The organism is Reyranella sp., assembly GCF_050185545.1.
GTDB lineage: Bacteria > Pseudomonadota > Alphaproteobacteria > Reyranellales > Reyranellaceae > Reyranella.
In genome coordinates this window covers 1-45,458 of the sequence record NZ_JBFWZI010000047.1, presented here as the reverse complement: position 1 = coordinate 45,458, position 45,458 = coordinate 1, and the positions used below count along the sequence as shown (strand labels likewise).

Below are 45,458 nucleotides of genomic sequence, written 5' to 3'. Positions count from 1 at the left end.
CCCTCATCCACGCCGTCTTCGATGTCGCGGCCTGGCTCGCCTCGATGGTGGTGTTCTGGCTGACGACGCGTCGCCTGCTGGCGGCCGGGACGCTGCCGGCCAACCGGGTGCCCTATCCGGGAGCCTGCGCCATTGCCGCCGGCACGGGGGCGCTCAGCGGCGCGATGCTCTTCGGCACGGCGAATGCCCTGCTGTCGGGCCAGAAGGCGATCTGCTCATATGCCAAGCGTGCTCGGCGGCCTGTTTCTCTGGCTGGGCATGCACTGCCTGAAACGCTAACAAAGCCCTTCCTCCCCAACTTCGTTGGAGGGGCGGATGATTGTCGCGCCACTATAGTCGCAAGCTCTCGGCGTAGTGCGAGCCATACGGAGTACCGGATGCCTTTCGACAATGTCGGCCGACAGGGGCCGGGACGCGGCGCCGGCGAGCGGGCGATCAACCTGCCGCCGGCGGTGCTGTGGCTGATCGGCATCAACGTCGCCGTTCACCTGCTGCGCAGCCTGCTGGGTGAGGAGACCGACCAGAGCCTCGTCCTGCAGCTCGGCCTGGTGCCGGCCGCCTACAGTGCCCCCGACCACGATCTGCTCTCGCTGATCGTCGCGCCCATCACCTATCAGTTCATCCACGGCGGCTGGATGCACCTGGTCGTCAATCTGGTGACTCTCGCCGCGTTCGGCGCCCCGGTGGAACGCCTGCTGGGCGCGCGCCGCTTCGTCGTCTTCTACCTGTCGGCAGGCATCGTCGCCGGCTTCGTCCAGATCCTGCTCTTCCCCGATTCGGGCGACCCGGTGGTCGGCGCGTCGGGCGCCATCAGCGGCGTGTTCGGCGGCGTGCTGATGCTGATGCGGCGTGTCGGCAGCCTGCCCGGGCTCATACCGGTGGCGGTGATCTGGATCGGCCTCAACGTCTTCTTCGGCATCTTCGGCGGCATGCCGGGCGCCGGCGGGGAGCAGATCGCCTGGGCCGCCCATATCGGCGGCTTCCTCTACGGGCTGCTCACCATCCATCTGTTCCTGCCGCGGCCGCCGCGGCTGCCCAAACGGTAGCGGCCGGCCGGGCGTGACGCGATGGCCGAGCCGATCCCCCTGCGCCGCTACGTCGCCGCCAGCGCCGTGGCGCTGGCCCCGTCCTATGTCGTGCTGCTTTTCCTCTATTGGTCGGACAGGCTGGCCGGCCGGCCGACCCTGGCGGCGATGGCGGTCATCGGGGTCGCGACGACCGTCCTGATCCGCAGCTATCTCGGCTCGCTCGCCCGCTTCGCCCGCTTCGTCGGCGAGCTGTCGGACGAAAGCGAGCCGGTGATGCCGCGGCTCTCCTTCGCCCCCGCCACCGAGGAGCTGGCGACCGCCGCGGCAACGCTGTCGGCCGGCTGGCGCCGCCAGCGCGCGTCGATCGACAATCTCGCCGCCTCGGCGCAGGCGATCGTCGACGGCCTGCCCGATCCGCTGATTTCGGTCGACCGCCAGCGGCGCATCGTGCGCACCAACCGAGCCTCCCTGGCACTGCTGGGCGCTGTCGGGCCCGAGCGCGACCTCTCCACGGTGTTTCGCCAGCCGCAGCTCCTGGCGGCGATCGATGGCCTCCTGCAAACTGGGGCCGATGGAAATTTCACCGGCGCCGACCAGGCGGTCGTTTCGTTCGTGCTGTCGGGGCCGCCCGAGCTCGACGTCGTGGCCCACCTGCAGCGCCTGCCGCGCGCCGCCGCCGACGGCTCGCTGGCGCTGATCGTGCTGCACGACACGACCGCGCTCCGGCGCGCCGAGCGCATGCGTGCCGACTTCGTGGCCAATGCCAGCCACGAGCTCAAGACGCCGATCGCTGGCCTCGCCGGCTTCATCGAGACCCTGCGCGGGCCGGCGCGCGACGACAGCGCGGCGCGCGAGCGCTTTCTCGCCATCATGGCCGAGCAGGCCGACCGCATGCGCCGGCTGGTCGACGATCTCTTGACCCTGTCGCGCATCGAGCAGCACGAGCACGCCCGTCCCGATGCCGAGGTCGATCTCGAGCGGGTGCTGCGGGGAGTCCTCGACCTGCTGCAGTTCAAGGCGGCGGCACGCAAAGTCGCGCTCGAGCTCAGCGTCGATGCAGGGCTGGGACGGGCCGTCGGCGACCATGACGAGCTCACCATCGTGTTCCAGAACCTGGTCGACAACGCCGTCAAGTACGCCAGGCCGGCGACGACGGTGCGTGTGGCGGCGCGGGCCGACAGCGCGGAGCGTATCGCGGTATCGGTGAGCGACGAGGGCGACGGCATCCCGGCGGTCCACTTGCCGCGCCTGACCGAGCGCTTCTACCGCGTCGATGCGGCGCGCTCGCGCCAGCTCGGCGGCACCGGCCTGGGGCTGGCCATCGTCAAGCACGTCGTCAATCGCCATCGCGGCCGGCTCGATATCCAGAGCATCCCCGGCAAGGGGTCGACGTTCACCGTAAGCCTGCCCAGGGCGGGCCAGAGGGAGTAGCCGCTGGGTTCATTCCGGCTGCAAAGGCGACGTCCAAGGCACGGCCGTTTCTGTCGTTCCGGTCCCTCGCATGGGACATTATTTTGCGGGGGGCGTGCGGCATGAGGCGAAGTGTCCGCCGGCATGTCACCGAACGGTAACAGAACCGCAATATCACGGTGACGACAGCCTCCTACGGGAGAGGCGCCTCGGGATCTCAGGAAGGGAGTTGATCCATGAATTTAACCAAGCTTGCGCTTACGGCAGCCACGCTGGCCCTGTCGTCGGTCGTGGCCCACGCCGCCGACATTTCCGGCGCCGGCGCCACGTTCCCCTATCCGATCTATGCCAAGTGGGCGGATGCCTACAAGAAGGAGACCGGGGTGGGCATGAACTACCAGTCGATCGGCTCGGGCGGCGGCATCAAGCAGATCAAGGCCAAGACGGTCACCTTCGGCGCTTCGGATGCGCCGCTGCCGGGCAAGGATCTCGACGCGACCGGGCTGGCCCAGTTTCCCATGGTGATGGGTGCCATCGTCCCGGTGGTGAACCTCGAAGGTGTCAAGCCGGGCGATCTCACCCTGGACGGCCCCACCATTGCGAAGATTTACCTGGGCGAGATCAAGAGCTGGGACGACCCGGCGATCGCCAAGCTCAATCCCAATGCCAAGCTGCCCAAGCAGGCCATCGTCCCGGTGCGCCGTTCCGACGGGTCGGGCACGACCTACAATTTCGTCTATTACCTCTCCGACATCAGCCCGGAGTGGAAAGCCAAGGTCGGCGTCAGCACCGCGGTGCAATGGCCGGTCGGCATCGGCGCGAAGGGCAACGAAGGTGTCGCCAATAACGTCGCGAACACGAAGGGCGCGATCGGCTACGTCGAGTACGCCTACGCCAAGCAGAACAAGCTCACCCATACCAAGATGGTGAACAAGGCGGGCAAGACCGTGGCGCCGGCCTCGGCCACCTTCCAGGCCGCGGCGGCCAACGCCGACTGGAAGTCGCAGCCCGGCTACGGCGTGATCCTGGCCAACCAGCCCGGTGACCAGACCTGGCCGATGACGGCGGCGACCTGGATCCTGATCTACAAGAAACCGCAGGACGCCGCGACGACCGCGGAGGCGCTGAAGTTCTTCGCCTGGTCGTTCGCCAAGGGCGACAAGATGGCCGAGGAGCTGGACTACGTGCCGATGCCGGACAATGTCGTGAACGACATCCAGAAGATGTGGACGGCCGAAATCAAGGACGGGTCGGGCAAGCCGCTGTTCTCGCCGACCAACTAGACCGGATGCCGGGCGGGCGCTCTGTGCGCCCGCCCGGATTGCTGTCGCCTGGTTGCAGGCGAGGCCGTGGCGCCGCAAGCTCAGGGGGGTGACGTGAGCGAGGTTGCATTGAAGGATGCGGGCGTGCGCGAGGCCGAGGTGATCTCGCGAAGCGCGGTGCTGAGGCGCCTGCGCCTGAACGACAAGATTTTCCACGGGCTCACCCGCGCCGCCGCGCTCGCCGTCCTGGCGCTGCTGAGCGGCGTGATCATTGCCCTGATCCTCGGCGCCGCGCCGGCCCTGGGCACATTCGGAATCGGCTTCCTGTTCGACCAATCGTGGAACCCGGTCACCGAGCAGTTCGGGGCGCTGGCGCCGATCTACGGCACGCTGGTGACGTCGGCGATCGCCATGCTGATCGCCGTGCCGGTCGGCCTGATGATCGCCTTCTTCCTGACCGAGCTCTGCCCGATGGCGCTGCGCCGGCCGATCGGCATCGCGATCGAGCTGCTGGCGGGCATCCCCAGCATCATCTACGGCATCTGGGGCCTGTTCGTGTTCGCGCCCTTCCTGCAGAGCTACGTGCAGCCCTTCCTGATCGACCTGTTCGGCAGCGTGCCGGTGCTGTCGACCCTGTTCGCCGGCCCGCCCTACGGCATCGGCATGCTGACCGCCGGCCTGATCCTGGCGATCATGGTTCTGCCGTTCGTGACCTCGATCTCGCGCGACGTGTTCGATGCCGTGCCTCCCGTCCTCAAGGAGGCGGCCTACGGCGTCGGCTGCACCACCTGGGAGGTGTTCCGCCATGTCGTCCTGCCGTTCACCCGGGTCGGCGTGATCGGCGGCTGCATGCTCGGCCTCGGCCGGGCGCTGGGCGAGACCATGGCGGTGACGTTCGTGATCGGCAACGCCCACCACGTCTCGGCGTCGCTGTTCGCGCCCGGCACGACCATCTCGGCCTCGATCGCCAACGAGTTCACCGAGGCGGTCGGCGATCTCTACACTTCCTCGCTGATCGCCCTCGGCCTGATCCTGTTCTTCATCACCTTCATCGTGCTCTCCATCGCACGCTACATGCTGCTGCGTCTCCAGCAGCGGGCCGGGTGACGCCATGACCGATGCAACCATCGCCTCCGCCAGCAGCCCGCTCTATGCCGGGCGGCGGCGGCGCAACGCCATCGCCAAGGGACTGGCCTGGGCCGCGACAGGGTTCGGCCTGGGCTGGCTGGTGCTGATCCTCGGCATCCTCCTCTACGAGGGCTTCGGCGGCCTGTCGCTTTCGGTCTTCACCGAGAATACCCCGCCGCCGGGTGCGGCCGGCGGCCTGCTCAACGCCATCGTCGGCAGCCTGATCATCACCGTGCTCGCCATCTTGATTGGCACGCCGATCGGCATTCTGGCCGGCACCTACCTCGCCGAGTATGGGCGCCACGACAAGCTGTCGACCGTCGTGCGCTTCATCAACGACATCCTGCTCAGCGCCCCCTCCATCGTCATCGGCCTGTTCGTCTACGAGATCATGGTGGCGCCGATGGGTCATTTCTCCGGCTATGCCGGCGCGGTGGCCCTGGCCGTGATCGTGATCCCCGTCGTCGTGCGCACCACCGAGGACATGCTGACCCTGGTGCCCGACACGCTGCGCGAGGCGGCCGCCTCGATCGGCCTGCCGCGGGCGCTCATGATCATGCGCATCGCCTATCGCGCGGCACGCGCCGGCATCGTCACCGGCGTGCTGCTGGCGGTGGCGCGCATCAGCGGCGAGACCGCGCCGCTCCTGTTCACGGCGCTCAACAACCAGTTCTTCAGCGTCGACATGAACCAGCCGATGCCCAGCCTGCCGGTGGTCATCTTCCAGTTCGCGCTGTCGCCCTACCAGGAATGGCAGAGGCTCGCCTGGACGGGCGCGCTCCTGATCACCATCACGGTGCTGGCTCTCAGCATCCTCGCCCGATCCCTTACTGCTGCAAGGAAATCCTCATGAGCGTCACTGAAGGAACTGGTCCGTCGGTGGCCGTGCCGGTCGCTACCCACGCCCGACTCGATACGTCCAAGCTCGCCGAGAAGATCACGATCCGCAATCTCGAGTTCTTCTACGGCGACAGCCGGGCGCTCAAGGGCATCAGCCTGTCGCTCTATGCCAACAGGACGACGGCCTTCATCGGCCCGTCGGGCTGCGGCAAGTCGACCCTGCTGCGTATCCTGAACCGCATGTACGACCTCTACCCTGGGCAGCGCGCCACCGGCGACGTCATCTTCGACGGCGACAATCTCTTGCGCCCCGACCAGGACATCAACCTGCTGCGCGCCCGCATCGGCATGGTGTTCCAGAAGCCGACGCCGTTCCCGATGTCGATCTACGAGAACATCGCCTTCGGCATCCGGCTGTACGAGCGCCTGCCGCGCGCCGAGATCGACGCCCGGGTCGAATCGGCGCTGCGCCGCGCCGCCCTGTGGGACGAGGTCAAGGACAAGCTCCAGGCCAACGGCCAGAGCCTGTCGGGCGGCCAGCAGCAGCGCCTGTGCATCGCCCGCACCGTGGCGGTGAAGCCGGAGGTCATCCTGTTCGATGAGCCGTGCTCGGCGCTCGATCCGATCTCGACCGCCAAGATCGAGGAGCTGATCGACGAGCTGAAGCAGGACTACACGATCGTCATCGTCACCCACAACATGCAGCAGGCGGCGCGCGTCTCGGATTTCACCGCCTTCATGTATCTCGGCGAGCTGATCGAGTTCGGCGCGACAGCCACGCTGTTCACCACGCCCAAGGACAAGCGGACGCAGGCCTACATCACCGGTCGGTTCGGCTGACCACGCCTGATTCTGAGGAAGGAAGAGTCGACATGGCGGAACATACCCTCAAGCGGTTCGACGAGGAGCTGGAGCGACTCAGCGCCACGATCAGCGAGATGGGCGGCCTGGCGGAGAACCTGCTGGCGCAGTCGCTGGTGGCGATGCGGTCACGCGATACCGAGATCGCCGAGAAGGTGATCAGTGACGACGCCCGGGTCGATGCGCTCGACACGGCCGTGCAGGAGCAGACGGTCAAGCTGCTGGCGCTGCGCCAGCCGATGGCGATCGATCTCCGGGTCATCCTGTCGTCGATCAAGATCGCCGCGGCGCTGGAGCGCATCGCCGACTACGCCAAGAACAACGCCAAGCGCAGCATCGTGCTTGCCCAGACGACGCCGCCGCCGGCCGCCGTCTCCGGCATCGACCGGCTGGGCCGCCTGGTGCTGGTGGCGCTCAAGGACGTGCTCGATGCGTTCGCCCATGGCGACGTCGACAAGGCGCACGACGTGTGGCAGCGCGACGAGGAGATCGACCAAGTCTACACCGGCCTGTTCCGCGAGCTCCTGACCTACATGATGGAGGATCCGCGGACCATCACCGCGTGCTCCCATCTCATGTTCATGGCCAAGAACATCGAGCGTGCCGGCGATCACGTGACCAACATCGCCGAGCTGGTGAGCTTCCGCACATCGGGCCACGGTTTCGACGAGACGCGACCCAAGGGCAGCGCCGCCCTCTACGCCGCGGGCAACACGCCGTGAGCATGACGACGCAGGCGGCCACAAGACGCGACGTGCAGACATCGTCGATGAAACCGCATGTGCTGATCGTCGAGGACGAGACCGCGCTGGTCGAGCTGCTGCGCTACAATCTCGAGCAGTCGGGCTTTCGCGTCTCCGTCGCCTACGATGGCGAGGAGGCGCTCACGCTGGTGCAGGAGGACATGCCCGACCTCGTCCTGCTCGACTGGATGCTGCCCCTGATGTCGGGCATCGAGGTGTGCCGCCAGCTGCGCCGCCAGACGCAGACCGCCAACCTGCCGATCATCATGCTGACGGCGCGCGGTGAGGAGGGCGATCGGGTGCGCGGCCTCGACGCCGGTGCCGACGACTATGTCTCCAAGCCGTTCTCGCCCACCGAGCTGGTGGCGCGCATCCGCGCCGTGTTGCGCCGCATCCGTCCGGCGCTGGCCGACGAGGCCCTGTCCTATGCCGACATCGTCATGGATCTGGTGGCGCACCGGGTGACCCGCGGCGGCAAGCCGGTCCATCTCGGCCCCACCGAGTTCCGCCTGCTGCGCCATTTCATGGAGCATCCCGGCCGCGTGTTCTCGCGCGAGCAGCTGCTCGATTCGGTGTGGGGCAAGGATGTCTATGTCGAGGCGCGTACCGTCGACGTCCATATCCGGCGGCTGCGCATCGCGCTCAACGGCGACCAGCGCGCCGACCTCATCCGAACCGTCCGGGCGGCGGGCTACGCCCTCGACGCCACGCCGGGCTGAGCCGATCTTCCGCTGGGAGCGCGCTCATGCGGACCGCGGGCGTCCCGCCCGCTCGAGAATCATGAGCGGGCGAGACGCCCGCGGTCCAGAAGAGAATGAGCGCCATCGGAGTGGCGCGCTCCCAGCGCATGACCGCCGGGGCTGGAGCCTGCGGGCGACTTATCCACATCACCGGTAACGGTTCCGTAGCCTCGCGTCGCTAAACGAACGGTGCTCGTTCCTGGCCGGCAGCCCCACGCCTCGCCGCGGAACGGGTCGGTTCCCCCGGCACGGACGATACCCGTCGCCGATTTACTCACCCCTCCTTCGTCGTCGAAGGAGGGGTTTCCTTTTGCGCGATGCGCCACAGCCAGAGCAGCAGCAGCAGACCCGGGACGGCGAGCAGGGTGGTGGCGAGCCAGAAGGCCGGCCAGCCGATGGTGGCGGCGAGCCAGCCGCCGCCGGCCGACAGGGTGGTGCGGCCGAAGGCCATCAGCGAGGTCAGCAGCGCATACTGCGTGCCCGCCATGCCCGAGGTGCACAGGCTCGAGAGATAGGCGACGAAGGCGATCGAGCCCAGCGAGCCGGTGAAGTTGTCGGCGCTGATGGCGAGCGTCAGCACGACGATGTCGTGACCGGCCGCGGCCTGCCACGTGAACAAGAGGTTGGTCACCGCCTGCAGGATGCCGCCGATCAGCAATGCCCTGAACAGCCCGTAGCGGGCGACGACGATGCCCCCGATCAGCCCACCCAGGATCGTCGCCGCCACGCCAAAACTCTTGGTGACGCCGAAGATCTCCGGCCCGGTGAAGCCGACCGCCACATAGAACGGGCGGGCCATGCTGCCGCCCAGCGCGTCGCCGTACTTGTAGAGCAGGGCGAACAGCAGGATGACGACCCAGCCGCGATAGGCGAGGAACTCGGCGAACGGCCGCACCACGGCCTGGTTGATCCATGCGCCAGTCGAGGCGATCGGCGGCCGGTCCGCCTGCGGCTCGGTGGCGAAGAAGGTGGTGAAGATGCCGACGATGATCAGGCAGGCGATGGCGCTCAGCACCAGCGGCCACGGCAGGATGGTCGGCAGCAGGAGCGCCATCGCATCGACGATCCACAGCGCGATGCGGTAGCCCAGCTGGGTGGTGGCGGAGCCGGCGCCCTGCTCGTCGTCGTTCAGGATCTCGATGCGATAGGCGTCGACGGCGATGTCCTGGGTGGCCGAGAAGAAGGCGATGGCGAACGCGGCCGCTGCGGTGAACCACGGCGTCCGCACCGGATCGCTCCAGGCCAGCGCCAGCGTGGAGACGAGCACGCCCGCCTGCGCGAGCAGCATCCAGCTGCGCCGTCGGCCGAGCCAGCCGTCCAGCCCTGGCAGCGGCAGCTGGTCGACCAGCGGCGCCCAGACGAACTTGAAGGCGTAGGGCGTGCCGACCAGCACGAAGATGCCGATCGTCGTCAGGTCGACGCCGACCGTGGTCATCCAAAAGCTCAGCACGGCGCTGGTGAGCAGGAACGGCATGCCGCTCGAGTAGCCCATCAGCAGGATGATGAGCTGGCGGCGGTCACGGTAGACCTCGGCCGCCTTGACCCAGCGGTCCCAGGTCGACTGCGCGCTCTGGGCGAGGCTCAAATCAGCTCGCGCAACGCCTGCTCGGGACGCGCGCCGACATGGGAGATGACTTCCGCCGCGGCGACGCCACCCAGCCGCGCGCACTCGGCAAGCGGCTTGCCGTGGGTGAAGCCGAACAGGAAGCCCGCGGCGTAGAGATCGCCGGCGCCGGTCGTGTCGACGATCCGCGTCGCAGGGCTCGCCGGCACCGCCCAGGTCTCGCTTCCCTTGACCACGACGGAGCCTTTTTCGCTGCGCGTCAGCACGGCGATCCTGGCCTCGCGCCGCACCGCCTCCATCGCCTCGTCGAACGACTCGACCTCGTAGAGCGCCTTGATCTCGGCTTCGTTGCCGAACAGGATATCGATCTTGTTGCGCACCAGATCGCGGAACTCGTCGCGATAGCGGTGCACGCAGAACGAATCGGACAACGTGATCGACACCAGCCGATCCTGGGCGTGGGCCGCCTCGAACGCCTTCAGCACCGCCTGCTTTGCAGCCGGCGCGTCCCACAGATAGCCTTCGACATAGGTCACCGCCGACGCGCCGACCAGCGCGGCGTCGATGTCGGACGGGCCGAGGCCGGTGCAGGCGCCGAGGTAGGTGTTCATGGTTCGCTGCGCATCGGGCGTGATCAGGATCAGGCAGCGCGCCGTCGACGGGCCGTCCTTGGCCTTCGGCGTGTCGAAGGCGACGCCGATCGACTTCAGGTCGTGGCCGAACACGGTGCCCAGCTGATCGTCGCGTACCTTGCCGATATAGGCGCCCTTGCCGCCGAACGAGGCGATGCCGGCCATGGTGTTGCCGCACGAGCCGCCCGACACCTCGATCGCTGGGCCCATGGCGTCATAGAGCGATTCGGCGCGCTCCTCGTCGATCAGCATCATGCTGCCCTTGACCAGGCCATGCTGGCCGAGGAACGCCTCGTCGGTGCGCGAGAGGACGTCGACGATGGCGTTGCCGATGCCGAGCACGTGATAAGCCGATTTCATGGCTCTCCTAGAGCACATTCCGATGAGCCGGAACAGCCGGGCGGAACGTGCCGGTTGCGACAACTATCCCCAGCGTCCGCATTCCTGACCTGGTGCAGCCGCGAGCGGTTCCGTCGACGCGAAAATCGCACCGGTCATCTTACAGTGTCATCAGATGCATGCCCGGCCGGGTTTCCTCCAGCAAGGTCACGATGCCCGCCACCGTGAAGGGCACGTCGGCGCGCAGGCTCGCACGGTCGATGGCGAGCGAGCGCAAGCCCATTTCGCACACGATGAAGCGCGCGCCGAGGTCGACGCAGGCCTGCAGCAACGTTTCGAAGTCGCCTACGCCCCGCGAACGGTTGTCGGCGTCGCGCGCCCAGTCGTCGAGCTGCGGCGGTGGTCCCGAGAGGGCGCGGATGCCGGCCATGGTGAAGAACAGGACGGCCGGCTTGTTCACCGCCAGGGCGGCGGCGGCGAGCGCCAGGCCGTAGTGCACGCTTTCGTAATCGCCGGCGCGCACGATCACCGAGATGCCGCCTTCGCCCCTCATGCCGCGGCTCGTCATGCGGCCCTGCCTAGGCGCGCCCCGCAGGTCGGGCAATCGGGACGCTTGGTGATCGCCACTTCGTCGAAGCTGCCGGCCAGCGCGTCGTAGAGAACCAGCCGGCCCGACAGCGATTGGCCGATCCCCAGCAGCTCCTTCACCACCTCGGTGGCCTGCATGGCGCCCAGGGTGCCGGCCAGTGCGCCCAGCACGCCGGCCTGCGCGCAGCTCGGCACGGCGTCCTCCGACGGCGCTTCGGGAAAGATGCAGCGCAGGCAGGGATGGCCGGCGCCCTGCCACGCCTTGTAGGTCGAGATCTGCCCGTCGAAGCGCAGGATGGCGGCGGAAACCAGCGTCTTGCGCAGCCGATGGCAGACATCGTTCAGGAGATAGCGGGTGGTGAAATTGTCGCTGCCGTCGGCCACGACGTCGTAGCCCGCGACGATGCGCTCGGCGTTGCCCGTCTCGAGGCGCTCGTCATGGGCGATCACCGAGATCTCGGGGTTGATGTCGAGCAGGGCACGGCGCGCGCTCTCGACCTTGGCGAGGCCGACATCGGCGGTGCGATGGATGACCTGGCGCTGCAGGTTGGACAGGTCGACACGATCGTGGTCGATGACGCCCAGCGTGCCGATGCCGGCAGCGGCGAGATATTGCAGCAGGGGCGCGCCCAGCCCGCCCGCCCCGATCACCAGGACGCGCGCGGCGATCAGCCGCGCCTGGCCAATGCCGCCGATTTCCGCCAGCACGATGTGACGGGCGTAACGGCGGATCTGCGGCTCGGTGAGGTCGGGCAGCGAGGTCATGGCCCGCTTATAGCATGTCCGCTATAGAGCCAGCCCGCATGACCCAGACCGCCACGCGCCCCACCCTGACGCCTGTTCTCCTGGGGGTGCTGGCGCTGTTGTCGTCCTTCACCCCGTTGTCGATCGACATGTACCTGCCGGCGCTGCCGGTGATCGCCGTCGATCTCCGCGGCACGGCCGGGGATATCCAGCTCACGCTGTCGGCGTTCATGGTCGCCTTCGGCGCCGGCCAGGTCTTCTATGGTCCGGCCGGCGACCGGTTCGGGCGCCGGCCGGTTATCCTGACCGGCCTTGCTATCTATATCGTAACCAGCGTCGGCTGCGCCTTCGCCGCCGAGGCCGGGCATCTCATCCTGCTGCGCTTCCTGCAGGGGCTGGCAGCGTGCGGCGGCGTGGTGCTGGCACGCACCATGGTGCGCGATCTTGCCGAACGCGATCAGGCGGCGCGCGCCATGTCGCTGATGATGGCCTGCACCTCGATCGCGCCGATGCTGGCGCCGCTGATCGGCGGCCAGGTTCTGTGGTTCCTGGGCTGGCGGGCGATCTTCTGGGTGCTGGCGGGCGTCGGCATCGTTGGCCTCGTCGCCGCCTGGCTGCTGCTGCCCGAGACCTTGCGGGCCGAATATCGCCAGCCGCTGGCGCTGTCGTCGGTGCTGCGCCGCTTCGGCGAGCTGTTCCGCCATCGCGCCTTCATGGGCTATGCCTTCACCGGCACCTTCCAGTTCTCCGCGCTGCTGTCGTTCCTGTCCGGCTCGCCGTTCGTGTTCATCGAGCGCTACGGCGTGTCGCCGCAGCAGTTCGGCCTGATCTTCGGCGGCATGGTCGTGTTCATGACCCTGGGCAGCCTGCTCAATGCCCGCTTCGTGCCGAAGCTCGGCGCCGGACGCATCCTGCGCTACGCGGTGATCGTGCCGGCGGTCGCCGGCTCGACCGCCCTGGTGATGGGCATCATCGAGGCGCGTTACGGCAACATCGGCATGTGGCCGTTCATCCTGTGCATCGGGCCGCAGATCGCCACCATCAGCCTGATCGGCCCCAACTCGATGGCGATGGCGCTACAGCGCTATCCGCACATGGCGGGCACGGCGTCGTCGCTGATGGGCGTCATGCAGTTCGGCATCGGCGCCGTGTTCGGCGCCATGGTCGGCCAGCTCTTCGATGGCACCGTCCTGCCCATGGTCGCCGCCATGGGCATCGCCGGCATCCTCTGCCTGCTGTCGCACCGGCTGCTGGTGCGCCGCGGGTAGAGCAGCCCTGCTGCTAGAGATCGATTACCACGAGGTCGCCGCGCTCGTTGCCGACGGCGAGCTTGGAGGCTTTGGGCGACCAGGCGAGGCAGGTGACGGGCGAGCCGTCGGCCAGCTTCACCACCATCGATTGCCGGTTCTTGACGTCGCCGATCTGGATTTCACCCGAGTCGTAGCCGCCTGCGACCAGATGGGACGTATCCAGCGCGGCGACGACGGTCATCAGGCCAGCGCCTTCCGAGCCGAACTGCACCGGCGGCTTGCCCTCCGGTCCCTTGCCGGCGAAGGGCCAGGCGGTGAAGACGGGCTGCGCCGAAGTGCAGAGGAAGCGCGAGTCGGACGCCCATGCGAGCGACTTCACCTTGGCGGGATAGCCCTGCATGCGCATGTCGGTCGCCTGGGCGATGCGCCAGACATGAATGTCGTTCTCCTGGGTGCCGGTGGCGATGAAGCGGCCGTCGCTGCTCCACTTCAGTGCCACGTGGCTGCCGCGCCAGGCGAACAGCCGCGGCGGCTGGGTGGCCTGGCCGATGCTCCAGACGGTGACGCCGCCATAGTGGGCGCAGGCAATGCGGCTGCCGTCCTTGCTGAAGTCGATGCCGGCAACCGTGCTCTGGTGTGGCCCGAGCTCGCGGACGTCGCCGTCCTTGACGACGATGGCGTTGCGCCCGACGGCGGCAGCGACGAGGCCGCTGCGATGGCCGGCGAGGTGCTCGATCCACTTGCCCTTGTAGCTGCCGATCTCGCTCGTGGAGCCGTCCCTGCCGTGGCGAAGCAGGCGACCGTCGTCGCCACCGCTCACGAACCCATCGCCCGACGGATCGGCAATCAGGCTCAGCACAACGCCACCATGGACGGGGGCTGCTGCCTCCGGCAGGTCGGCGCCGAGATCGGCCGGCAACAGGCGCACGCGCCCGTCACCCATGGCAAAGGCCACGACGGTGCCGTCGCGATTGAAAGCGCAGGCGGCGACCGGCGCGTCACCGGCAAGCGAACGCGCCGGCGGCAGGCGCTCGGCCATCGACGGGCGGGAGAGGTCGGGCTTCACGCCGGGGCGAGGCAGTCGTCGAAGCCGCGCTGCAGGTTCGCGCCATCGAGGTTGCGGCCGATGAAGACGAGCTTGCTCGAACGATCCTCGCCTTCTTTCCAGGGTGTGCCCCAATCGCTGTCCATCATCATGTGGACGCCCTGGTAGACGTAGCGCCGCGGCGCACCCTGGATCGCCAGGATGCCCTTGCTGCGGAAGATGTCGGGACCGCGCAACTGCAGGAGCGCGCTCATCCATTTCTGGAACTTGTCCGGGTCGACCGGTCGGTCGGCGGTGAGCGACAGGCTCGCCACCTCTTCCTCGTGATCGTGGTCGTGGCCGTGATGCAGGAAGTCGGGTTCGAACTCGAGGATGCGCTTCAGGTCGAACGCGCCCTTGTCGAGGATGGCCTCCAGCTCGATGCGGCTCTTCTCCGTCTTGTAGACCTTGGCGTAGCGATTGATCGTGCGGATCCTGTCCTCGACCCTGGCGAGCTCATCGGCGCTCACGAGGTCGGCCTTGTTCAGCAGGACCACGTCGGCGAAGGCAACCTGCTCCTCCGCTTCGTGACCCTGCTCGAGCTGACCCAGGAAGTGCTTGGCGTCGACCACCGTCACGATGGCGTCGAGCCGGGTCCGCGCCTTGACCTCGTCGTCGGTGAAGAAGGTCTGCGCCACCGGGCCGGGATCGGCGAGACCGGTGGTCTCGACCAGGATGCCGTCGAACTTGTCCTTGCGCTTCATCAGCCCTTCGATGATGCGGATCAGATCGCCGCGCACGGTGCAGCATATGCAGCCGTTGTTCATCTCGAACACTTCCTCGTCGGCGTTGACCACGAGGTCGTTGTCGATGCCGAGCTCGCCGAACTCGTTGACGATGACGGCGTACTTCTTGCCATGCTGCTCGCTCAGGATGCGGTTGAGCAGCGTTGTCTTGCCGGCGCCGAGATAGCCGGTCAGCACGGTCACGGGGACTTGCGCTTGAGCCATGCGAATTCCTTCGATTTTCGGCCCCTGAGATAGGGTGGGCGAGGCGGTTAGTCCAGTCGGCAGCGTTCATGCTCATCCGGACCGCGGGCGTCTCGCCCGCTCATGATGATTACGATGATGATGAGCGGGCGGGACGCCCGCGGTCCAAGGAAGAGCGGGCGGGACGCCCGCGGTCCAAGGAAGAGCGGGCGGGACGCCCGCGGTCCAAGGAAGAGCGGGCGGGACGCCCGCGGTCCAAGGAAGAGCGGGCGGGACGCCCGCGGTCCGGAAGGGCATGAACGCTATGGCCGTTCGCCGCGGATCAGCTTGGGCAGGTCGCCGACCAGGCCCATGGCGTGGCGCACGAAGAAACGGCGCAGCGGCGGCATCCGGTTGACCGCCGCCAGGCCGACGTCGCGCAGCAGCCTGAGCGGCGGCACGTCGTTGGAGAACAGCCGATTCAGGAGGTCAGTGGCGGCGACCATGGTGAAATTGTCGGCCCGGCGCCAGCGCGCGTAGCGCTCGAGCGAATGGGCGTCGCCGATGTCGAGGCCGAGGCGCTTGCCGTCGATCAGCACCTCCACCAGGGCCGCGATGTCGCGCACGCCGAGATTGTAGCCCTGGCCGGCAATGGGATGGATGCCGTGCGCGGCGTCGCCCACCAGCACCAGCCGCGTGTCGACGTATCGCTCGGCATGGACCAGGCTGAGCGGGTACGACCAGCGCGGGCCGATCGGCTCGACCTGGCCGAGATGGTCGCCGAAGCGCCGCGCGAACTCGGAATTGAAGCGGGCCTGATCGGTGTCGAGGATGCGCCGCGCCAGCGCGGCCTCCTCGGTCCACACGATCGACGATCGATGCTCGCCTGCCGGCCCGTCGCGCATCGGCAGGATGGCGAACGGCCCGCCGGGCAGGAATTTCTCCTGGGCGACGCCGCGATGCGGCCTCTCGTGACGCGCCACGAGCACGATCGCGATCTGGCGGTACGACCACGACCGGGCGCCGATGCCGGCTTCCTCGCGCAGCGCGCCGAACCGCCCTTCGGCCGAGGCCACCAGCCGCGTCGTCAGGCGCCGGCCGCTTCGCAGCGTCAGCTCGGCGCCGTCGGCGTCGCGCCGGGTTTCCACCACCTCGTCGGGCGCGATCAGCTCGACCTGCCGACAGGCGGCCAGCCGGCGCAACAGGGCGGCGCGCAGGAACCGGTTCTCCACGATCCAGCCCATCGGCGGCGGCTCGCTGCCGTCGTCGGCGGTCGCTTCGCGATGGTCGAAATGCAGGAACAGCGGGCTCGGCCGGCCGTCATGCCCGGCGTCGGAAATGCGGATGTCGAGGATCGGCTCAGCCTGCCCGGCGAGCTCGGGCCACACGCCGAGTGCCGAGAACAGGCGCTGGCTGGTATAGGCGATGGCGGTGGTCCGGCCATCGAATGCGGGGTCGACGAGGGCGTCGAGCGGCAGCCGGTCGACCAGCGCCGTGCCGAGCCCCGCCTCGCCGGCGGCAAGCGCCAGCAGGCTGCCGTTCGGGCCGGCGCCCACGACGACGAGATCGGTCGGCTTGCCCCTCATGGTCCATAGATGGCAGCCGGGCGGGTCGGCTGCAACAGGCGCTCATTCTCCTCCCCAGCGAAGACGTTGGGGAGATGCGTCTTACGGCGACGGAGGGGTCATGGAATCATGACTCATGACCCCTCCGCCCCGTATGACGGGGCACCTCCCCAGCGAAGACGCTGGGGAGGACAATGAGGAGCTCAGAACGACTTGCTGACGGTGAAGATGGCGCGCGCCTCGCAGTTGTAGGTGTTGAGGCAGCCCTGGATGTCGATGTTGGTATCGACATAGGCGATGCTGAGGTCGAAGCCGTAGACGTTAACGGCCAGGCCGATCTGCCAGTCCCAATAGTTGTCGTAGGGAATGCCGTAGAAGGCGTAGCGCTCGACATACTGGTTGCCGATGGTGCCGAACAGCTTGAACGAGACGTTCTCGTTGATGTTGATGAACGAGAGCGGGACGGCGACCTGGCCCCACTTGTACCAGGCGTTGCCGGAATTGGCGAAGAAGTTGGGGCTGTAGCGCAGCGCGGCGCTCACCTGGGCGACGCCGAAATCGTAGGCGGCGACCAGGCCGAACTCGTTGAAGTCGTAGTACAGGCTGGCCGGCGCGCTGAGGTAGTTGTAGCGGATGTAGCCCAGGTCGAAGGTGAGCTTCTCGTCGAGTGCCTTGAGCTTGAAGCCGGCGAGCAGGTCGATCTCGGCGGTGGTACCGGTGCCGGGGAAGTTCACGTTGCTGCCCCAGGCGCCGACATAGGCGCTGAGCGCGGCATCCTGGCCGAGCAACAGGGACGGCGTCTCGTAGCCGACTGCTGCCTGGACGGCGACCTGACGCTGGGTCTGCGAGATGCCGCGGTAGGAATAGTCGGTCGCAAAAGCGAAGCTCGCTGTGAAGGTGCCGCCAAACGGACCTTTCCAGGTCTCCTTCTCGACAGGGGGGGCCGTCGGTGTCGACGGGGTTGCCGGTGGAGTCTGGGCACTTCCTGCACCGGCTGCGCTGATTATAAACAGGGCAATACCAAATTTTGCAATTTTTTTGAGCAACACGACCACCCCCAACTCAACTTCGTTACTTCTTGCCCCAATTCTGCAAGTCCAATGCCAAGGTATCGACACAATCCGTGACCCGATCTGGCACGCGCCTTGCTGCTGCCTCGCCCGAGTATTTGGGGGCGGGCGTTCCGCCTGTTGGAGGGCAGCTGAATGAAAATGGTCATGGCGATCTTCAAGCCATTCAAGCTCGACGATGTCCGCGATTCGCTCACCGCCCTGGGCATCCAGGGTCTGACGGTCAGCGAAGTTAAGGGCTTCGGGCGGCAGAAGGGGCAGACCGAGATCTATCGCGGCGCCGAGTACGCGGTGAGCTTCCTGCCCAAGGTCAAGATCGAGGTCGTGCTCGACGATGCCATGGTCGAGCGGGCGGTCGAAACCATCCGCAAGGCGGCCGGCACCGGCAAGATCGGCGACGGCAAGATCTTCGTCATGCCCATCGAGCACGCGATCCGTATCCGCACCGGCGAGTCCGGCATCGAAGCGCTGTGATCGCGAACAGCCATCCAATCATTCGATGACCATCACGAACAGTCGATGACCGAACAAGAATCAGAGGGACATACGATGAAGCGCAAGTTCTACGCGTTGCTTGCCGGCGTCGGGGCGGCCGGTTCGCTGCTTCTGCCGGCACTCGCCCTGGCGGCCGACGAGAAGCCCAAGCTCGATACCGGCGATACCGCCTGGATGCTGACGTCGACGGCGCTGGTGCTGATGATGACCATCCCCGGCTTGGCGTTGTTCTACGGCGGCATGGTGCGCCGCAAGAACGTGCTTGCCACGGCAATGCAGAGCTTCGCCGTCACCTGCCTGATCACCGTGCTGTGGCTGATCATCGGCTACAGCCTCGCCTTCACTTCCGGCAGCACGATCATCGGCGGTCTCGGCCGCATTTTCATGCGCGGACTCACGCTCGACGGCGTGCACGATCTCGCCAAGACCATTCCCGAGACCGTGTACATGTGCTTTCAGCTGACCTTCGCCATCATCACGCCGGCGCTGATCGCCGGGGCGTTCGCCGAGCGCATGAAGTTCTCGGCCATGATGTGGTTCATGGCCCTGTGGTCGCTGATCGTCTATGCGCCGATCGCCCACTGGGTGTGGGGCGGCGGCTTCCTGGGCGATTGGGGCGTGCTCGACTACGCCGGCGGTACCGTGGTCCATATCAATGCCGGCGTGGCCGGTCTGGTTTGCGCCCTCGTCATCGGCAAGCGCAAGGGCTTCGGTACCGAGAACATGGCGCCGCACAACCTCGTCTACTCGGTGATCGGCGCCTCACTGCTGTGGGTCGGCTGGTTCGGCTTCAATGCCGGATCGGCGGGCGCCGCCAGCGGCAACGCCGGCATGGCGATGGCGGTGACGCAGTTCGCGACGGCGGCCGCCGCACTCGCCTGGATGTTCGCGGAATGGGTGACGCGCGGCAAGCCGTCGGTCCTCGGCATCATCTCGGGCGCGGTCGCCGGTCTGGTGGCGATCACCCCGGCGTCCGGCTTCGTCAACCCGATGGGTGCCCTGGTGATCGGCATCGTTGCCGGTCTGATCTGCTTCTGGGGCGCCACCGGCCTCAAGCATGCCATGGGCTACGACGACTCCCTGGATGCGTTCGGCGTTCATGGCGTCGGTGGCTTCACGGGCGCCATCCTGACAGGCGTGTTCGCTATCGAGGTGATCGGCGGTGAAGGCAAGAAGGGCCTGATCGACGGCAACCCCGGCCAGGTCCTCACTCAGCTGTGGGGCTCGCTGGTGTGCATCGCGTGGTGCGCCATCGCGACCTTCATCATCCTCAAGATCGTCGACGCCCTGATCGGCCTGCGCGTCACCGCCGAGGAGGAGGTCGAAGGACTCGACATCAATCTCCACGGCGAGACCGTCCACCAGTAGACGCCTGCTCACGTCCCGGGAACCCGGCCTCCTCCCTGGTTCCCTCATCGCCGCCGCTCCCGTGTCGCGGCGGTCACTCCAGGCCCGGCGCGTCGTCGCCGGGCCACTTTTTTGCCCGAGTTTGACGCCAGCCATCGCAGGCGCCAGTCTAGTGCTCGACAGCCGGAGAGCAGGAGGGAAGTGCATGAAGCTCGTGTCCGCCATCATCAAGCCGTTCAAGCTCGACGAGGTGCGGGACGCCCTGACTGGCGTTGGCGTGTCCGGCCTGACGGTGAGCGAAGTGAAGGGATTCGGCCGGCAGAAGGGGCAGACGGAGATCTATCGCGGCGCCGAGTACCTGGTGAGCTTCCTGCCCAAGGTGAAGGTCGAGATCGTCGTCGACGACACCCAGGTCGAACGCGCGGTCGAGGCGATCCAGAAGGCGGCGCACACCGGCAAGATCGGTGACGGCAAGATATTCGTCACGCCGGTCGAGCAGGCGCTGCGCATCCGCACCGGCGAAACGGGATCCAACGCGCTTTAGCGCCAACCCTGCGAATCGAGCCCCATTGGCCGCGTGAGGAGCGGGCGAAGCGGCTGACACGACAAGACACGATACTGCAGACAACAAGACAAGACGACACGGGAGAGACAATGCAGAGGATGGTCATGCGTATCGGCGCGCCGCTGGCGTGCGCGATGACGATACCGTGCGCCGCGTCCGCGGCCGACAAGCCCACCATCGATACCGGAGACACCGCCTGGCTGCTGGTCGCCACGGCGCTGGTGCTGATGATGAACATCCCGGGGCTGGCGCTGTTCTACGCCGGCATGGTGCGCAAGAAGAACGTGCTTGCGACCGCCGTGCAGGCCTTCGCCGTCGCCGCGCTGGTGACCGTACTCTGGTTCGTCGTCGGTTACACGCTGGCCTTCACCGATGGCGCGGCGCTGAACGGTGCGATCGGATCCCTGTCGCGGGCTTTCGGGGCCGGCCTGCAGGGAAGTGTCCATGCCCTGGCCAAGACGGTGCCGGAGAATGTCTTCCTGATGTACCAGGCGACGTTCGCCGTCATCACTCCGGCGATCATCGCCGGCGCCTTCGCCGAGCGCATGAAGTTCTCCGCCATGATGTGGTTCATGGCGCTGTGGCTGCTGGTCGTCTACGTGCCGGTCGCGCACTGGGTGTGGGGCGGCGGCTTCCTCGGCACAGCCGGTGTGCTCGACTTTGCCGGCGGGCTTGTCGTCCACCTCAACGCCGGCGTGGCGGGCCTGGTCTGCTGCCTCGTGATCGGCCGTCGGCAGGGCTACGGCACCGAGTACATGGCGCCGCATAATCTCGTCCTCACCATGATCGGCACCTCGCTGCTGTGGGTCGGCTGGTTCGGCTTCAATGCCGGATCGGCGCTGTCGTCCGGCGAACTGGCCGGTAGTGCCATGTTGAACACCCATATCTCGGCGGCGGTGGCGGCGCTGGTGTGGATGGCGGTCGAATGGGCGAGCCGCGGCAAGCCCTCGGTTCTGGGCATCCTGACGGGTGCGGTCGCGGGGCTCGGCACCATCACCCCGGCTGCCGGCTATGTCGAGCCGTGGGCGGCACTGGTGATCGGCGTCATCGCCGGCCTGGTCTGCTATTGGGCGTCGGTCGTGCTGAAGAATCGCCTGGGCTACGACGACTCGCTCGACGTCTTCGGCGTGCACGGCGTGGGCGGTATCGTCGGCACGATCCTGGTCGGGGTGTTCGCCACCCGGTTCATCAACGACGTCAACAAGGGACAACCCGTCGGGCTGGTCGACGGCAATGGCGGCCAGATCCTGACCCAGCTCTATGGCGTGGTCGTGGTCGGCGTCTTCTGCGCCATTGGCACCTGGGTGGTGCTCAAGATCGTCGACGCCCTGGTCGGCCTCAGAGTCAGCCGCGACGAGGAGACCGAAGGCCTCGACACCGCCTTGCACGGCGAGCGGGTGCAGTAGGGGTCATGTTCCTCCTCCCCAGCTCCGCTGGGGAGGTGTCGCGTCATACGCGACGGAGGGGTCAAGAATCATGAATCTTGAGCCTCATGAGCCCTCCGTCGGCGAAGACGCCGACACCTCCCCAGCGGAGCTGGGGAGGAGAATGAAAACAGGCCTGAGGAAAGCTGCCTATTCCTTTGTTGTGACTGCCTAATTTGTTCCCTAGAATGGCCACATAATCTCCCCGGCAGGAGGGGGCTCCCTGCTGCTGGGTGCATTGCTTTATCGCGGCCTGAGTGGGCCTATTGGGTGGTCTCGATGCTGAACCCGCGCCTGACGGAAACGTTGACCGATTTTCCGTTCGCGCGGCTCAACACCCTCATTGCGCCGATCGCGCCGCCGGCCAATCTGTCGATGATCAACATGTCTGTCGGCGAGCCGCAGGGGCGGATGCCGGCGTTCGCCCGCCAGATCGTCGCCGACGAGATCGACGGCTGGAACCGCTATCCGCCCAACCAGGGTATTCCCGATCTCAATCAGGCGATCGTCGAATGGCTCAGCCGGCGCTATCGGCTTCCCGACGGCCTGCTCGACCCGGCGCGCCACGTCATGCCGACGGCGGGCAGCAAGGAGGGTGTCTACATAATCGCCACGGTGGCGACGCCGCAGCAGAAGAATGGCGCCAGGCCGGTCATTGCGCTCCCCAACCCGTTCTACCAGGCCTATCTCGGCGGGGCGGTGCTCTCCGGCGCCGAGCCGCTGCTGGTCAACGCCCCCGCCGAGAACGGCTTCCTGCCCGACTTCGACACCATCGACGAGGCGACGTGGCAGCGCCTGTCGGTGGTTTATCTCTGCTCGCCGGCCAACCCGCAGGGTGCGGTCGCCAACCTGGACTATCTGCAGAAGCTGATCGCCAGATGCCGCGAGTACGACTGCGTGCTGGCGGTCGACGAGTGCTACGCCGAGATCTACACGCGCGAGGCGCCGGTCGGAGCGCTCGAGGCGGCGCTGGCGATGGACGACACCGGCGGCCAGGATCCGTTCCGCAACGTCGTGGTGTTCCACTCGCTCAGCAAGCGCTCCAACGCCGCCGGCCTGCGGTCGGGCTTCATGGCCGGCGATCCGCGCCAGGTGGCGATGCTGCTGCGCTGGCGGACCTATGGCGGCCCGCAGATCCCGTTTGCCGTCCAGAAGGCGTCGGCCGCACTGTGGCGCGAGGAAACCCATCCCATCGAGACGCGCGAATGGTATCGGCGGAACTTCCGCATCGCTGAGTCGATGCTGCACAACCGCTTCGGCTACTACACGCCGGCCGGCGGCTTCTTTCTCTGGCTCGATGTCGGCGACGGCGAGGAGGCGACACGCCGCCTGTGGCGCGAGGCCCACGTCAAGGTCCTGCCCGGCGCCTATGTCTGCCGCGAAACCGCCGGCATCAACACCGCCGAACGCTACATCCGCGTGGCGCTCGTGCACGATGAGGAGACCACCCGCGAGGCGGTGGGCCGTCTCGCCGCGGTGCTGTGACATGGCCATGATGGGCGCCACCTCCTCCTTCGTGCGCAAGACGTCGATCCTGCCGGAGGGGTCGCGTGATTTCCTGCACCGTCGCGCCATGGAGCTGATCGGCGTCGGCGTCGCTGCGGGCGGCATGGTCCTGCTGCTGGCCTTGTTCACCTACAGCTCGGCCGATCCGTCGCTCAACCACGCGACCGGCCGTGCGCCGGTCAACATCATGGGCGTGCCGGGCGCCTACGTCTCCGATCTGCTGCTGCAGACGTTCGGCCTCGCCATCATGCTGGTGCCGGTGGCGCTGATCACCTGGGGCGTGCGCATGGTGCGCACCCATCATCTCGGCTTCTTCGGCCTGCGCCTTTCCCTCCTGCTGCTGGCGCTCCTGATGATGAGCGTGGCCTGCGTCGGCCTCGGCGACGTCGGCAGCGCCGCCACCCACGCCGGGCCGGGCGGGCTCGTCGGGCTGGCGCTGGTCGGCCGGTTCCGCGAGCTGGTGCTGACCCATTCGAGCGGTGGCAGCCTCGCCCTCATCGAGCCGATCTGTGCTGCGCTCGCCTTCATTGCCATGGCGCCGGCGCTCGGCATGAATCGCACCGACCTGCCGCTGATCTTCCGCATCCTGCGGGCGCCCCTGCTGTGGAGCGTGTGGCTGGCGCGGGCCGCCATCGGCCTGTGGCGCGGCACACCCAAGCCGCTCGACGAGGAGGCCGACCAGCCCGAGGTCGTGATCGGCTATGCCGAGATTCCGGGCGAGATCGACGCCAGCCAGTACGATCCCGCGCGCTTCGAGGAGATCCCCGAGGAAGGCGCGCCCTTGCCGCCGCGCGATTCCCTGCTGGTCGATGCGCCCAACGCGCCCATCGAACGGCCGACCGACGGCATTCCCGAGTCGCCGGTCCCGCTGCGTCCGCATGCGCCGCCCGAGTCGGTGCGCGATCGCACGCTGTTCGATCGGCTGGCCGGTATGCGCATCGAGCCGATCTTCGCCCGCCGCGATCGCGCCGCCGCCTCGCCGGCGCCGGAGAGCGTACGCGAACCCACGGTCGGGCCGGCCGTCGCCCTGCCGCCGGCGCAGGACGCTCCGCCCTCCGCCGCGCCGCCTGTCGCCGCAGGCGCAGAACAACCCGCCGCCAACAGCGAGGACAACCCCTTCGCGCCGGACGAGCTGCCCGCCGAGCCGACGACGGCATCCGCGGGCGCCGGCGGCGTCAAGATCATCCAGCGCAAGGGCACCCTGGCCCAGGGCAAGCGTGCCGCCAAGGCCGGTCAGCGCGAGCTCGACCTGGCGACCGGCGAGTATCGCCTGCCGCCGCTCGACATCCTGGCGCTGCCATCGCGCGTCAGCGTCGACACCAAGATCGACGAGGAGGCGCTGGAGCAGAACGCCCGCCTGCTCGAGACGGTGCTCGACGATTTCGGGGTCAAGGGCCAGATCGTGAAAGTGCGCCCCGGGCCGGTGGTCACGCTCTACGAGCTCGAGCCGGCACCCGGCACCAAGTCGAGCCGGGTGATCGGCCTGGCCGACGACATCGCCCGCTCGATGAGCGCGGTGTCGGCGCGCGTCGCCACCGTGCCGGGCCGCAACGTCATCGGCATCGAGCTGCCGAACGCGCGCCGCGAGACGGTGTTCCTGCGTGAGCTCCTGTCGACCCGCCACTACGAGGACAATCGGCTCAGCCTGCCGCTGGCGCTCGGCAAGGATATCGGCGGCGACCCGGTGATCGCCGACCTCGCGCGCATGCCGCATCTGCTGATCGGCGGCACCACCGGATCGGGCAAGTCGGTGGCGGTCAACACCATGATCCTGTCGCTGCTCTATCGCCTGCCGCCGGATCGCTGCCGCTTCATCATGATCGATCCCAAGATGCTGGAGCTCAGCGTCTATCAGGACATCCCTCACCTGCTGACCCCGGTCGTCACCGAACCGCGCAAGGCGATCGTCGCGCTGAAGTGGGTGGTGCGCGAGATGGAGGATCGCTACCGCGCCATGAGCGCGCTCGGCGTGCGCAACATCGCCGGCTACAACGAGCGCCTGGGCGAGGCGGCGCGCAAGGGCCAGGCGCTGACCCGCAAGGTGCAGACCGGTATCGATCCCGAGACCCGCCGGCCCACCTTCGAGGACGAGGAGATCGACCTCACGCCCCTGCCCTTCATCGTGGTCATCATCGACGAGATGGCCGACCTGATGCTGGTCGCCGGCAAGGAGATCGAGGCCGCGGTGCAGCGCCTGGCGCAGATGGCGCGCGCCGCCGGCATCCACGTCATCATGGCCACGCAGCGTCCGTCGGTCGACGTCATCACCGGCACCATCAAGGCCAACTTCCCGACCCGCATCTCCTTCCAGGTAACCTCGAAGATCGACAGCCGCACCATCCTGGGCGAACAGGGTGGCGAGCAGCTGCTCGGTCAGGGCGACATGCTCTACATGGCAGGCGGCGGCAAGATCGCCCGCGTGCACGGGCCGTTCGTCAGCGACGGCGAGGTCGAGGAGGCGGTGCGCCATCTGCGTGCCCAGGGTGTGCCTGCCTATGTCGATTCGGTGACCGACGATCCGGACGGCGAGGCGGGCGCTGCCGGCCCGGCGGGCGAGGGCGAGGACGGCGAGAGCGACCAGCTCTACGACCAGGCGATCGCGCTGGTGGCGCGCGAGCGCAAGTGCAGCACCAGCTTCATCCAGCGCTATCTGCAGATCGGCTACAACCGCGCCGCGCGCATCGTCGAGCGCATGGAGCGCGAGGGCGTCGTCAGCCCGGCCAATCATGTCGGCAAGCGCGAGGTCCTGGCGCGCGACATCGACGATCGGGAGCGGTGACGCCTCGGGGGCGGGCATTTGCATGTGGCAGGAGAGACCGTCATCCCGAGCGAAATCCAGCGAAGCGCCTGCCCGAGCACAGTCGAAGGGCAGGTCCTTCGGGCTGCCTGCCGCGCCTGCGACGCCAAGCGCCCTTCTCGGGATGACGAAGAAAAAGGAATAAGAGAATGCTCAGAGTGGAGCGGGGGACACCGATGTCATGGCAACGTCCACCAAGGCGGGCCTTCCTGCGGCTTGCCGCAGGCGGCGTTGGGACGACGGCTCTGTCGGGGTGTGATCTGCCTGACCGTGGCCCGCCGGTGCCACTCGGCAGCACCACCAAGGCTACCGTTCTCGGCCTCAAGAACGAGCGCTTCTTTCTGGCCTCGGGGGCGGGCCCGCTCGAATCGGAGTTCATGGCCGCGATGCTGGCGCAGATGAAGGCTCGGGGCGCGCGATCGGTCGCCGACATGTCCAAGCTGCAGTTTCTCGCCATCTCGGGCGGTGGCGAGAACGGCGCCTTCGGGGCGGGGCTGCTGTGCGGCTGGACCGCGCAGGGCACCCGGCCGGTGTTCGATCTCGTCACTGGCGTCAGCACCGGCGCCCTGTCGGCCCCGTTTGCCTTCCTGGGGCCGGAGTACGATCCGCAGCTGCGAGCCGTCTATACCGAGACCAGCGCCAGCCAGATATTGTCGAAGCGGCGCCTCCTCGCCGCCGTGTTCAGCGACGCGATGGCCGACAACGAGCCGCTCTACCAGACCATCTCGAAATATCTCGACGACCGGATGATCCGCGCCATTGCCGCCGCCTACGACGCCGGACGCCTGCTGTTCATCGGCTCGACCGACCTCGATGCCCAGGTGCCGGTGATCTGGAACGTCGGCGCGATCGCCAAGAGCGGTCATCCCAAGGCGGTTGAAACCATTCGCCGCATCCTGCTCGCCTCGGCGGCGATTCCGGGTGCCTTTCCGCCCACCATGCTCGACGTGACGATGGACGGTAAGACGTATCAGGAGATGCATGTCGACGGTGGCGCCTTCGCCCAGACTTTCCTCTACCCGGCGGCGCTGACGGAGAATCGACTGGAGCGCAAGCGCCGCGGCCAGCCGGTCATCGAGGCAAATGCCTACATCATCCGCAACGGGCGGCTCGACCCGGAATGGGCGACGGTCGAGCGCCGCACCCTCGGCATCGCCGGCCGGGCCATCTCGACCATGATTGCCGCGTCCGGCTACAACGACGTTATCCGCATCTACAACACCACGCTGCGCGACGGGGTCGGCTACAACCTCGCCTACATAGGTCGCGACTTCGACATGGAGCTGACGGAGCCCTTCGAACCACGGTACATGCGCGCCCTGTTCGACTACGGCTACAGGAAGTCCGAGCACGGCTACAATTGGGCGAAGAGGCCCCCGATTATTTGACGGACCGAACGGGCCAGCGGTGCTTGCAGGTCGGGCGAATTGAGCTACCTTCGCCCGCGGAGGCTGTCGCAGGGGGGACATGACCGACACCGCAGAACCGGCACCATTGCCGACGGCGCCAGTTCGCCGGCGTCGCCGGATTCCCCTCGTATGGATCGTCCCGCTGCTCACCGGGCTGATCGGCGCCTGGCTGGCGTGGGACACCTATTCCAAGCGCGGTCCGACCATCACGATCAGCTTCGAGACGGCCGCCGGGCTGACCGCCGGCCAGTCGCAGCTCAAGTACAAGAACGTGGTGATGGGCACGGTGAAGAGCATAGCCATCGCGTCCGACCTGTCGCACGTCGAGGTGACGGTGGAGACGACGCGCGAAGCCGAGCCGTTGCTGCTCGACACGACGATCTTCTGGGTCGTCAAGCCGCAGCTCTTCGCCGGCAACATCACCGGGCTCGATACGCTGCTGTCCGGCTCCTACATTGGCATGCGGCCGCAGCCGACCGCCACGGGCCAGCCGAAGCGCGATTTCGTCGGCGAGGAGGATCCGCCGATCCTGCGGGCATGGGCCAAGGGCACGGTCTTCAAGCTGCAGACCCACAGGCTGGGATCGATCAGCCTCGGCTCGCCAGTATTCTTTCGCGATGTCGAGGTCGGCATGGTGCTCGGCTGGGATCTGGTTACTCTGGCCGAGAACGTCACCATTCACGCCTTCGTGCGTGCACCCTACGACCAGTATGTCCACCTCGACACGACGTTCTGGAACGCCTCGGGGATGAACATCAAGTTCGGCGCCGAGGGCATCTCCGTTCAGGTCGAATCGCTGCGCGCCGTGCTGCTCGGCGGCGTCGCCTTCGACACCCCCTCGGACTCGAAGCAGGCGGCCGCCAAGCCCTATCAAACCTTCCACCTCTACTCGAGCCGCGAAGCAGCGCGCACGGCGGGCTTCGGGCACCAGTTGGAACTCCTGTCCTACTTCCCCGGTTCGGTCGCCGGCCTGTCGGTCGGGGCCGAGGTGACACTGTATGGTCTCAAGGTCGGCGAGGTGACCTCCGTCGGGCTCGTCTATGACCCGGCGAAGGATCGCATCGTCGCTCCGGTGCATTACCGGGTCGAGGCCGACCGGGTCACCGGGATCGCCACCGTGAAGGGCCTCGAGCCGGGCAAGCTCGCCGAGGAGATGATCAAGCGCGGCCTGCGCGCCACCCTGGAGGCGCCGAGCCTGATCAGCGGCTCCAAGATCGTCGCCCTGCAGATGATGCCCGACGCCCCGCCAGCGGAGCTGAAGCGCGACGGCGACATCTTCATCATCCCGGCGATCGAGGCGGGTGGCTTCGACAGCATCACGCGTTCCGCCGCAGAGCTCCTGTCGAAGATCAACCGCATCGACTTCGATGGTATCGGCAAGAGCATCTCGGGCGCCGCGACCGGTCTCGACAACACCATCAACGGCCCGCAGATCAAAACGACGCTGGCGGCACTCGAGAAGGCCATGCTCGATGTCCAGGACATCGCCAGGAAGCTCGACCAGGGCGGCACGCCGGCGATGAAGCGCCTGCCGGAGATCGCCGCGCAGCTCCAGGAATCGCTGGCCGGTGCCAGGCGGCTGTTCGCCTCGCTCAATGCAGGCTATGGCGACGATTCGCGTTTCCGGCGCGATCTCGATCGCCTGCTGCCGCAGCTCAACGACACCGCGCGCTCGATCCGGGCCTTGGCCGACCTCCTGTCGCGCCATCCCGAAGCCCTGATCAAGGGCCGGACCAACACCGGCAAGGAATGATTGCGATGACTCTCGGCCGACGCAAGCTCGCGAGTCTCGCCCTGCCGCTGGTGGCGGCTGCCTGCGGTGCGTCCCCCGAACCGAACTACTACACGATCGTGTCGCGGACCGGCCCGACCCTCCCGGCCGGTCCCAAGATCGTGATGGTCAAGGATATAGGGCTCGCGAGCTACCTCGACCGTCGCGAGATCGTGCGGTCGTCCGAGGGCTTCAAGCTCGACATCATGGCGAACGACTGGTGGGGCGAGTCGCTCGGCGCCATGCTGGCGCGCGTTCTTGTAAGCGAGCTTGGCCAGCGCCTGCCCAACAGCTCGGTCTATGCCGAGAGCGGCGCGATATCGGTCGATCCCAATGTCGTGGTCGGCGTCAACATCCAGCGGCTCGATGCCGACAAGGCGGGGACGCTCATCCTCAATGCCCAGGTCGCCGCGGAGTTCAATCGTCCACGGCGCATGGCGGCACGCAACTTCTCGATTTCCAGGCCGACGCCTGCTCCTGACATCCGGGGCCTGGTGGCGGCGATCAGCGATGCGGTGGGCGAGCTCGCCGACGGCATTGCCGCCCTGCTGCAGCCCTAGCCGCGCCATGGCGGAGGCAAGCGCCACGCCGGTGACTCGGGCCCAGCTGCACGAATGCCCGGGTTGCGGCCTGTTCCAGGTCGTGCCGGCGATGGCGCCGAACCTGCGCTGCAACTGCCAGCGATGCGGCACCGCGCTGCGCTTCACGCGGGCCGACCCGCTGAACCATCATCTGGCATTGACCTTCGCCAGTCTGGCGCTGTTCGCGGTGGTGTGGCTTGCGATGCTGATGAAGGTCTCGACCGCCGGCATCGTGCACGCGACCACGCTGGAGTCGGGTCCGCTCGAGCTGGTCAATCGTGGCCTGTGGCCGCTCGCGATCGCCGTCGCCTTCACCACCGCGATCGCCCCGCTGATCAAGTTTCTCGGCACGATCTACGTGCTCATTGGCCTCAAGATGAGCGTGCTGCCGCCCAACCTGCGCGGCATCTTCCTGATCTCGCGGAAGATCGGCCTGTGGGCGATGCTCGAGGTGCTGCTGCTCGGCGTGTTCGTCGCCTATACCAAGCTCGGCGACCTGGTGACGATCGAGCTCGGCGCCGCCGTCTATGCCCTGGCCGCGCTCACCGTGGTGATCGTCTGGGCAGAGCTCGCCCTCGATCCCCAGGCGGTGTGGGAGGAGATCGAGCGGCGCGGCCAGACCCACGCGCCGATGCCCCCGCGCACCGACTCGCCGTCGCTGCTCCACCTGCGGCCCGGCTCGGTCGGCTGCGAGGGCTGCGGCCTGGTGTCGGTTCCGGCCGATGGCGATGGCCATTGCCCGCGCTGCGGCTCGACGCTGCACGAACGCAAGCCCGGCAGCATCTCGCGCACCTGGGCCCTGGTCATCGCCGCCGCCGTGCTTTATGTGCCCGCCAACGTTTATCCGGTGCTCACCGTGATCCAGCTGGGGGCGGGCCAGCCCAGCACCATCATGGGCGGGGTCGAGGAGCTGCTCGCTGCGCAGATGTACCCGTTGGCGCTGCTCGTCTTCTTCGCCAGCATCCTGGTGCCGATGTTCAAGCTGCTCGCCCTGGTGGTCATGCTGCTGGCCGTCCAGCTCGGGCATCCGGAAGCGGGAGCCGGCATCCTGCTGCGCGAACGCACGGTGCTCTATCACATCGTCGCCTGGGTCGGACGCTGGTCGATGGTCGACATCTTCATGGAATCGCTGCTGGGCGCCCTCGTCCAGTTCGGCAACGCCGTCACCATCGAGCCCGGCATCGGTGCGCTCGCCTTCTGCGCCGTCGTGTTCATCACCATCTTCGCCGCCGAAGCCTTCGATCCCCGCCTGATGTGGGACGCCGCCGGCCGCAATGCCCACCAGCCGCTGCCATCGGGCCGGCCGAGCGGTGTTTCGGCGGAGCCGGCGCGGTGACTCATTTTCCTCCCCCCGTAATCGGGGGGGCACAACCTCACGGCTTCCAGCGCAGGAAGTTGGTGATCAGGCGCAACCCCGTCGCCTGGCTCTTCTCCGGGTGGAACTGGGTGCCGGCGACATTGTCGCGGCCCACCATGGCGGTGATCGGCCCCCCGTAGTCGGTCAGCGCCAGGACAGTCTCCCGTTTGCGCGCCTCGAGCTGGAAGGAGTGGACGAAATAGGCGTGATCTCTGGGCGCGATGCCGGCCAGCAGGGGATGCGGCGCGAGATCCGACAGCTCGTTCCAGCCCATATGCGGGATTTTCAGGACGGTGGTGCCCGATCCGCGCTTGGGGTCTATGCGCACCACGTCGCCGTCGATCCAGTCGAGTCCGGCATGCACGCCGTACTCGACGCCACGCGTGGCCATGAGCTGCATGCCGACGCAGATGCCGAGGAACGGTTTGCCGCGCTCGATGACCTCGCGCTGCAGGGTGTCGACCATCCCGGGGACACCATACAGGCCGGCGCGACAGTCGGCGAAGGCGCCGACGCCGGGCAGCACGATTCGATCGGCGGCGGCGACGTCGTGCGGGTTGGCGGTCACCAGCACGCGGTCGTCCAGCCCGCTCTCGCGGGCGGCGCGTTCGAAGGCTTTGGCGGCAGACCGCAGGTTGCCGGAGCCGTAATCGACGATGGCGACAGTCATGGAAGCCCTGGAGCGCGCGCGGGGAGTGGTTGTTGCAAGAGGCACATCCCGTTCGGCTGCCGGCCAAACAGAATGTGCTTTAGGCGATGTGGTTTCGTCAGAGCACGCCCTTGGTGCTGGGCACCGCCGAGGCCTGCCGCGGATCGATCTCGACCGCGATGCGCAGCGCCCGGGCAAGACCCTTGAAGCAGCTCTCGACGATGTGGTGGTTGTTCTCGCCGTAATGGTTCCAGACATGCAGGGTGAGGCCACCCAGCTGGGCGAAGGCCTGGAACCATTCCTTGAACAGCTCGGTATCCATCGTGCCGAGCTTGGGCTTGCTGAAAGTCACCTTCCAGACGAGGTATGGCCGGTTGGAGGCATCGAGCGCCACCTCGGTCAGTGTCTCGTCCATCGGGATGTGGGCGGCGCCGTAGCGGCGGATGCCGGCGCGGTCGCCCAGCGCCTTGGCCAGGCACTCGCCGAGCACTATGCCGCTGTCCTCGGTCGTATGGTGATAGTCGATATGCAGGTCGCCCTCGGCGCGCAGCGTGATGTCGATCAGGCTGTGGCGGCTCAGCTGCTCGAGCATGTGGTCGAGGAAACCGATGCCGGTCTCGATGTCGTACTTGCCGGTGCCGTCGAGATTTATGGCGGCGGCGATGCGCGTCTCCTTGGTCGCCCGCGCGACGAACGCCCGCCGCCCGCCCTGTCCGGGGGTGACGAGGATCTCGGTCGTGGCCTGGGGAGGCGCCTTTTTCCTGGCCGGGCGGGCCATTCCTGCGTGTCCTTTCGCCTTGGAGCCCTAAGTGGGCCGGCCCCGTTCATACAGGAAGGCGCGCCGCGCGGTCGAGCGCGAGACGCGTCAGAATGACGCCCAGCAGCACCACCAGCCCGCCCAACACCCGGGCCGGCGTCAGCGGATCGCCGAAAAACGCGGCTGACAGGCCGACTCCGGCGATCGGGATCAGGTACATGTAGACCATGACCCGGCTGACCCCGAGCCGGTCGAGCCCGACGGTCAGGCCGAGGAAGGCGACGCCGACCGGAAAGATCGCCGTGTAGAGCCAGTAGCCCAGAAGCCGGTCGTCGAGCCGGCCGAACTCGCCCAGCGAGTCGAAGAGCAGGGCGATCGGCATCAGGAGCAGGGAGCCGATCAGGGTCGTCCAGGCCATGACCGGCAGCGCCCCAAGCCGGAGATTGTAGGGCGCGCCGCGCTCGACATAGAGCGCCCAGGCGAAGGCGGCGAGTAGCCACAGCCCGACGCCGTCGAGGCCGCCCGGGGACAGGGTCCAGGCGCTGAGCGAATTGTTGACCACCACGACCACGCCGGCGAAGGCGATCGCGATGCCGGTCCAGCCCAGGACAGGCAGCCGGCGACCGCCGAACCACGCCAGGATGGCCGAGAAGGCGGTGGTCGTGGTCATGACGATCGAGCCGACGGACGGCGGCGTGCGGGCCATCGCCAGGCCCCAGCAGGCCTGGAACAGGCCGACGCCGACCAGCGACAGAACGACGATCGGCACCCAGTCGCGCCGCGGCAGGGCGATCGGCCGGCGCATCAGCGCCACGACGGCGAGCAGGAACAGGCCGGCCACGAGATAGCGCGACGCGCTGTAGAGCAGCGGGCTCATGACGGCGAGCACATCCTTGGCAAACGGATAGCTCGACCCGAGCAGCATGGTCGTGGCGACCATCACGGCGTCGCCGGTGAAACGGGAAGGCTTGGCGGACAAGGGGTGAGCTTACCTCCTCCCCAGCTCCGCTGGGGAGGTGTCGCCGTCATACCGCGACCTGCCTTCGCCGAAGCGGCTTCGCTTCGGCGAAGGCAGGTCCGCGAAGACGCGGACACCTGTACCAGCGAAGCTGGGGAGGAGAGAGAAAAGAGCGTCACCCCTCGCGTGGCGCCGTCGACGCCTTCTGGGCGCCCCAGAAGCCGAACAGTGCGCCGGCGACGCGGCGGATCTGGATCTCCTCGGAACCCTCGGTGATGCGATAGCGCCGGTGGTGGCGATAAATGTGCTCGAACGGCGTGTGGCGCGAGTAGCCGACGCCGCCATGGACCTGGATGGCGCGGTCGGCCGCTTCGCAGACCAGGCGATTGGCGCGGTAGTTCGACATCGCCACCCATTCGCTGACCTGCATGTGGTGCTGGCGATCGAGATGCCAGGCCGTCTTGCGCACCAGCCCGCGCGTCATCTCGGCCTCGGTATGCAGCTCCGCGAGCGGGAACTGGATCGCCTGGTTGCTGGCCAGCGCCTTGCCGAACACCTTGCGGTTCCGGGCGTAGGCCACGGACATGTCGATGCAGTACTGCGCGGCGCCGAGGCTCGAGGCGGCCTGGCGGATGCGATTCTCGTGCACGAAGGTCTGGGCGACGTCGAGGCCGCGGCCTTCCTCGCCCAGCATGGACGACGCCGGCACCTTGACGTTGGTGAGCGACACCTCGGCATGGTCGGACGGCATGTTGAAGGTCCACCACATGTGCTCGACCTTGAAGCCCGGCGACGTGACCGGCGTCAGGAAGGCCGAGATGCCGCGCGCGTCGCCCGGCTTGCCCGATGTGCGGGCGAACACCAGGTCGACCGTGGCGGTGTGCATGCCGGTGTTGAACCGCTTCATGCCGTTGATCACCCAGTCGCCGCCCTGCTTCGTGGCAGTGGTCTCCATGAAGGTGGCGTCGGAGCCATGGTTGGGCTCCGTCAGGCCGAAGGCGATGCGCTCCTTGCCGGTCAGCATGCCTTCGAGATAGCGCTCCTTCTGCTCCCTGGTGCCGAAGCGATGCAGCAGCAGCGCCACCGGGAAATTGCCGACGATCGAGCTCTCGTTCTGCAGGTCGTTGTGCAGGCCGAGCCCCTTGTGGGCGAGATGCTCGCGGATGATCGCCATGGCGAGGTTGGAGCCGTCCTTGCCGCCCAGCTCCTTCGGCAGCGCGAAGCGCAAATGACCCGCCTTGTCGGCGCGGCGGCGCATCTCGGCCAGCAGGGCCTCCCATTCATGGCGCGGCTGGCCGTCATTGTCCCAGTCGGTGCGGGCGTGCTCGCGACGATGGTCGAAGAAGCGAATGTTGTCGTTCTCGCGCTCGAGCGGCCGGATCTCGCGCTCGATGAAGTCGTCGAGCTCGCGCAGGTAGGCCGAGATGTCGGCGGGAATGTCGAAATCCATGGGCTGCCTCCTCCGGCGAACGACCGTTCACCGGCATCTTAGGTGGCTGGCAGGTCGACGCGGAAGCGGCTGCCGCCGCCGTCTGCCGCCAAGCAAACGGCGTTGCCGCCATGGCGGCGGGCGATGTCGAGAACGAGCGCCAGGCCGAGCCCGCTGCCACGGCCGCTCTCCCGGCTGCCGGCCGGACGATAGAACGGCTCGAAGATGCGCTGCCTTTCCGCTTCGGGGACGCCGGGGCCGCGATCGGAAACCTCGAGCACGGCGCGCTCGCCGGCGCGTTCCACCGACAGGCTGATCGGCCCGTCGCCGCCATGCCGCCGCGCATTCTCGATCAGGTTGCGAATCAGGCGGCGCAGCAGCAGGCGGTCGCCCGACACCGTGACGGGAGTTCCCGTTGCCTCGAGGTCGTAGCGCGCGGCTTCCTCGGCCACCAGAGCCAGGAGGTCGACCGGCTCGAGCTGCTCCAGGATGGGCAGCGCCTCCAGCCGGCTTGCCAGCAGGATCTGCTCGATCAGCTGATCGAGCTCGTCGATGTCCTGCTTCAGCGATTGACGGGTCTTCGGGTCGGCGCCGTCGCCCAGCAGCGAGGCGGCGACTGCGATGCGGGCGAGCGGCGTGCGCAACTCGTGGCTGCAGTTGGCGAGCAGCAGGCGGTGCGCCGCCACCAGCTCCTCGATGCGCTGCGCCGAGCGGTTGAAGCTCGCGGCCAGCGCCGCCACCTCGTCGCGGCCCTCGACCCTGACCCGCGCGCCGAGGTCGCTGCCGAAGCGTTCGACGCCGTCCTTCAGCCTCTCGAGGCGCCGGCTGAGCCCGCGCACGATCGGGTAGGCGCCGACGGCGACGGCGAGGGCGACCAGGGCGAGGAATGCGGTGACCCAGAAGATCGGATTGGGGCGCTCACGAACCTGCCGTGCGACCAGCCAGCGGCCATCCGGCAGGTGGAGGGTGAAGTTCGGACCGCCCGGCCCGCGCCGCCAGCCGGTGCGGGCGCGTCCGGGATCGAAGCGCGGCGGCGGCCGGCCCGCCATGGCGATCATGTCGCCATTCTTCTGGTAGAGGGCGAGGTCGAAGCGGAGCTTGCGGTGCAGCGCCTCGAGCGCCTTGCGCTGCTCGGCGAGCGGCGCATCGGCCTCGGGCAGCAAGGCGCCGGTCAACTCGGCGGCAACGTCGAGATACTGCGGCGTGCGTGCCTCGTCCTCGGCAACCCACCACAGAACCGCCACGGCGCCGACGAACACCGCCAGCACCACCAGGATGGTCATGTAGAATTGGAGGTAAAGGCGGTGCATGAGGCTAGGCGAGCGTCAGAGTCCTCCCCAGCTCCGCTGGGGAGGTGTCGCCGTCACACGGCGACGGAGGGGTCATGGGTGGGAGCGCGCCACTCCGATGGCGCTCTTCTTGCTGACCACACATCCCATGAGCGCCACGGGAGTGGCGCGCTCCCAGCGCATGACCCCTCCGTCCGCGAAGACGCGGACACCTCCACAGCTTTGCTGGGGAGGAGGATGAAGCGCCCCTCATCAATCCTGATCCCGGGCGAAGACGTAGCCGGCGCCGCGCACCGTGAGGATGCGGCGCGGCTTCTTCGGGTCGTCCTCGATCGCGGCGCGGATGCGCGACACGTGGACGTCGACGGAACGATCGAAGGCTTCGAGCTTCTCGCCCTTCAGCAGGTCCATCAGCGCCTCGCGCGACAGCACGCGGCCGGCGCGTTCGGCGAGCGCCAGCAGGAGCGCGAACTGGTAGGAGGTGATGGTGCGTTCCTCGCCGTCGACCCGAGCGACCCGTGCGCCCTTGTCGATCTCCAGCCGCCCGAAGCGCAGCGTCTCGGATTTCACCAAGCCGCCCTTGCGCCGCAGGATGGCCCGCAGTCGGGCCTGCAACTCGCGCGGCTCGAACGGCTTGGCGAGATAGTCGTCGGCGCCGATCTCCAGTCCGACGACTCGGTCCATCGGCTCGCCCCGTGCCGTCAGCATCAGGATCGGCACGTCGGTCGTGCCGCGCAGCCGGCGGCAGAGATCGAGGCCGTCGGCATCGGGCAGCATGAGATCGAGGATGACCGCGTCGAACGCCTCGCGCTTGAGCAGCGCCTCGCCCGACTGAGCGGTGCCGGCGACGGTGACGCGAAAGCCCGCCCCGCCGAGATAGTCGGAGACCATCCCGGCGAGGCGGCTGTCGTCATCGATCATCAGGATGCGCTCGGCCATGGCCACAGTATCGGGCCGAGCCGGCCCGGATGTCATCCGCGCTTGCCGAAGTGCTCGCCCCAGCTCTTGAAGAAGGCCTGGCGCTGCGAGGCGCTCAGCACGTTGCCGGCGTCGATCATCGCCTTGGTGAAGCGCTTCGACGTGTCGTCGGCGATCTTCATCTGGGCGACGCGGATCTGCTCGATCTTCGCCGGATCGATGGTCGGCGCCTGCATTGCGGCCTCCATCGCCTTGCGGTTCTCGACGCGCTGGTCGCGGAACGCCTTCATGTCCGTGAACGCGGCCTGCACGATCTCGCGCACCTTGGCCTTCTGCTCGGCCGTCGCGTCGGTGCCCGACAGGGCCTTGTCGACGCGCTTCTCGATGCGCTGCTGGAAGTGCGCCGGGTCGTGGCCGGCGCCGCTGCCGCGGGCGAAGGCGATGTCGCCAGCACCGATCGCCAAGCTGCCGGCCAGCAGCGCCCCCATCATCGTCTTAATGCCAATGGTTGCCATTTGGATTCTCCTGAGCCTTGCGGGGTTCTTCCCGTGGCTGCGATATGGACCTGGCCGGTTTCGCCAACCTCTCGGCCGTGTAAAGTTTGGTAAAGATGACCCTGCTGCAGACCGAGCGCCTGACCCTGCGACCGCTGGGGCCGGCCGACGCCGAAGCCTACGCCGCCATGCGCTTCCATCCGCAAGTCGCCCAGTGGCTGCCGCCGGCGTCGGGCGATCCCGTGGAGTCGGCGCGGGCGACCATCAAACGCTTCGCCACGGCGTGGCACGAGCGCCAGCGTGCGCCGTGGGGAATTTTCCGAGACGGCGGATTGATCGGCCACGGCGGGTTGAACTTCGTCCCGGAATTCGGACAGACCGAGGTGCTGTGGGCGCTGCATCCCGATGCCTGGGGCAAGGGCTACGCCACCGAGGTGGCGCGCGCGGCGCTCGCCTTCGGCTTCGAGACCCTGGCGCTCGACCTGATCTTCGCCATCACTTTGCCCGACAATCACGCATCGCAAGCCGTGATGAAGCGCATCGGCCTCACCTATCGCCGCCGCGTCGAATACAAGAGCTTCAAGGACGTCGTGTGGTTCGATATCGATCGCCCGACCTGGCAGGCGCAGACGGGTTGATCTTCATCGCGGGGAGCGCGCCACTCCGATGGCGCTCTTCCTGCCGGTTACACATCCTATGAGCGCCATCGGAGTGGCGCGCTCCCAGCGAAGAACGTCAGCCCACGCCGCGTCGTGCCTCGGGCGCCGCCGGCGCTGCGTCGCTGGTCAGGATCTCGATCGCAGCGCGATGGATCGCGGCGTCGCCGGCAGCGATGACGGAGCCGTCGGAATTGACGTCGAGGGCCTGGCCGCGCCAGTCGGTGATCAGGCCGCCGGCGCCCAGGATCACCGGCACCAGGGCGGCGAAGTCGTAGAGCTTGAGCGAGTTCTCGACCACCAGGTCGACATGGCCGGACGCCAGCAGGCCGTAGGCGTAGCAGTCGCCGCCCCAGCGGAACAGTTTTACGCGCTGCGTCAGCGCCTCGTGGCGCTTCTCGAAGGCGCCGGGAAACATGATCGGCGCGGTCGAGTACATGTAGGCCCGGTCGAGTGCTCCGCAGGCGCGCACGCCGATCGGCCGGCCGTTGAAGGTCGATGTTTCGCCCGCCACGCCCAGCCAGCGCTCGCCGAGGATCGGCTGATCGATGATGCCCAGCACCGGCACGCCGCGATGCAGTAGCGCGATCAGCGTGCCGAAGATCGGCAGGCCGGTGATGAAGGCCTTGGTGCCGTCGATTGGATCGAGCACCCAGACGTAGTCGGCGTCGGTGCGCACGGCGCCGTGCTCCTCGCCGAACACGCCGTGCGCCGGGACCTGCGCGTCGAGCAGGGCGCGCATCGCCGTTTCGGATTCGCGATCGGCGATGGTGACGGGGCTGGCATCGGTCTTGTCGTCCACGACGACGCCGCTGCGGAAGTAGCGCGCCACGATCGGCCGCGCGGCGTCGGCTAGGCGATTGGCGAGAGCGACCAGCTCGGCGGGAACCGGCCCGGCCAAGACGGCCTCTACGGCAGCGGTGCGGGCGTATCGGCCATGGTGCGCAGGTAGGCGATCACGTCGGCGCGCTCCTGCGGCTTGGGCAGACCGGCGAAGGCCATCTTGGTGCCCTTCACGTAGGCTGCCGGCTTGAAGATCAGATGGTTGATGTCCTCGTAGGTCCAGTCGCCGCCCTTGGCCTGCATCGCCGAGGAATAGCTGAAGCCCCCGTGGCTCGCTTTCTTGCGGCCGACGATGCCCCACAGATTCGGACCGACCTTGTTCGCGCCACCCTTGTCGGCTGTATGGCAGGTGAAGCACTGCTTCTGGAAGATCGCCTTGCCGGCGTCGACGTTGGCCTTGGCGAGCTCCGGCCCGATCGGCGGCAGCTCCGCCGCGGGCGCGGCCGCGGTCGTGGCGGCCGGTGCCTCCTCGCTGACCGCGATCGCAGGCTTGTCCAGCTTGTGCGGATGAACGACGGCGTTGGAGACCTTGCCCACCACCATCGCGAAGAGGGCCGAGGCAAGTACGCAGCCGGCAACCGTGTTGAAACTGGCCATATCCGATCCCAAGCGCCAAAAAGTCAGGGCGTTGCTGTAGCACGCCCGCCGCGCCGCCAGTAGTATCCGATCACGTCGTCGGGCTCGCGCGGCGGAACGTCGCAAGCCCCGGAAATTGCGAGGTTTTTCGCTAATCGACGGGTGGTTGACGGGGCATGTTTGGCGGGCGAAACAGCCGCTCGCCTGGATATCGATGGCGTGACGGCGAAGGCGGGGACGATGGCGAAGAGGCGGGGCAACGGCGGTGGGCGGCGCGGCGATGCGGTGAACACGATCGCCTTCCAGGGCGAGGCCGGCGCCAACTCAGACATGGCCTGCCGGGCGGCCTACCCCTACATGACGACGCTGCCGTGCCCGACCTTCGAGGCGGCGATGGGCGCCGTCCAGGCGGGCCGGGCGGAGCTCGCCATGATCCCGGTCGAGAACTCGATCGCCGGCCGGGTCGCCGACCTGCACAGCCTGCTTCCCCATACCCGGCTCAAGATCGTCGCCGAGCACTTCCAGCGCGTCGAGCATTGTCTGGTCGCACTGCCGGGCGCCACGCTCAAGAGCATCAAGACGGTGAAGAGCCACGTCCAGGCGCTGGCGCAGTGCCGCAACTTCCTGAAGAAGCACCGCTTGCAACCGCTTGTCCATGCCGACACGGCAGGGGCGGCGCGCGAGATCGCCGAGGATGGCGATCCGCAGATCGGTGCCATTGCCTCCTCGCTCGCCGCCCGCATCTACGAGCTCAAGGTGCTGGCGCGCAACATCGAGGATGCCGACCACAACACCACGCGCATGCTGGTGTTCTCGCGCGACGAGGCGGCGCCCGACTGGCGCACCGTGCAGTGCATGACCGCCTTCCTGTTCCGCGTGAAGAGCGTGCCGGCGGCGCTCTACAAGGCGCTGGGCGGCTTCGCGACCAACGGCATCAACATCGTCAAGCTGGAGAGCTACCTGTCCGGTGCGCATTTCGAGCAGGCGCAGTTCTATGCCGAGGTCGAAGGCCATCCCGAGCAGCGCGCCCTGCAGCTCGCGCTCGAGGAACTCGCCTTCTTCTCCGAGGAATTCAAGCCGCTCGGCACGTTCCCCGCCCATCCTTTCCGGCGCCGCGGCTGGCAGGCGCCGACCCGCCCGGGCACCTGAGGCGAGCGTCGAGACAGCGCCATGGCACAGCAGCCGGTCCGCATCGCCCCGTCGATCCTGTCGGCCGATTTCGCCGCCCTGGGCCGCGAGGTCGAGGCGGTGACGGCGGCCGGTGCCGACTGGATCCATGTCGATGTCATGGACGGCCACTTCGTCCCCAATCTCACGATCGGCCCGATGGTCGTGAAGGCGCTGCGCCGGCACAGTCCCCGCCCGTTCGATGTCCATCTCATGATCTCGCCGGTCGATCCGCTGCTGCCGGCCTATGTCGAGGCCGGCGCCGACACGATCTCGTTTCACCCCGAGGCAGGGCCGCACGTCCATCGCACGCTGCAGCTGATCAAGAGCCTGGGCAAGCGGGCAGGGATGGTTCTCAACCCGGCGACGCCGGTCGCCGTCGTCGAGCCGGTGCTGGCCGAGCTCGACTTGGTCATGGTGATGACGGTCAACCCGGGCTATGGCGGTCAGACCTTCATCGAGAGCCAGCTTCCCAAGATCGCGACGGTTCGCCGGGCGATCGACGCGCTCGGCAAGCCGATCGATCTCGAGGTCGATGGCGGCGTCAATCCCGAGACGGCGAAGCGCTGCATCGAGGCCGGCGCCGACGCCCTGGTGGCGGGCACGGCGGTGTTCAGCGGTGGACCGGCGCGCTACGCCGCCAATATCGAGGCCCTGCGCGGATGAAGGTCGACCGTCACGCTCTGGCCATCGCCCGCCTCGAGGTCGACACGGGAACGCCCGAGGAGAAGGCGCGGGTCAAGGCCTGGGACCGTCTCGACCGCCTGCTCTCGACGCTCGATTCGAAGACCTCGGTCCTGCTGCGGTTCAATTCGATCGTCGTGGCGGCGCTCGCCTACCTCGTGATCGTGAGCGCCACCGAGCCGTTCGCCCAGTCCAATGCGATCGTGAAGGCGGTCGGCGTGGTGATCGGACATCTCAGCCTGCTGGCAAGCGTGCTGAGCTGCGGCTTCGCCTTTCCGGTGATCAACGTCGAATGGAATTTCTTCGGCGGCCGCCTCGATCACAGGGACGCCGGCGAGCCCACCTTCGACGACGCCGCGCTCGAAAGGATCGGCGAGCTGGTGACCTTGCGCACGCGCCTCTATTCGCGCGCCTGGCACCTCGCCGTGGCGGGAGGTGCGGGCTTCGCCATCATGGTCGCGCTGGCGACGGTCCATATTCCCTGACGGGCGTTCATGGTCTTCTGGACCGCGAGCGTCTCGCTCGCTCAGATTCATGAGCGGGCGAGACGCCCGCGGTTCGGAAGAACTTGAACGCCGCCGCTACAGCTCGATCTCGCCCTGCTGAACCGCGACGCAGCCGCCGCCCACGGTGGCGCGGATGCCGTCGGCGGCGCGATGGGCGGTGCTGAGCAGCAGGCTGGGCCGGCCCATCTCGACACCCTGGGTGATGTCGTAACGGCGCTCGCGGTCCTGGGTGAGGGATAGGAGCAGCGCCGCCAGTGGCGTCGCGGCGCTGCCGGTCGCCGCATCCTCGAGCGTGCCGGAGAGTGGCGAGAACATGCGCGCCCGAAGGCGTGCGGCGCCGCCGGCCTCGCTGTCGCGGGCATACAGGTAGAGCGGCAGCCGGCGTGGGCCGAGCACCGGAAAGGCCTCGTGCGCCGCCTTGAAGCGCGCGATGTCGGGCGTCGCCCGCGAAAGCGCCGAACCGGTCACCTCGGCAATGACGAAGGCATTGCCGACCGACGCCACGACCGGCCGGTGCGCTGCCACGACGACGTCCTCGGCTGCCAGGCCGACGCACCCGGCCAGCAGGTCGACCGGCATCTCGGGGCCAAGTGACAGCGGCTGGGGGGCCGCGATGGTGACGGCGCGCGGCGTCGCGCGGGCGCCGTCGCGTTGCACCTGCACCTCGACCAGGCCGGCAATCTCCTCGAAGCGCAGCACGCCGGCGCGGTCGCGGCCCAGCCCGGCCAGCACCCATCCGGTACCGACATTGGGATGGCCGGCGAAGGGCATCTCCGCCGTCCGGTTGAAGATGCGCACGCGCGCCGTGTTGGCAGGGTCGCTCGGCGGCAGGACGAAAGTCGTCTCGCTGAGATTGAACTCGGCCGCCAGCGACTGCATCTCGGCGTCGCCGAGACCGCTTGCGTCGGGCAGCACGGCCAGCGGATTGCCGCCGAACCGGCGGTCGGTGAAGACGTCGACCGTGACGAAGGAAAAGCTGCGCATGAACCCGACCTAGACGATCTCGACGCCGACGTCCCGGGCGATGCGGCGCAACCCTTCGATCGACCGCGCCGTCGCCTCGCGACCATTCTGCGGGCAATGGGTCTCGATGCTGGCCAGAACCTCGGGAGCCTTGACGCCGCTCAGCAGGCGCTCGAGCTCGGCCGGCCACGGCACGTCGCCGTCGCCCAGGGGAACCGTGCGGCGCGCTTCGAGGTTGCGGTCCTTGAGATGAATCGCCGTCGTCAGCGGCGCCAGCGTGGCGATGTCGGAATCGCTTGGCGGGACGCCGAGCGACCAGGCATTGGCGATATCGACCAACGGCCGAACGTAGCGCTGCGGCGGCTCGCGGATATCCTCCGCCTCGATCTCCTCGATCTCCTCGTCGCCGCCCATCGGCAGCCATGGCACCGTCGCGAAGAAGTTGGCAAGCTCGGCGATGCTGCCGATGTTGCAGACCGGCTCGTTCTCGACCTGCAGGGTGATGTCGAAATGATGGGCGAGGGAATGCAGCTTGCCGACATCCTTGCTCAGCCGGCCGAAATCGGCCGGGCGAAAGCCGGGATAGCGCAGGTAGCTGAAAATCCGCATGTGGGGTGCGCCCAGGATCACGGCGACCTCCATGGCATGATCGGCAATGTTCTCGGCCGGGCACGAATCGGGATCGAAGGCGAAATCGACCTTGCCGCCTGCGGTCGACTTGCCCGGCGCCTGCCATTTGAACATGGGCGACACGAAGGCAGGCACGGTCAGGCCGGCCTTCTCGAGCTTGCGGCTGATGGCGATGACCTCCTCCTTCTTCATGCCGAGCAGGTTGCGGCCGTCGACCGTGCGCATGTCGAGCCGTTTCAGCCCGTGCTCGTGGGCGAACGAAATCATCTCGTCGAGCGACGGTCCGATTTCATCACCGATGACGGAAAGAGCGAGGCGGGGAAGAGGCATGGCGCGAGCCTACTATGCTTCCCGATCTTTGGCTAAAGTCGATTGGACGATCCGAGGCGTGAGCCCTTGAGGAGCCTGGCCTCTAGGAGATTGGCATGAGCGACGATACGGCGATCTTCGTGGGGGCGAGCGATGCCGACCAGTTCCTCCTCCTGAAATACGCCAACCGTCACGGCCTGATCGCCGGCGCCACCGGCACCGGCAAGACGGTGACGTTGCAGACCATCGCCGAAGGTTTCTCGGCCTATGGCGTGCCGGTCTTCATGGCCGATGTTAAGGGCGACCTGTCGGGCATCGCCCAGGCCGGTGGCGACAATCCGCGTGCGGTCGAGCGGGCGAGGCAGCTCGGGATCGACAGCTACTCGGGCCGCGCCTTCCCGACGATCTTTTGGGACCTGTTCGGCGAGCGCGGCCATCCCGTGCGCACGACCGTCACCGAGATCGGGCCGGTGCTGATGGCGCGGCTGCTGCAGCTCAACGCCACCCAGGAAGGCGTGCTGAACATCGTCTTCAAGGTCGCCGACGAGCAGGGTCTGCTGCTGCTCGACTTCAAGGATCTGCAGAGCGTGCTGCAATGGACGGCGGAGAATGCCGGCTCGCTCACCACGCGCTACGGCAATGTCAGCAAGCAGACCGTGGGCACCATCCAGCGCGCGCTTCTGACGCTGGAGCAGCAGGGCGGCGAGCGCTTCTTCGGCGAGCCGGCGCTCGACCTCAAGGACATGATCGGCCGCGACAGCACAGGCTCGGGCTACATAAACATCCTTGCCGCCGACCGGCTGATGCAGAGCCCGCGGCTCTACGCCACCTTCCTGCTGTGGCTCCTGTCCGAGCTGTTCGAGATCATGCCCGAGGTCGGCGACGTCGACCGGCCGAGATTCGTGTTCTTCTTCGACGAGGCGCATCTCTTGTTCGACGACGCGCCCAAGGCGCTGGTCGACAAGATCGAGCAGGTGGTGCGGCTCATCCGGTCGAAAGGCGTCGGCGTCTACTTCATCACCCAGAATCCGCTCGATGTGCCCGAGTCGGTGCTGGGCCAACTCGGCAACCGCGTCCAGCATGCCCTGCGCGCCTTCACGCCCAGGGACCAGAAGGCGGTCAAGACCGCCGCCGAGACGTTCCGTCCGAACAGGAAATTCAATGCCGTTGAAGCCATCCAGGAGCTGGGCGTCGGCGAGGCGCTGGTCTCCTTCCTCGACGCCAAGGGCGTGCCCGAGCCGGTCGAGCGATGCCTGATCGCACCGCCGCGCGGCCGCATCGGGCCGGCGAGCGAGCCCGAGCGCGCCGCAATCGTCAAGGCGAGCCCTCTTGCCGGCAAGTACGAGCGCGAAGTCGACCGCGAATCGGCCTACGAGGTGCTGACCGGCCGCGCGAGCGGCGGCCAGATCGCGCCCGACGACGGGGCGCCGGCGGCACGGCCCGGCCGCCGCGGCCAGTACGACGCCGCCCCGCCGCCTGCATCCGAGGCGCCGTCCTCCCCCGGGCCATGGGGACGCACGCGCATCCCGCAAACCGAGCCGGCCGAGCCGCCGGAACCGGCACGCCCGCGACCGCGCCCCCGGCTGCGCGACGCTGGGCGTGACCCGGCCGCTCCGCCGCCC

43 protein-coding genes are annotated in these 45,458 nt (G+C 67.7%); 24 read left to right on the top strand and 19 right to left on the bottom strand.

Annotated features, from left to right (window positions below; translation table 11 throughout):
• Positions 1-377: 377 nt before the first annotated feature.
• The 8 genes from AB7O82_RS15400 to phoB all read left to right on the top strand — a co-directional run bounded on the left by AB7O82_RS15400 (position 378) and on the right by phoB (position 7,991).
• A complete protein-coding gene (locus AB7O82_RS15400) occupies positions 378-1,046 on the top strand; it encodes a rhomboid family intramembrane serine protease (RefSeq protein WP_428619731.1) in 669 nt (222 codons plus the stop codon).
• Positions 1,047-1,067: 21 nt separating this feature from the next.
• Complete coding sequence (locus AB7O82_RS15395) at positions 1,068-2,459, top strand: ATP-binding protein (RefSeq protein ID WP_428619730.1); 1,392 nt, start codon at positions 1,068-1,070, stop codon at positions 2,457-2,459.
• Positions 2,460-2,674: 215 nt separating this feature from the next.
• Positions 2,675-3,721: a phosphate ABC transporter substrate-binding protein PstS gene (gene pstS, locus AB7O82_RS15390; protein WP_428538874.1), complete on the top strand. Its 1,047-nt coding sequence runs from the start codon at positions 2,675-2,677 to the stop codon at positions 3,719-3,721.
• A gap of 93 nt (positions 3,722-3,814) precedes the next feature.
• On the top strand, positions 3,815-4,807 hold the full coding sequence (gene pstC / locus AB7O82_RS15385) for a phosphate ABC transporter permease subunit PstC (RefSeq protein ID WP_428619729.1): 993 nt from the start codon (positions 3,815-3,817) through the stop codon (positions 4,805-4,807).
• Between the two features lie 4 nt (positions 4,808-4,811).
• Positions 4,812-5,681 carry a phosphate ABC transporter permease PstA gene (gene pstA, locus AB7O82_RS15380; protein ID WP_428538878.1) on the top strand — a complete coding sequence of 290 codons (870 nt, stop codon included), beginning with the start codon at positions 4,812-4,814 and terminating at the stop codon, positions 5,679-5,681.
• Positions 5,678-6,508, top strand: a complete 831-nt coding sequence (gene pstB, locus AB7O82_RS15375) for a phosphate ABC transporter ATP-binding protein PstB (protein ID WP_428619727.1) — start codon at positions 5,678-5,680, stop codon at positions 6,506-6,508. The genes pstA and pstB overlap by 4 nt, the downstream gene beginning before the upstream one ends.
• Positions 6,509-6,540: 32 nt before the next feature.
• On the top strand, positions 6,541-7,251 hold the full coding sequence (phoU, locus tag AB7O82_RS15370; RefSeq protein WP_428538882.1) for a phosphate signaling complex protein PhoU: 711 nt from the start codon (positions 6,541-6,543) through the stop codon (positions 7,249-7,251).
• Positions 7,252-7,298: 47 nt separating this feature from the next.
• Positions 7,299-7,991 carry a phosphate regulon transcriptional regulator PhoB gene (gene phoB, locus AB7O82_RS15365; RefSeq protein WP_428538884.1) on the top strand — a complete coding sequence of 231 codons (693 nt, stop codon included), beginning with the start codon at positions 7,299-7,301 and terminating at the stop codon, positions 7,989-7,991.
• A gap of 295 nt (positions 7,992-8,286) precedes the next feature.
• Here phoB and AB7O82_RS15360 read toward each other — a convergent pair whose 3' ends face one another.
• The 4 genes from AB7O82_RS15360 to AB7O82_RS15345 all read right to left on the bottom strand — a co-directional run bounded on the left by AB7O82_RS15360 (position 8,287) and on the right by AB7O82_RS15345 (position 11,900).
• Positions 8,287-9,597: an AmpG family muropeptide MFS transporter gene (locus AB7O82_RS15360; protein WP_428538886.1), complete on the bottom strand. Its 1,311-nt coding sequence runs from the start codon at positions 9,595-9,597 to the stop codon at positions 8,287-8,289.
• Entirely contained in the window at positions 9,594-10,568 is a 975-nt protein-coding gene (locus AB7O82_RS15355; RefSeq protein ID WP_428538888.1) for an adenosine kinase, read from the bottom strand. Before AB7O82_RS15355 ends, AB7O82_RS15360 begins: the two co-directional genes overlap by 4 nt.
• Before the next feature lie 139 nt (positions 10,569-10,707).
• Complete coding sequence (locus AB7O82_RS15350; protein WP_428538890.1) at positions 10,708-11,100, bottom strand: DsrE family protein; 393 nt, start codon at positions 11,098-11,100, stop codon at positions 10,708-10,710.
• A gap of 11 nt (positions 11,101-11,111) precedes the next feature.
• Positions 11,112-11,900, bottom strand: a complete 789-nt coding sequence (locus tag AB7O82_RS15345; RefSeq protein ID WP_428538892.1) for a HesA/MoeB/ThiF family protein — start codon at positions 11,898-11,900, stop codon at positions 11,112-11,114.
• A 38-nt stretch (positions 11,901-11,938) separates the two neighbouring features.
• On the opposite strand from AB7O82_RS15345, the gene AB7O82_RS15340 reads away from it, so the two are divergent.
• The gene (locus AB7O82_RS15340) at positions 11,939-13,147 is read left to right on the top strand and encodes a Bcr/CflA family multidrug efflux MFS transporter (protein ID WP_428619726.1); all 1,209 of its coding nucleotides are present in this window, start codon (positions 11,939-11,941) and stop codon (positions 13,145-13,147) included.
• Positions 13,148-13,160: 13 nt separating this feature from the next.
• Here the strand turns inward: AB7O82_RS15340 and AB7O82_RS15335 are convergent, their stop codons facing one another.
• The 4 genes from AB7O82_RS15335 to AB7O82_RS15320 form a co-directional block, all read right to left on the bottom strand.
• Positions 13,161-14,195 (bottom strand): WD40 repeat domain-containing protein, encoded by a 1,035-nt coding sequence (locus AB7O82_RS15335; RefSeq protein ID WP_428619725.1) that lies wholly within the window; start codon positions 14,193-14,195, stop codon positions 13,161-13,163.
• Entirely contained in the window at positions 14,192-15,163 is a 972-nt protein-coding gene (locus tag AB7O82_RS15330) for a CobW family GTP-binding protein (protein ID WP_428538898.1), read from the bottom strand. Before AB7O82_RS15330 ends, AB7O82_RS15335 begins: the two co-directional genes overlap by 4 nt.
• A 281-nt stretch (positions 15,164-15,444) precedes the next feature.
• Positions 15,445-16,707, bottom strand: coding sequence for a UbiH/UbiF/VisC/COQ6 family ubiquinone biosynthesis hydroxylase (locus tag AB7O82_RS15325; RefSeq protein WP_428538900.1), 1,263 nt, complete (start codon positions 16,705-16,707; stop codon positions 15,445-15,447).
• Positions 16,708-16,889: 182 nt separating this feature from the next.
• On the bottom strand, positions 16,890-17,735 hold the full coding sequence (locus tag AB7O82_RS15320; RefSeq protein ID WP_428619723.1) for a TorF family putative porin: 846 nt from the start codon (positions 17,733-17,735) through the stop codon (positions 16,890-16,892).
• Positions 17,736-17,891: 156 nt separating this feature from the next.
• On the opposite strand from AB7O82_RS15320, the gene AB7O82_RS15315 reads away from it, so the two are divergent.
• The 10 genes from AB7O82_RS15315 to AB7O82_RS15270 all read left to right on the top strand — a co-directional run bounded on the left by AB7O82_RS15315 (position 17,892) and on the right by AB7O82_RS15270 (position 30,987).
• Positions 17,892-18,230 (top strand): P-II family nitrogen regulator, encoded by a 339-nt coding sequence (locus tag AB7O82_RS15315; RefSeq protein WP_428538904.1) that lies wholly within the window; start codon positions 17,892-17,894, stop codon positions 18,228-18,230.
• Between the two features lie 45 nt (positions 18,231-18,275).
• Positions 18,276-19,619: an ammonium transporter gene (locus AB7O82_RS15310; protein ID WP_428538906.1), complete on the top strand. Its 1,344-nt coding sequence runs from the start codon at positions 18,276-18,278 to the stop codon at positions 19,617-19,619.
• Between the two features lie 184 nt (positions 19,620-19,803).
• On the top strand, positions 19,804-20,142 hold the full coding sequence (locus AB7O82_RS15305; RefSeq protein WP_395711168.1) for a P-II family nitrogen regulator: 339 nt from the start codon (positions 19,804-19,806) through the stop codon (positions 20,140-20,142).
• A 110-nt stretch (positions 20,143-20,252) separates the two neighbouring features.
• On the top strand, positions 20,253-21,569 hold the full coding sequence (locus AB7O82_RS15300; protein ID WP_428538909.1) for an ammonium transporter: 1,317 nt from the start codon (positions 20,253-20,255) through the stop codon (positions 21,567-21,569).
• A 297-nt stretch (positions 21,570-21,866) separates the two neighbouring features.
• Entirely contained in the window at positions 21,867-23,072 is a 1,206-nt protein-coding gene (locus AB7O82_RS15295; protein WP_428538911.1) for an aminotransferase class I/II-fold pyridoxal phosphate-dependent enzyme, read from the top strand.
• A 7-nt stretch (positions 23,073-23,079) separates the two neighbouring features.
• A complete protein-coding gene (locus AB7O82_RS15290) occupies positions 23,080-25,872 on the top strand; it encodes a DNA translocase FtsK (protein ID WP_428619722.1) in 2,793 nt (930 codons plus the stop codon).
• 194 nt (positions 25,873-26,066) lie between these two features.
• A complete protein-coding gene (locus tag AB7O82_RS15285) occupies positions 26,067-27,278 on the top strand; it encodes a patatin-like phospholipase family protein (RefSeq protein ID WP_428538915.1) in 1,212 nt (403 codons plus the stop codon).
• A 79-nt stretch (positions 27,279-27,357) separates the two neighbouring features.
• Entirely contained in the window at positions 27,358-29,052 is a 1,695-nt protein-coding gene (locus AB7O82_RS15280; RefSeq protein ID WP_428538917.1) for an intermembrane transport protein PqiB, read from the top strand.
• A 5-nt stretch (positions 29,053-29,057) separates the two neighbouring features.
• On the top strand, positions 29,058-29,630 hold the full coding sequence (locus tag AB7O82_RS15275; protein WP_428619721.1) for a PqiC family protein: 573 nt from the start codon (positions 29,058-29,060) through the stop codon (positions 29,628-29,630).
• 7 nt (positions 29,631-29,637) lie between these two features.
• Positions 29,638-30,987 carry a paraquat-inducible protein A gene (locus AB7O82_RS15270; protein ID WP_428538921.1) on the top strand — a complete coding sequence of 450 codons (1,350 nt, stop codon included), beginning with the start codon at positions 29,638-29,640 and terminating at the stop codon, positions 30,985-30,987.
• Between the two features lie 37 nt (positions 30,988-31,024).
• Here AB7O82_RS15270 and hisH read toward each other — a convergent pair whose 3' ends face one another.
• From hisH to AB7O82_RS15235, 7 genes are all read right to left on the bottom strand, one after another.
• Positions 31,025-31,678, bottom strand: coding sequence for an imidazole glycerol phosphate synthase subunit HisH (gene hisH, locus AB7O82_RS15265; RefSeq protein WP_428538923.1), 654 nt, complete (start codon positions 31,676-31,678; stop codon positions 31,025-31,027).
• Positions 31,679-31,775: 97 nt separating this feature from the next.
• Positions 31,776-32,435, bottom strand: coding sequence for an imidazoleglycerol-phosphate dehydratase HisB (gene hisB / locus AB7O82_RS15260; protein ID WP_428538925.1), 660 nt, complete (start codon positions 32,433-32,435; stop codon positions 31,776-31,778).
• Between the two features lie 46 nt (positions 32,436-32,481).
• Positions 32,482-33,393, bottom strand: coding sequence for a DMT family transporter (locus AB7O82_RS15255; RefSeq protein WP_428538927.1), 912 nt, complete (start codon positions 33,391-33,393; stop codon positions 32,482-32,484).
• A gap of 154 nt (positions 33,394-33,547) precedes the next feature.
• Positions 33,548-34,822: an acyl-CoA dehydrogenase family protein gene (locus AB7O82_RS15250; protein WP_428619719.1), complete on the bottom strand. Its 1,275-nt coding sequence runs from the start codon at positions 34,820-34,822 to the stop codon at positions 33,548-33,550.
• A gap of 38 nt (positions 34,823-34,860) precedes the next feature.
• Entirely contained in the window at positions 34,861-36,111 is a 1,251-nt protein-coding gene (locus AB7O82_RS15245) for a sensor histidine kinase (RefSeq protein WP_428619718.1), read from the bottom strand.
• Between the two features lie 231 nt (positions 36,112-36,342).
• Complete coding sequence (locus AB7O82_RS15240) at positions 36,343-37,029, bottom strand: response regulator (RefSeq protein WP_428538933.1); 687 nt, start codon at positions 37,027-37,029, stop codon at positions 36,343-36,345.
• Between the two features lie 32 nt (positions 37,030-37,061).
• On the bottom strand, positions 37,062-37,523 hold the full coding sequence (locus AB7O82_RS15235; RefSeq protein ID WP_428538935.1) for a Spy/CpxP family protein refolding chaperone: 462 nt from the start codon (positions 37,521-37,523) through the stop codon (positions 37,062-37,064).
• Between the two features lie 95 nt (positions 37,524-37,618).
• On the opposite strand from AB7O82_RS15235, the gene AB7O82_RS15230 reads away from it, so the two are divergent.
• Positions 37,619-38,140 (top strand): GNAT family N-acetyltransferase, encoded by a 522-nt coding sequence (locus AB7O82_RS15230; protein WP_428538937.1) that lies wholly within the window; start codon positions 37,619-37,621, stop codon positions 38,138-38,140.
• A gap of 97 nt (positions 38,141-38,237) precedes the next feature.
• Here AB7O82_RS15230 and hisN read toward each other — a convergent pair whose 3' ends face one another.
• Together hisN and AB7O82_RS15220 are read right to left on the bottom strand one after the other, a co-directional pair.
• On the bottom strand, positions 38,238-39,059 hold the full coding sequence (gene hisN, locus AB7O82_RS15225; RefSeq protein WP_428538939.1) for a histidinol-phosphatase: 822 nt from the start codon (positions 39,057-39,059) through the stop codon (positions 38,238-38,240).
• A gap of 8 nt (positions 39,060-39,067) precedes the next feature.
• Positions 39,068-39,598 (bottom strand): c-type cytochrome, encoded by a 531-nt coding sequence (locus AB7O82_RS15220; RefSeq protein WP_428538941.1) that lies wholly within the window; start codon positions 39,596-39,598, stop codon positions 39,068-39,070.
• Positions 39,599-39,817: 219 nt separating this feature from the next.
• On the opposite strand from AB7O82_RS15220, the gene AB7O82_RS15215 reads away from it, so the two are divergent.
• From AB7O82_RS15215 to AB7O82_RS15205, 3 genes are read left to right on the top strand one after another with little or no spacing between them, the layout of a single operon-like run.
• On the top strand, positions 39,818-40,726 hold the full coding sequence (locus AB7O82_RS15215; RefSeq protein ID WP_428538943.1) for a prephenate dehydratase: 909 nt from the start codon (positions 39,818-39,820) through the stop codon (positions 40,724-40,726).
• Between the two features lie 21 nt (positions 40,727-40,747).
• On the top strand, positions 40,748-41,410 hold the full coding sequence (gene rpe, locus AB7O82_RS15210) for a ribulose-phosphate 3-epimerase (protein WP_428538945.1): 663 nt from the start codon (positions 40,748-40,750) through the stop codon (positions 41,408-41,410).
• Positions 41,407-41,913: a hypothetical protein gene (locus AB7O82_RS15205; protein WP_428538947.1), complete on the top strand. Its 507-nt coding sequence runs from the start codon at positions 41,407-41,409 to the stop codon at positions 41,911-41,913. The genes rpe and AB7O82_RS15205 overlap by 4 nt, the downstream gene beginning before the upstream one ends.
• 96 nt (positions 41,914-42,009) lie before the next feature.
• Here the strand turns inward: AB7O82_RS15205 and AB7O82_RS15200 are convergent, their stop codons facing one another.
• On the bottom strand, positions 42,010-42,918 hold the full coding sequence (locus tag AB7O82_RS15200; RefSeq protein ID WP_428538949.1) for a PhzF family phenazine biosynthesis protein: 909 nt from the start codon (positions 42,916-42,918) through the stop codon (positions 42,010-42,012).
• A gap of 9 nt (positions 42,919-42,927) precedes the next feature.
• Complete coding sequence (locus AB7O82_RS15195; protein ID WP_428538951.1) at positions 42,928-43,857, bottom strand: sugar phosphate isomerase/epimerase family protein; 930 nt, start codon at positions 43,855-43,857, stop codon at positions 42,928-42,930.
• Between the two features lie 95 nt (positions 43,858-43,952).
• Between AB7O82_RS15195 and AB7O82_RS15190 the strand changes: the two genes are divergently transcribed.
• A partial coding sequence (locus AB7O82_RS15190; RefSeq protein ID WP_428619717.1) for a helicase HerA-like domain-containing protein occupies positions 43,953-45,458 on the top strand: 1,506 nt, incomplete at its 3' end.

What these genes read in the sequence shown, in the direction of transcription:
- AB7O82_RS15250 (WP_428619719.1), bottom strand. Translation starts at nt 34,822, where the DNA reads ATGGATTTCGACATTCCCGCCGACATCTCGGCCTACCTGCGCGAGCTC.
- AB7O82_RS15275 (WP_428619721.1), top strand. Translation starts at nt 29,058, where the DNA reads ATGACTCTCGGCCGACGCAAGCTCGCGAGTCTCGCCCTGCCGCTGGTG.
- AB7O82_RS15205 (WP_428538947.1), top strand. Translation starts at nt 41,407, where the DNA reads ATGAAGGTCGACCGTCACGCTCTGGCCATCGCCCGCCTCGAGGTCGAC.
- AB7O82_RS15400 (WP_428619731.1), top strand. Translation starts at nt 378, where the DNA reads ATGCCTTTCGACAATGTCGGCCGACAGGGGCCGGGACGCGGCGCCGGC.
- AB7O82_RS15285 (WP_428538915.1), top strand. Translation starts at nt 26,067, where the DNA reads ATGTCATGGCAACGTCCACCAAGGCGGGCCTTCCTGCGGCTTGCCGCA.
- hisB (WP_428538925.1), bottom strand. Translation starts at nt 32,435, where the DNA reads ATGGCCCGCCCGGCCAGGAAAAAGGCGCCTCCCCAGGCCACGACCGAG.
- AB7O82_RS15195 (WP_428538951.1), bottom strand. Translation starts at nt 43,857, where the DNA reads ATGCCTCTTCCCCGCCTCGCTCTTTCCGTCATCGGTGATGAAATCGGA.
- AB7O82_RS15200 (WP_428538949.1), bottom strand. Translation starts at nt 42,918, where the DNA reads ATGCGCAGCTTTTCCTTCGTCACGGTCGACGTCTTCACCGACCGCCGG.
- AB7O82_RS15240 (WP_428538933.1), bottom strand. Translation starts at nt 37,029, where the DNA reads ATGGCCGAGCGCATCCTGATGATCGATGACGACAGCCGCCTCGCCGGG.
- pstS (WP_428538874.1), top strand. Translation starts at nt 2,675, where the DNA reads ATGAATTTAACCAAGCTTGCGCTTACGGCAGCCACGCTGGCCCTGTCG.
- AB7O82_RS15290 (WP_428619722.1), top strand. Translation starts at nt 23,080, where the DNA reads ATGATGGGCGCCACCTCCTCCTTCGTGCGCAAGACGTCGATCCTGCCG.
- AB7O82_RS15325 (WP_428538900.1), bottom strand. Translation starts at nt 16,707, where the DNA reads ATGAGGGGCAAGCCGACCGATCTCGTCGTCGTGGGCGCCGGCCCGAAC.
- phoB (WP_428538884.1), top strand. Translation starts at nt 7,299, where the DNA reads ATGAAACCGCATGTGCTGATCGTCGAGGACGAGACCGCGCTGGTCGAG.
- hisH (WP_428538923.1), bottom strand. Translation starts at nt 31,678, where the DNA reads ATGACTGTCGCCATCGTCGATTACGGCTCCGGCAACCTGCGGTCTGCC.
- AB7O82_RS15300 (WP_428538909.1), top strand. Translation starts at nt 20,253, where the DNA reads ATGCAGAGGATGGTCATGCGTATCGGCGCGCCGCTGGCGTGCGCGATG.
- phoU (WP_428538882.1), top strand. Translation starts at nt 6,541, where the DNA reads ATGGCGGAACATACCCTCAAGCGGTTCGACGAGGAGCTGGAGCGACTC.
- AB7O82_RS15345 (WP_428538892.1), bottom strand. Translation starts at nt 11,900, where the DNA reads ATGACCTCGCTGCCCGACCTCACCGAGCCGCAGATCCGCCGTTACGCC.
- AB7O82_RS15340 (WP_428619726.1), top strand. Translation starts at nt 11,939, where the DNA reads ATGACCCAGACCGCCACGCGCCCCACCCTGACGCCTGTTCTCCTGGGG.
- AB7O82_RS15215 (WP_428538943.1), top strand. Translation starts at nt 39,818, where the DNA reads ATGGCGAAGAGGCGGGGCAACGGCGGTGGGCGGCGCGGCGATGCGGTG.
- pstA (WP_428538878.1), top strand. Translation starts at nt 4,812, where the DNA reads ATGACCGATGCAACCATCGCCTCCGCCAGCAGCCCGCTCTATGCCGGG.
- rpe (WP_428538945.1), top strand. Translation starts at nt 40,748, where the DNA reads ATGGCACAGCAGCCGGTCCGCATCGCCCCGTCGATCCTGTCGGCCGAT.
- AB7O82_RS15355 (WP_428538888.1), bottom strand. Translation starts at nt 10,568, where the DNA reads ATGAAATCGGCTTATCACGTGCTCGGCATCGGCAACGCCATCGTCGAC.
- AB7O82_RS15305 (WP_395711168.1), top strand. Translation starts at nt 19,804, where the DNA reads ATGAAGCTCGTGTCCGCCATCATCAAGCCGTTCAAGCTCGACGAGGTG.
- AB7O82_RS15245 (WP_428619718.1), bottom strand. Translation starts at nt 36,111, where the DNA reads ATGCACCGCCTTTACCTCCAATTCTACATGACCATCCTGGTGGTGCTG.
- AB7O82_RS15350 (WP_428538890.1), bottom strand. Translation starts at nt 11,100, where the DNA reads ATGAGGGGCGAAGGCGGCATCTCGGTGATCGTGCGCGCCGGCGATTAC.
- AB7O82_RS15280 (WP_428538917.1), top strand. Translation starts at nt 27,358, where the DNA reads ATGACCGACACCGCAGAACCGGCACCATTGCCGACGGCGCCAGTTCGC.
- pstB (WP_428619727.1), top strand. Translation starts at nt 5,678, where the DNA reads ATGAGCGTCACTGAAGGAACTGGTCCGTCGGTGGCCGTGCCGGTCGCT.
- AB7O82_RS15395 (WP_428619730.1), top strand. Translation starts at nt 1,068, where the DNA reads ATGGCCGAGCCGATCCCCCTGCGCCGCTACGTCGCCGCCAGCGCCGTG.
- AB7O82_RS15220 (WP_428538941.1), bottom strand. Translation starts at nt 39,598, where the DNA reads ATGGCCAGTTTCAACACGGTTGCCGGCTGCGTACTTGCCTCGGCCCTC.
- AB7O82_RS15270 (WP_428538921.1), top strand. Translation starts at nt 29,638, where the DNA reads ATGGCGGAGGCAAGCGCCACGCCGGTGACTCGGGCCCAGCTGCACGAA.
- AB7O82_RS15230 (WP_428538937.1), top strand. Translation starts at nt 37,619, where the DNA reads ATGACCCTGCTGCAGACCGAGCGCCTGACCCTGCGACCGCTGGGGCCG.
- AB7O82_RS15295 (WP_428538911.1), top strand. Translation starts at nt 21,867, where the DNA reads ATGCTGAACCCGCGCCTGACGGAAACGTTGACCGATTTTCCGTTCGCG.
- AB7O82_RS15330 (WP_428538898.1), bottom strand. Translation starts at nt 15,163, where the DNA reads ATGGCTCAAGCGCAAGTCCCCGTGACCGTGCTGACCGGCTATCTCGGC.
- AB7O82_RS15235 (WP_428538935.1), bottom strand. Translation starts at nt 37,523, where the DNA reads ATGGCAACCATTGGCATTAAGACGATGATGGGGGCGCTGCTGGCCGGC.
- AB7O82_RS15315 (WP_428538904.1), top strand. Translation starts at nt 17,892, where the DNA reads ATGAAAATGGTCATGGCGATCTTCAAGCCATTCAAGCTCGACGATGTC.
- AB7O82_RS15310 (WP_428538906.1), top strand. Translation starts at nt 18,276, where the DNA reads ATGACCGAACAAGAATCAGAGGGACATACGATGAAGCGCAAGTTCTAC.